At 65.5% G+C, this 55,693-nt stretch carries 45 protein-coding genes and 1 pseudogene; 21 read left to right on the top strand and 25 right to left on the bottom strand.

Annotated features, from left to right (window positions below):
• On the bottom strand, window positions 1–4,791 hold a 4,791-nt coding region (locus tag FW796_RS31140; protein WP_446440647.1), incomplete at its 3' end, for an amino acid adenylation domain-containing protein.
• A gap of 212 nt (window positions 4,792–5,003) precedes the next feature.
• Here FW796_RS31140 and FW796_RS31135 point away from each other — a divergent pair.
• The gene (locus FW796_RS31135; protein ID WP_446440646.1) at window positions 5,004–5,972 is read left to right on the top strand and encodes a siderophore-interacting protein; all 969 of its coding nucleotides are present in this window, start codon (window positions 5,004–5,006) and stop codon (window positions 5,970–5,972) included.
• A gap of 36 nt (window positions 5,973–6,008) precedes the next feature.
• Here FW796_RS31135 and FW796_RS31130 read toward each other — a convergent pair whose 3' ends face one another.
• Entirely contained in the window at window positions 6,009–6,752 is a 744-nt protein-coding gene (locus FW796_RS31130) for a thioesterase II family protein (RefSeq protein WP_346636162.1), read from the bottom strand.
• A 72-nt stretch (window positions 6,753–6,824) separates the two neighbouring features.
• Window positions 6,825–7,997: an MFS transporter gene (locus FW796_RS31125; protein WP_346636163.1), complete on the bottom strand. Its 1,173-nt coding sequence runs from the start codon at window positions 7,995–7,997 to the stop codon at window positions 6,825–6,827.
• A gap of 134 nt (window positions 7,998–8,131) precedes the next feature.
• On the opposite strand from FW796_RS31125, the gene FW796_RS31120 reads away from it, so the two are divergent.
• The 9 genes from FW796_RS31120 to FW796_RS31080 all read left to right on the top strand — a co-directional run bounded on the left by FW796_RS31120 (window position 8,132) and on the right by FW796_RS31080 (window position 16,966).
• Entirely contained in the window at window positions 8,132–8,758 is a 627-nt protein-coding gene (locus FW796_RS31120) for a TetR/AcrR family transcriptional regulator (RefSeq protein ID WP_346636164.1), read from the top strand.
• Window positions 8,759–8,765: 7 nt separating this feature from the next.
• Entirely contained in the window at window positions 8,766–9,926 is a 1,161-nt protein-coding gene (locus FW796_RS31115; protein WP_346636165.1) for a YiiX/YebB-like N1pC/P60 family cysteine hydrolase, read from the top strand.
• Between the two features lie 65 nt (window positions 9,927–9,991).
• Window positions 9,992–10,360, top strand: a complete 369-nt coding sequence (locus tag FW796_RS31110; protein WP_346636166.1) for a VOC family protein — start codon at window positions 9,992–9,994, stop codon at window positions 10,358–10,360.
• 57 nt (window positions 10,361–10,417) lie between these two features.
• Entirely contained in the window at window positions 10,418–10,879 is a 462-nt protein-coding gene (locus tag FW796_RS31105; RefSeq protein WP_346636167.1) for a cysteine hydrolase family protein, read from the top strand.
• Window positions 10,880–11,088: 209 nt separating this feature from the next.
• Window positions 11,089–11,541, top strand: coding sequence for a hypothetical protein (locus FW796_RS31100; RefSeq protein WP_346636168.1), 453 nt, complete (start codon window positions 11,089–11,091; stop codon window positions 11,539–11,541).
• Window positions 11,542–11,599: 58 nt separating this feature from the next.
• Window positions 11,600–12,505, top strand: coding sequence for an alpha/beta fold hydrolase (locus FW796_RS31095; RefSeq protein ID WP_346636169.1), 906 nt, complete (start codon window positions 11,600–11,602; stop codon window positions 12,503–12,505).
• 76 nt (window positions 12,506–12,581) lie between these two features.
• A complete protein-coding gene (locus tag FW796_RS31090) occupies window positions 12,582–13,055 on the top strand; it encodes a hypothetical protein (RefSeq protein WP_346636170.1) in 474 nt (157 codons plus the stop codon).
• A 15-nt stretch (window positions 13,056–13,070) separates the two neighbouring features.
• Window positions 13,071–14,513 carry a TIGR01777 family oxidoreductase gene (locus FW796_RS31085; protein ID WP_446440645.1) on the top strand — a complete coding sequence of 481 codons (1,443 nt, stop codon included), beginning with the start codon at window positions 13,071–13,073 and terminating at the stop codon, window positions 14,511–14,513.
• A 14-nt stretch (window positions 14,514–14,527) separates the two neighbouring features.
• On the top strand, window positions 14,528–16,966 hold the full coding sequence (locus FW796_RS31080) for an alpha/beta hydrolase (RefSeq protein ID WP_446440644.1): 2,439 nt from the start codon (window positions 14,528–14,530) through the stop codon (window positions 16,964–16,966).
• Between the two features lie 18 nt (window positions 16,967–16,984).
• Here FW796_RS31080 and FW796_RS31075 read toward each other — a convergent pair whose 3' ends face one another.
• Window positions 16,985–17,968 (bottom strand): GlxA family transcriptional regulator, encoded by a 984-nt coding sequence (locus tag FW796_RS31075; RefSeq protein ID WP_446440643.1) that lies wholly within the window; start codon window positions 17,966–17,968, stop codon window positions 16,985–16,987.
• Between the two features lie 92 nt (window positions 17,969–18,060).
• Between FW796_RS31075 and inhA the strand changes: the two genes are divergently transcribed.
• The gene (gene inhA / locus FW796_RS31070; RefSeq protein WP_346636174.1) at window positions 18,061–18,747 is read left to right on the top strand and encodes an isonitrile hydratase; all 687 of its coding nucleotides are present in this window, start codon (window positions 18,061–18,063) and stop codon (window positions 18,745–18,747) included.
• Between the two features lie 20 nt (window positions 18,748–18,767).
• Here the strand turns inward: inhA and FW796_RS31065 are convergent, their stop codons facing one another.
• Both FW796_RS31065 and FW796_RS31060 read right to left on the bottom strand, forming a co-directional pair.
• Window positions 18,768–19,112, bottom strand: a complete 345-nt coding sequence (locus FW796_RS31065) for an antibiotic biosynthesis monooxygenase family protein (protein WP_325985052.1) — start codon at window positions 19,110–19,112, stop codon at window positions 18,768–18,770.
• A 25-nt stretch (window positions 19,113–19,137) separates the two neighbouring features.
• The gene (locus FW796_RS31060) at window positions 19,138–19,770 is read right to left on the bottom strand and encodes a LysE family translocator (protein WP_346636175.1); all 633 of its coding nucleotides are present in this window, start codon (window positions 19,768–19,770) and stop codon (window positions 19,138–19,140) included.
• 87 nt (window positions 19,771–19,857) lie between these two features.
• Here FW796_RS31060 and FW796_RS31055 point away from each other — a divergent pair, with 87 nt between their 5' ends.
• Window positions 19,858–21,183 carry an aminotransferase-like domain-containing protein gene (locus FW796_RS31055; RefSeq protein ID WP_446440642.1) on the top strand — a complete coding sequence of 442 codons (1,326 nt, stop codon included), beginning with the start codon at window positions 19,858–19,860 and terminating at the stop codon, window positions 21,181–21,183.
• Window positions 21,184–21,232: 49 nt separating this feature from the next.
• Here the strand turns inward: FW796_RS31055 and FW796_RS31050 are convergent, their stop codons facing one another.
• From FW796_RS31050 to FW796_RS31040, 3 genes are all read right to left on the bottom strand, one after another.
• On the bottom strand, window positions 21,233–21,550 hold the full coding sequence (locus FW796_RS31050; RefSeq protein WP_346636177.1) for a hypothetical protein: 318 nt from the start codon (window positions 21,548–21,550) through the stop codon (window positions 21,233–21,235).
• 277 nt (window positions 21,551–21,827) lie between these two features.
• Window positions 21,828–22,631, bottom strand: coding sequence for an aminoglycoside phosphotransferase family protein (locus tag FW796_RS31045; RefSeq protein ID WP_446440641.1), 804 nt, complete (start codon window positions 22,629–22,631; stop codon window positions 21,828–21,830).
• A gap of 121 nt (window positions 22,632–22,752) precedes the next feature.
• Window positions 22,753–23,211, bottom strand: coding sequence for an SRPBCC family protein (locus tag FW796_RS31040; RefSeq protein ID WP_346636179.1), 459 nt, complete (start codon window positions 23,209–23,211; stop codon window positions 22,753–22,755).
• A gap of 193 nt (window positions 23,212–23,404) precedes the next feature.
• On the opposite strand from FW796_RS31040, the pseudogene FW796_RS31035 reads away from it, so the two are divergent.
• The 3 genes and pseudogenes from FW796_RS31035 to FW796_RS31025 form a co-directional block, all read left to right on the top strand.
• A pseudogene (locus FW796_RS31035) lies at window positions 23,405–24,226 on the top strand (ADP-ribosylglycohydrolase family protein); the annotation flags it as partial.
• Between the two features lie 51 nt (window positions 24,227–24,277).
• Window positions 24,278–24,727 (top strand): GFA family protein, encoded by a 450-nt coding sequence (locus tag FW796_RS31030; protein WP_346636202.1) that lies wholly within the window; start codon window positions 24,278–24,280, stop codon window positions 24,725–24,727.
• 37 nt (window positions 24,728–24,764) lie between these two features.
• On the top strand, window positions 24,765–25,163 hold the full coding sequence (locus tag FW796_RS31025) for a lysozyme inhibitor LprI family protein (RefSeq protein ID WP_236184875.1): 399 nt from the start codon (window positions 24,765–24,767) through the stop codon (window positions 25,161–25,163).
• A 105-nt stretch (window positions 25,164–25,268) separates the two neighbouring features.
• Here the strand turns inward: FW796_RS31025 and peaD are convergent, their stop codons facing one another.
• From peaD to peaA, 4 genes are all read right to left on the bottom strand, one after another.
• The gene (gene peaD / locus FW796_RS31020) at window positions 25,269–26,387 is read right to left on the bottom strand and encodes a quinohemoprotein amine dehydrogenase subunit beta (RefSeq protein ID WP_346636180.1); all 1,119 of its coding nucleotides are present in this window, start codon (window positions 26,385–26,387) and stop codon (window positions 25,269–25,271) included.
• 23 nt (window positions 26,388–26,410) lie between these two features.
• Window positions 26,411–26,734, bottom strand: coding sequence for a quinohemoprotein amine dehydrogenase subunit gamma (qhpC, locus tag FW796_RS31015; RefSeq protein ID WP_102861784.1), 324 nt, complete (start codon window positions 26,732–26,734; stop codon window positions 26,411–26,413).
• Window position 26,735: 1 nt separating this feature from the next.
• Window positions 26,736–28,169: a quinohemoprotein amine dehydrogenase maturation protein gene (gene peaB / locus FW796_RS31010; protein ID WP_446440640.1), complete on the bottom strand. Its 1,434-nt coding sequence runs from the start codon at window positions 28,167–28,169 to the stop codon at window positions 26,736–26,738.
• Window positions 28,170–28,249: 80 nt separating this feature from the next.
• Window positions 28,250–29,830, bottom strand: coding sequence for a quinohemoprotein amine dehydrogenase subunit alpha (peaA, locus tag FW796_RS31005; RefSeq protein WP_446440639.1), 1,581 nt, complete (start codon window positions 29,828–29,830; stop codon window positions 28,250–28,252).
• 380 nt (window positions 29,831–30,210) lie between these two features.
• Between peaA and FW796_RS31000 the strand changes: the two genes are divergently transcribed.
• Both FW796_RS31000 and FW796_RS30995 read left to right on the top strand, forming a co-directional pair.
• Window positions 30,211–31,866, top strand: coding sequence for a WG repeat-containing protein (locus FW796_RS31000; RefSeq protein WP_446440638.1), 1,656 nt, complete (start codon window positions 30,211–30,213; stop codon window positions 31,864–31,866).
• Between the two features lie 93 nt (window positions 31,867–31,959).
• On the top strand, window positions 31,960–32,625 hold the full coding sequence (locus FW796_RS30995) for an HAD family hydrolase (protein ID WP_123724981.1): 666 nt from the start codon (window positions 31,960–31,962) through the stop codon (window positions 32,623–32,625).
• Window positions 32,626–33,158: 533 nt separating this feature from the next.
• On the opposite strand, the gene FW796_RS30990 is transcribed toward FW796_RS30995, so the two are convergent.
• The gene (locus tag FW796_RS30990; RefSeq protein ID WP_446440637.1) at window positions 33,159–34,874 is read right to left on the bottom strand and encodes a 2-isopropylmalate synthase; all 1,716 of its coding nucleotides are present in this window, start codon (window positions 34,872–34,874) and stop codon (window positions 33,159–33,161) included.
• 338 nt (window positions 34,875–35,212) lie between these two features.
• On the opposite strand from FW796_RS30990, the gene FW796_RS30985 reads away from it, so the two are divergent.
• Complete coding sequence (locus FW796_RS30985) at window positions 35,213–35,980, top strand: AraC family transcriptional regulator (RefSeq protein WP_404940068.1); 768 nt, start codon at window positions 35,213–35,215, stop codon at window positions 35,978–35,980.
• Between the two features lie 4 nt (window positions 35,981–35,984).
• Here the strand turns inward: FW796_RS30985 and FW796_RS30980 are convergent, their stop codons facing one another.
• The 3 genes from FW796_RS30980 to FW796_RS30970 are packed head-to-tail and all read right to left on the bottom strand — an operon-like array spanning window position 35,985 to window position 40,151.
• Window positions 35,985–37,574 (bottom strand): DHA2 family efflux MFS transporter permease subunit, encoded by a 1,590-nt coding sequence (locus tag FW796_RS30980; protein ID WP_346636186.1) that lies wholly within the window; start codon window positions 37,572–37,574, stop codon window positions 35,985–35,987.
• On the bottom strand, window positions 37,567–38,676 hold the full coding sequence (locus FW796_RS30975; protein ID WP_346636187.1) for an HlyD family secretion protein: 1,110 nt from the start codon (window positions 38,674–38,676) through the stop codon (window positions 37,567–37,569). Before FW796_RS30975 ends, FW796_RS30980 begins: the two co-directional genes overlap by 8 nt.
• Window positions 38,673–40,151: a TolC family protein gene (locus tag FW796_RS30970; RefSeq protein WP_346636188.1), complete on the bottom strand. Its 1,479-nt coding sequence runs from the start codon at window positions 40,149–40,151 to the stop codon at window positions 38,673–38,675. Before FW796_RS30970 ends, FW796_RS30975 begins: the two co-directional genes overlap by 4 nt.
• Before the next feature lie 238 nt (window positions 40,152–40,389).
• Here FW796_RS30970 and FW796_RS30965 point away from each other — a divergent pair, with 238 nt between their 5' ends.
• Window positions 40,390–40,968: a DUF4337 domain-containing protein gene (locus tag FW796_RS30965; protein ID WP_446440636.1), complete on the top strand. Its 579-nt coding sequence runs from the start codon at window positions 40,390–40,392 to the stop codon at window positions 40,966–40,968.
• A gap of 203 nt (window positions 40,969–41,171) precedes the next feature.
• On the top strand, window positions 41,172–42,662 hold the full coding sequence (locus tag FW796_RS30960; RefSeq protein ID WP_346636190.1) for an aldehyde dehydrogenase family protein: 1,491 nt from the start codon (window positions 41,172–41,174) through the stop codon (window positions 42,660–42,662).
• A gap of 150 nt (window positions 42,663–42,812) precedes the next feature.
• Here FW796_RS30960 and qhpG read toward each other — a convergent pair whose 3' ends face one another.
• From qhpG to FW796_RS30925, 7 genes are all read right to left on the bottom strand, one after another.
• Window positions 42,813–44,132, bottom strand: coding sequence for a flavin-dependent monooxygenase QhpG (gene qhpG, locus FW796_RS30955; protein WP_346636191.1), 1,320 nt, complete (start codon window positions 44,130–44,132; stop codon window positions 42,813–42,815).
• On the bottom strand, window positions 44,117–44,800 hold the full coding sequence (qhpE, locus tag FW796_RS30950; protein ID WP_446440635.1) for a subtilisin-like serine protease QhpE: 684 nt from the start codon (window positions 44,798–44,800) through the stop codon (window positions 44,117–44,119). Before qhpE ends, qhpG begins: the two co-directional genes overlap by 16 nt.
• On the bottom strand, window positions 44,790–46,508 hold the full coding sequence (locus tag FW796_RS30945; RefSeq protein WP_446440634.1) for an ABC transporter ATP-binding protein: 1,719 nt from the start codon (window positions 46,506–46,508) through the stop codon (window positions 44,790–44,792). The genes qhpE and FW796_RS30945 overlap by 11 nt, the downstream gene beginning before the upstream one ends.
• Window positions 46,508–48,412 (bottom strand): sigma-54-dependent Fis family transcriptional regulator, encoded by a 1,905-nt coding sequence (locus FW796_RS30940; protein ID WP_446440633.1) that lies wholly within the window; start codon window positions 48,410–48,412, stop codon window positions 46,508–46,510. Before FW796_RS30940 ends, FW796_RS30945 begins: the two co-directional genes overlap by 1 nt.
• Window positions 48,413–48,833: 421 nt before the next feature.
• Window positions 48,834–49,859, bottom strand: a complete 1,026-nt coding sequence (locus FW796_RS30935; protein ID WP_446440632.1) for a histone deacetylase family protein — start codon at window positions 49,857–49,859, stop codon at window positions 48,834–48,836.
• Between the two features lie 10 nt (window positions 49,860–49,869).
• Window positions 49,870–51,099 carry a Zn-dependent hydrolase gene (locus tag FW796_RS30930; protein ID WP_446440631.1) on the bottom strand — a complete coding sequence of 410 codons (1,230 nt, stop codon included), beginning with the start codon at window positions 51,097–51,099 and terminating at the stop codon, window positions 49,870–49,872.
• Between the two features lie 19 nt (window positions 51,100–51,118).
• Window positions 51,119–52,432 (bottom strand): MFS transporter, encoded by a 1,314-nt coding sequence (locus tag FW796_RS30925; protein WP_446440630.1) that lies wholly within the window; start codon window positions 52,430–52,432, stop codon window positions 51,119–51,121.
• A 177-nt stretch (window positions 52,433–52,609) separates the two neighbouring features.
• Between FW796_RS30925 and FW796_RS30920 the strand changes: the two genes are divergently transcribed.
• On the top strand, window positions 52,610–53,545 hold the full coding sequence (locus FW796_RS30920; RefSeq protein WP_446440629.1) for a LysR family transcriptional regulator: 936 nt from the start codon (window positions 52,610–52,612) through the stop codon (window positions 53,543–53,545).
• A 49-nt stretch (window positions 53,546–53,594) separates the two neighbouring features.
• On the opposite strand, the gene mrdA is transcribed toward FW796_RS30920, so the two are convergent.
• A complete protein-coding gene (mrdA, locus tag FW796_RS30915; protein WP_446440628.1) occupies window positions 53,595–55,487 on the bottom strand; it encodes a penicillin-binding protein 2 in 1,893 nt (630 codons plus the stop codon).
• Between the last annotated feature and the right edge of the window lie 206 nt (window positions 55,488–55,693).

The raw sequence follows: 55,693 nt of genomic DNA, 5'->3' as shown, positions 1-55,693 counted from the left end.
ATAGCTCAGGCGCTGCTCGGCGAAGAACACCGCCGGCGCGTCCGGGGCCTTGGCCGCCTGATCGGCAAACAGCTGATGGACAAAACGGTGGGTCGGGTAGACCACATCGGTGTGGTCCCAATCCTGGCGAATGCGGCGCTGCTCGTCCTGACCCAGCATCGGCAGCTCGCCCAGGGCCCGCTGCGGTTCAAGCAGGCCTTGCAGCAGGTTGCGCCAGTGGTCGGCCAACTGTTCGACGGTGGCCACCTCGAACAACTCGCCGGCATAGATGAACGAAGCGTTGATCCCGGCGTCGGTCTCCAGGGTTTCCAGGGTCAGGTCAAATTGCGCGGTCCCGCCCTGCAGGACCATTTCCTCGGCCAGCAGGCCCGGCAGGCTGGCGCCGTCGGTGCTCTCCCCAGCAATGCTCAGGTGGTTGTACATCACCTGGAACAACGGGTTCTGGTCCAACGCACGCTGAGGCTTGAGAGCATCCACCAGACGATCGAACGGCAGGTCCTGATGCGCCTGGGCGGCCAGGGCCGTGGCCTTGACCTGCCGCAGCAACTGCCCCACCGGCAGGTTCGGCGCCAGCTCAATGCGCATCACCAGGGTGTTGACGAAGAAGCCCATCACCCCTTCCATTTCCTGGTGGCGACGATTGCTCACCGGCACCCCGATGCGGATATCCGGCTGGTCGGAGTAACGGTGCAACAACAACGCGAACGATCCCAGGAACAGCTGGAACAGGGTCATGTCATGTTCCCGCGCCACCCGGCGCAACCCCTGTTCCAGGTCCGTCGGCAGGCGCAGGCCCAGGCGCTCCTGGCGGTGGGTGACCAGGGTCTGGCGTGGATGATCCAGAGGCAGCTCCAGCACCGGATGCTCCAGCCCCAGTTGCTGGCGCCAGTACTCCAGCTGGCGCTGTTGCTCGCCCTGCTCCAGCCAGTTGCGATGCCAGTTGGCGTAGTCGGCGTACTGCACGCTCAACGGCTCGAACTGCGGCGCCTGTCCCTGGATCAAGCCGCGGTACAGCGCGACGAATTCCCGGGCCAGCACACTCATGGAAGCGCCATCGGAAATGATGTGGTGCAAGGTCACCACCAACAGGCAATCCTGCTCGGCGATCTGCAGCACCCGGGCCCGGCACAGGGGGCCGTGCTCCAAGTCGAACAGTTGCTGGGTCTCCTCAAGGGCGCGGGCCTGGACGGCCGCGCGGGGCAGGCCCGGCGCCAGCCGCTCCCAGGCCACACTGATCTCACCTTGCGCATGCACCACCTGGCACAGACGGTCCTGATGCTGGGTGAAAGTGGTGCGGAACGCTTCATGGCGCTGCGCCAGGGCGTCGAAGGTCTGCTGCAAGGCAGCCTGGTCCAGCCCCCCCTGCAACCGGACCACGATCGGCGTGTGGTAGGCGGTGCTCTGCGGGTGCATCTGCCAGAACAGCCACTGCCGCTGCTGGGCATGGGAAGCCGGCAAGGGCCCATCACGCTCCAGCGCCTCGATCTGCGGCAGTGCCGCGGCGCCCGCGCAGGCCTGTACCTGTTCGACGAACTCGTCCAAGCGCGAGGTTTCGAACAGCACCCGCAGCGGCACGTCCGCCGCCAGCAGGCGTCGCACCCGGGACATGATCTGGGTCGCCAGCAATGAATGACCGCCCAGGGCGAAGAAGTTGTCACCCAGGCCCACCCGCTCGACCTTGAGCACCGCCTGCCAGATCGCCGCGATGCCCTGCTGCAGCTCGCTGACCGGGGCCACAAAGGCCTCCACCGGCGCCTGCTGCTGCAACGGCGGCAAGGCCCGCAGGTCGAGCTTGCCGTTGGGGGTCAAAGGCATGCCGTCCAACGCCAGGAAATGCATCGGCAACATGTAGTCGGGCAAGGCCACCGCCAGTTGCCGGCGAATCTCCTGCCACGCCGCCTCCGGCTCTTGAGCCTTGGCCAGTACCACATAGGCCACCACTTGCGACTCGCCCGCCACACTGACCACCTGCGCCACGGCGTCTTCGACCTGGGACAACTGCTTGAGGGCCGCGGTGATTTCCCCCAGTTCGATACGGTAGCCGCGGATCTTCACCTGATGGTCGATGCGTCCCAGGTAGTCGATAACCCCACCCTCCAGATAGCGCGCCAGGTCACCGGTGCGGTACAGACGCTGCCCATCGCCGCTGAAGGGGTCCGGCACGAAGCGCTCGGCGGTCAAGGCCGCGCGCTGGTGGTAACCCCGCGCCAGGCCGGCGCCACCCAGGTACAGCTCGGCCGGGGTGCCGGGCGCCACCGGCTGCAGCGATGCATCCAGGACCCGCGCGCGGACGTTGGCCAGAGGCTGGCCCAGGGGCACCACCGCCAGCTCGTCCGCCAGCGCAGCGGCAGCCATGGTCAGGGCGCCGACCGTGGTTTCCGTGGGGCCGTAGTGGTTGAACACCGCGCACTCTGGCGCCAGGGTCGCGATCCTGCGGACCAGCGCCGCCGGACAGGCCTCGCCGCCCAGCACCAGGCACTGGCGCGGCAGGGAACGGGCCGGCTCTTCGCCGCTCATCAGCGCCTGCAAATGCGACGGGACGATCTTCAATACATCAATCTGGTGGGTGTGCAGGTAGGCGCCGAAGGCGTCGGCGTCCAACCCGGTATCCAGGTCGATCACGTGCAGGCAACTGCCGGAGCACAGGGCGCCGAACAGCGTGGTGTGGCCAAGATCCGCGGCGATGGTCGAGACCACGGCCATAGTGCGCGCAGCCCCCAGCGGCAGGCGCTGGATGATCGCCTGCACATAGTTGGCCAGGGCTCCGTGGGTGATGCTCACGCCTTTGGCGGCACCGGTGGAGCCGGAGGTGTAGATCGAATAGGCCAGGTTCCCGGCAGCCATCCCGGGCAAGGCTGCCAGCGGGTCACTGTCCGGCGCCCAGGCCTGTGCCTGATCCAGCAACAGCACCTCGACCCGGGCCGCCACCGGCAGCCGCGGCTGCACCGCCGTCTCGCTCAGCAACAGGCGTACGCCGCTGTCTTCAAGCATGTAGCTCAAGCGCTGTTCGGGGTATTGCGGGTCCAGGGGCACATAGGCACCGCCGGCCTTGAGCACCGCCAACAGGCCCAGCACCATCTCCAGGGAACGCTCCACAGCGATACCCACCGGCACTTCCGGCCCCACGCCACGCGCCACCAGCGCTGCGGCCAGACGGCTGGCACGCAGGTCCAGCTCGCGGTAGCTCAGGCACTGCCCGGCGAATACCAGGGCCGGTGCTTCGGGCTGCGCGGCGACCTGGCGGGCAAAGAGTTCGAGCACCGATTCGGCGCTGAACACCTCTTCTGCGCCAACCCCCTGGGCCAGGATGCCCCGGTGCTGCTGGGCACTGAGCAGCGGCAGTTCGGCAAGCGCCGACTGCGGCTCGCGCACCATCGCCCACAGCAGGTTCTGCCAGTGGCCGGCCATGCGCTCGATGGTCTGCGGCTCGAACAGTTGGCAGTCATAAGTGAAGGCGGCCTGCAACTGACCGCCGCGCTCGAAGGTGTCCAGGGTCAAGTCGAACTGCACCGTACGCTCGTTGCGCGGCAAGGCCTGCACTTCCAGCCCGGAGCGGCTGCGCAGGGTGGTCAGTTCGGTGACCTGGGGCTGGTGGTTGTACAGCACCTGGAACAGCGGGCTGTGGCTCAGGCTGCGTTCCAGGTGCAGAGCTTCCACCAGGCGCTCGAAGGGCAGGTCCTGATGGGCCTGGGCGCCCAGGGTGGTCTCACGGATATCGGCCAGCAGTTGCTGCACCGTTAATTGCGGGCTCAGCTCGGTGCGCAATACCTGAGTGTTGACGAAGAAACCGATCAACCCCTCGGCTTCCTGGCGCGTGCGGTTGGCGATGGGCACACCGACCCGGATGTCCTGCTGGCCGCTGTAGCGCGACAGCAGCAGCTTGAAGCCAGCCAACAGCACGGCAAACAGGGTCACCCCCTGCTGGCGCGCCAGGGCGCCCAGTTGCTGGGCCAGAGGCTGCTCCAGTGCGAAATCCAGGCGGCGCCCCTGGCGGCTGGAATGGGTCGGCCGCGGATGGTCGGTGGGGAGTTTCAGCGGCGGATGCTCGTCACCCAGCTTGGCCCGCCAGTAGTCCAATTGACGCTCCTGCTCCCCCGCCTCCAGCCAGCTGCGCTGCCACAGGGCGTAGTCGCGGTACTGGATCGGCAACGCCGGAACACTTGGCGCCTCACCCTGAAGCAGGCTGTCGTAGGCGTGCAGGAACTCCTCGATCAAGACCCCCATCGACCAGCCGTCCGCGACGATATGGTGCAGGGTCAACAGCATCACGTGCTCCTGCTCGCCCAGGCCCAGTACGCAAACCCGTAGCAAAGGCCCCTGTTGCAGATCGAAGGGCCGGCGCGCTTCGGCGTCGGCCAACTGCTGCACCCGGGCTTCGCGCTGCGCCGGGCCGAGGTCGCAGAGATCCCGATAATCGATGTCGACCCGCGCCTCCTGAATCACCTGCCGAGGCTCATCGTCCTCCAGGGCAAAGACCGTGCGCAGACTCTCATGCCGCTCCAGCAGCCAATCGAAGGCCTGCGCCAGCACTGTCCGGTCCAGAGACCCGCTCAGGCGGACCGCGTTGGGCAGGTTGTAGGCCGCGCTCTGCGGGTCCAGTTGCCAGAGAAACCACATGCGCTGCTGCGCGTAGGACAGGGCCTGGCGATCAGGCACCGCAACCCCCGCAGGAATCGGCAGCAGAGAGAAGTCGACGCCTTCCTTGTCCAGAGCCTTCAAGAACAGCCGGCGCTTTTCCAGCGGCAGTTCAATGAATCTGCGGGCGAGCTTCAAGGAGTCTTCTGCATTCATCGGGAGTCATCCGTACTTACTTGTTGGGTATCGAGCATTGGCTCGGTCATCCCTACGGAACGGATGAAGGCCGGGGAAAATTAACCCGACACACGGCTCGACCCAGCAACTTCCGGGCCCCTCAAGGCGACCCGACAGACGGCGCCGGCAGTAAATCACCTCGGCCATCCTTCGTTCCTTCCTTATCCTCCCCTTGCAGCAGGTACCTGCCCATGTCCTCCGCTCAATCGCTGACCGGCCTCCTCACCCAAGGCTTGCGCAAACTGACCGGCGTCGATCGGTCCAGGCCGAAGGGCTACCGGGTGATCAACGTCGAACTCAAGCAACGCATCGACCTCAGCCCCTCCCTGGTGCGCCTGGTGTTCGGCGGCGAGGACGTTGCCCAGGCCCGCACCCTGGCCCCGGACCAGCGCATCAAGCTGCTGTTTCCCGGGGCCGATGGCAGCGTTGCGCAGTTGCCGGTGCAAGGTGACTGGCAGGCCGCCCGGCGCCAGTTGCCGGCCGAGCAGCAACCACCGATGCGCACCTACACCATTCGCGCCCTGCGCATGCAGCCGGCGGAGCTGGATGTGGACTTCGTGCTGCACGGGGTCAATGGGCCGGCCTCCACCTGGGCCACCCACGCCCAGCCCGGCGACCGCCTGCAGATGGTGGTGCCGAACAAGGCCTACAGCGGTGACCCCGGCGGTTATGAGTGGCTGCCGCCGGCGGGGATTCGCAAGGTGCTGTTGATGGGCGATGAAACCGCCCTGCCCGCCATCGCTGGGATTCTGGAGGAGTTGCAGGATTATCCGGACTACCCGGATGTGCAGGTATTCATCGAGGTGCCCTACGAAAGCGACTGCATCGACCTGCGCTGCAACCCGCAGACCCGGGTCAACTGGCTGCCGCGGGACGTGCTCAATGCCCAACACGGTGAAACCCTGATGCATGCCGCCCGGGAGCTGGCCGAGCTGCCGCCGGCCAATAGTGGCCGACGGCCGATCAAGGTCAGCGAGCGCAATGAAGCACAACGGCTGTGGGACACTGCGGCGCCGGCGGACAACAGTTTCTATGCCTGGGTGGCCGGCGAGTCGGCGACGGTGATGAGCATCCGCCGCCACCTGATCAACGAGCGCGGCCAGGAACGCCGCAACCTGACCCTGATGGGTTACTGGCGCCTGGGGACGTCCCTGGGCTGACTGCACCTGCAACCGCCGGCGCAGTCAGCCCGGCGGCTACAGGGCCGCGGCGACTTCAGGCTGCAGATGACGCCGACGATGCACCTCAAGGTGCCCCTTGATCAGGCTCAGGACCTTGGCTTCCTGCTCGTGGATGAAGAAGTGCCCGCCCGCCAGCATGTCCACGGAGAAGCTGCCACAGGTTTCCTTGCTCCAGCCGATCAGTTGCTCGGTGGTGGCGCGATCGGTCTTGCCCCCCAGGACATGCACCGGGCAATTGAGCAACGGGCGCTGCAACGGGCGAAAACGGCCGCACAGCAGGAAATCGGCCCGCAGGATCGGCAAGGTCAGGCTCATCAGTTCCTGGTTGGCCAGCACCTCTTCGCTGGTGCCATTGAGGGTGCGCAACTGCTCGATCAGTTGCTGGTCAGTCTTGGCCTCGGCAAAACCCCGGTCGTACTCGCTGCGCAAGGTCGGTGCGGCCGTCCCGGAAGCGAACAGTGCCACCGGTTCCGGACATCCCAGGGCACGCAGGGCGTGGGCCAATTCGCAGGCTAGCAACGCCCCCAGGCTATGACCGAACAGGGCATAGGGTGCGCGCAACGTGCTCTGGACTTCCCGGGCAAGCTGCATCGCCAGCACACGCATGTCGGTGTGCAGGGGCTCGTTGTAACGGGCGCCGCGCCCGGGCAGTTCCACGGGCGCAAGGTGCAGCCACTGGGGCAGCTTGCGCCGCCAGCGGCTGTAGACCATGGCGCTGGCTCCGGAATACGGCAGGCACAGCAGGTTCAACTGGGTCACGGTTTATCCCTCAACAGATGATCTGTTAAGAACAACGCGGCACGGGGCGGACAAATTAGTCCGACGGTCGCTTCAGCGCAGGCGGCGATAACTCTGCAACGCCGCCCCCAGGACCACCGCGCCGCCGGCCAGGGCCAGCCAGAAGCCGCTGCGGGCGCCGAAATGGTCCACCAGCCCCCCGGAACCCGCAGCCCCCAGGGCCACGCCAATGCTCAGACCGGTGACCAGCCAGGTCAGGCCCTCGGTGAGTTTGGCCGGGGGCACGATGCGTTCCACCAGGGCCATGGCGACAATCAGGGTCGGGGAGAAAAACAGCCCGGCGACGAACACCGCCAGGGACAGGCCAAAGATGTTGCTCGCCCAGAGCAACGGCAAGGTGGCCAGGGCCGTGGCGATACCGCCGTACATGAACAGCCGGGGCAAGGGCGTGGCCAGTTTCAGCGCGCCGAAGGCGATGCCCGCCAGGCACGAGCCGATGGCGTACACCGAGAGCACGACGCTCGCCGCCGCCGGCTGCCCCTGTTGCTGGGCGAAGGCCACGCTGACCACATCCACCACGCCGACTATGGTGCCCATGGCCACCATCAACAGGATCAACAGGCGGATTTCAGCGGAGCGAATGATCGAGCCGGCGTGCCCCTCTTCGTGGGGATGCACCGGCGGCTCGGTGCTTTTCTGCATGACGAACACACTGACCCCCAGGGCCAGCATCAACAGCGCGGCCAGGGGCCCGGCCTCGGGGAACAGCCCCACGCACAGGCCCACCGACACCGGGGGACCGATGATGAAGCAGACTTCATCGAGCACCGACTCCAGGGCGTAGGCGGTCTGCAACTGCGGCTGGCCACGGTACAGCTCGGTCCAACGGGCGCGGACCATGGCCGACATGCTGGGCATGCAACCGGCCAGGGCGGCGCAGATGAACAGGGTCCAGTGCGGGGCCTGCAAGCGCGTGCACAGCAGCAGCGCCAGCAAGGCGCCGCCTCCAAGGCCCGCGGCCAGGGGCAGCACCCGGCCCTGGCCGAAGCGATCGACCCAGCGTGACACCTGGGGCGCGCAAAAGGCCGTGGCCAAGGCGAAGGTGGCTGCCACCGAACCGGCCAGGGCATAACCGCCGTGGAGCTGCGCGAGCATGGTGATCAGGCCGATGCCGGTCATGGAGATCGGCATGCGCGCGATCATCCCGGCCAGGACGAACGCCCGGCTGCCGGGGGCATTGAACAGTTCGCGATAGGGGTTTGCCATTTACAACGACTCCTTGGGGGGGTGCAACTTGCCATAAAGTGGCCCGACAGTAGAAACACATACGCCTCGTATGTTAAAAATCATGAGAACATACGCCGCGTATGTCAACCCGTTCCGAGCCGGAGAACCGCCCCATGAGCAGCCGTCCACGTGCCGAAATGATCGAAGCCACCCGCGCCAGGCTGATTGCCAGCGCGCGCCAGGCCTTTGCCCGCCTGGGCTATGCCAAGACGTCCATGGACGACCTGACCGCCGAAGCCGGGCTGACCCGGGGCGCGCTGTATCACCACTTCGGCGACAAGCAGGGATTGCTGGCGGCGGTAGTGGAGCAGATCGACGGGGAAATGGATCAACGCCTGGAGGCCATCTCCAGCGAGGTTGCCGATCCCTGGGAGGCTTTCTGCCAGCGTTGCCAGGCCTATCTGGAGATGGCGCTGGAGCCGGAAATCCAGCGTATTGTCCTGCAGGACGCACGGGCGGTACTGGGGGATGTCACCCAGGCCGGCGAGGATCAGTGCATCGACACCCTTGGCACGCTGCTGGGCCGGCTGATCCAGGAGCAGGTGATCGAACCGGCGTCGCCCCAGGCCCTGGCACGGTTGATCAACGGCAGCCTGGTGGAGGCCGCCTTGTGGATTGCCAATGCGCCGCAACCGGCACAGAAACTCGAAGAGAGTCGGGTGGGCCTGCAACTGATCCTGCGGGGCTTGCGCCGCGACAATCGCTCGCCGAGCGCTGACACCACGCCTGCCTCAGAGTGATAGAACCATGGACAGCTTGACCCGACGCCCTGCCCAACCAGCCTCCTGCTGTTTTCTCCTCGATGTCTCGAAACTGCAGGTGGGCGATATTCTGCTCAGCCGCAACGATGCACTGCAAAGCAGCCTGATCCGTTCCGCCACCGGCTCCGGATTCAGCCACGCGGCGCTGTTCGTTCACGACGGTGGCGTGCTGATCGAAGCCATCAAGACCGGGGTCAAGCTGAGTTCGATGCTGGGACGCGCCGCTCTCACCCGGGCCAGCATCAAGGTGCTCAGACTCAAGGAACAGATCATCCTGGACAAGGCTCAACTGGCCAGCGTCGCCAAGTCCCATGTTCACAAACGGTACTCGCTCAAAGGCGCGCTACTGACCCAGATCGCCACTGCTCGCGCCCCAACCGCCGATGAAGACCGGCTCTTCTGCTCGCAGTTGATCGCCTCCGCTTTTGCCCAGTGCGGGGTCCCCCTGAGCGGGCAACCCGCGCACTTGATGACCCCGGGAGACCTCGAACGCAGCGATCTGCTGGTCGATGTCACCGACTCGGTGATCATCCACAGCCAAGTCGCCGACCTGCTGTCAGTGAGTTTTATCGAACAGCACCAGGAACAGGACCTGAGCGACTTCTTTCACCAACTGAACATGCACATCGCCACGCTCACCCAACAGGCCTGCCCCTTTATCAAGCCGCTGAAACTGCGCTCACTGACGGATATCTGCGTGGCCCTGAAAATGGGTGACATGCTGTTCGCCCCCCAGCAACTCGACGAACTGGCCCAGGCCTTCAGCGAAGCCGTTGGCGACCGCCTGGAACACTTTCACCTGCGCTTTTGCAGCGAGCATCAGGGCTCGTTCCAACAGCCGCAGTTGATGCGGCTGTTTATCGACGATCCGCGTACCACCCGAGAACAACTGCTGGCCCAGCTGGACTTTCTGCAACACGCCGTCCACGCACACCGCGCCAGCATTCGGGTCCGTCAGCAGCAGATTGAGGAGTCCCGGCAACTGGACCTGAAGCTGGCCGGCCATCGCTCATTTGCCATCGTCCGCAAGGTCGAGGACTTCTTTGTCCTGGCACTGGAAACGGAGCGGGCCCTGTTGCAGTCGGCCAGTTCCGGCGCCGAGCTGATTCGTCAGCATCTGGCCAGCAGCGAGGCGCCCAGCCACTGACATGGCCGGTGGATCGAGCGCATCCGCTGAACGCCCAAACACCTTTATCTGATGGAATGGATCCCATGCCCGACTCTCCGATCATCGCCGTAATGATCCACGCCGCCGACTGGCGCGCCGCGACCACCTGGTACGCCGAGGCCTTTCCCCGGGCTCGCCGGGTCGTGCATGAACCGGATGACTTTGGCCATTTGCAGCTCGATGGCCTGTCCCTGGAAATCGTCCCCAGCGACGCCAAGGTGAGCCAGGGCCCGGCGGGCACAGTGGTGTATTGGCAGGTCAGCGACCTGTCCGCCGAAGTGCAGCGTCTGGTGGCCCTGGGCGGGCACCTGTATCGCGGCCCCCTGGCCATCGAAGGCGGCGAATGGATCTGCCAGGTGCAAGACCCCTGGGGCAACTGCATCGGCCTGCGCCAGCCGGCGACGCTCGCCTGACGCGTTAACTGGCGGCACACTGACGAGCTTTTCACCCGAGCCCCAAGGAGAAACGGCATGCATCAGGTGCTGCTGATCATTGATGTGCAACCCTGTTTCAACCCTCCGCAATGGCTGGTGGAGGGCATCAACCCACTGCTGGGACAGATGCCCTCGGTGGCCACGGTGGAACGCCATGATGAAAGCCGCACGCCGTTCGCCCGGCAACTGGGTTGGCAACCGCCGGTGGACGACCAGAGCCTGGTGGCCGCCGACAAGGTCTTTATCAAGCACGGCTACGGGCCGACGACGGAACTCCTCGATTACCTGAAAAGCCTAAGTCCCCAGCGGGTGCTGGTGTGCGGCATCCAGACCGACACCTGCGTCTTGGCCGCGGGTTTTGCCCTGTTCGATGCCGGCCTGCAGCCGACCCTGCTTACCGACCTGACGGTGGGCTCATCCCTGGACCGCAGCGGCGGCCTGGGCATTGACCTGTGGCGGCATCACTTCAAGCACCTGATCCGCAGCGACGAACTGTAGGGGCCGGTTTGTGGGCGAAGGCGATCTCACCGGCCCTTTCGCTGGCAAGCCAGCTCCTACGCCAACCGCTCAGGCACTGCGCCACCCGTAGGAGCCGGCTTGCCGGTGAAGGCGGTGGCAGGCCATCGATACGCCGGGGGCCAGCCAGCGCTAAACTCCGCGCCTTCGATCCGCTCGCCTACACAACAACGCAAGGGACTCCCACCCCCATGAAAAAACTCTTCGCCTTGCTGGCCCTGCTGTTCAGCACCCCGGCCTTGAGCGCCTCGTTCAGTGACTCACCCGAAGCGCTGGTACGGCAATTCATTGCCGACTATCAGCAGTGGAGCGACAGGGCCAGCGCCCGCCAAGCGGACAACGCGCCCCTGCAATCGATGGATCTGGCACAGCAGGAGTACGCCCAGTTGCTGACCAAGTTCTGTCTGCCGGGCTTTCAGGGCCAGCCCATTGCCTTCAGTTCTCCGGCCAGCCACGGTGCGCAGTACGAACAGATCCTTTCCAGCAGCCGAACAGCCGATCGTGCGCTGGTGAGAACCCGCTCGGTCAGTCCCGAGCTGGGCTTTGCTGCCGATTACCACTACCACCTGATCTTCAGCGGCCAGCGCTGGTACCTCAGCGAAGTGTTCTACGTCGACGAGGACGGCCAGTACGAGTCGCTGTAGATCGCCCGTAACGCGTTTTGAGCTAGGGTGTTCCAAGTCACCAAACCCCGGAGTCGCCATGCCCAGTTCAGCCTCCCTGCATCAGGTCACTACCCCCGGCCTGCACCTTGCCTATGAAGAACACGGCCCGGCCAGCGGCGAGCCGGTGATCCTGCTCCACGGCTTTCCCTACGACGTGCGAGCCTACGACGAGATCGCCCCGCCGCTGGCCGAGCGCGGCTATCGGGTCATCGTTCCCTACCTGCGGGGCTACGGCCCCACGCGCTTCGTCAGTCGGCAGATCATGCGCTCCGGGCAGCAGGCGGCGCTGGCCCGGGACCTACTGGAACTGATGGATGCACTGCAGTTGCCCCGGGCCACCCTCGCCGGCTACGACTGGGGCGGTCGTGCCGCCTGCATCGTCGCCGCCCTGTGGCCGCAGCGGGTCAAGGGCCTGATGAGCGCCGACGGCTACAACATCCAGGACATCCCCGGGGCCTGCGAACCCAGGGCGCCGGAGACCGAGCATCGGTTGTGGTACCAGTACTACTTCAACACCCAGCGCGGGGTGGACGGGCTGACGGCCAACCGTCGGGCCTTCTGCGAGCTGTTGTGGCGCCAGTGGTCGCCGACCTGGAACCAGGGACCGCAGTGCTATGGCCTGAGCGCGCCGTCCTTCGACAACCCGGACTTTGTCGAAGTGGTGATCCATTCCTACCGCCATCGCTTCGGCTACGTACCCGGCGACCCCAGCCTGGAAAGCATCGAGCAGGCGTTGCAGGCACAACCGCCCATCCAGGTGCCGACCATTGCACTCTGTGGCGCCGATGACGGGGTCGGTCCGGCCACCGAGCCGGACCCCGATATCGGCCTGTTCAGCGGGCCCTATCAGCGCAGGATCTTGCCCGGCGTCGGCCATAACCTGCCCCAGGAAGCCCCGCAAGCCACCCTCGACGCGCTGCTGGAGTTGCTCCAGAACGCCTGAGAAGAGCAGCAGGCCGCACGCCATGCCGGGGAAAAATCGGTACACTTCGCGCCTTTGATCCCCCACAGGACATGGAATGTTACCCGCCACGACTTCTCCCCGGCCCGGCCTGCGCCGGGTCCTGGTGCTTTGGCTCTACGCTGTCGGCGCCGGTCATCTGCTGGCCGGGCTGCTGCTGACCTGGGCCGGCCACAGCGGCCTGTTCAACGACTACCTGGCCAGTATCGAACAGGCTTTCTGGGGCGCCGCCGCACCGGCACCGGCCCGGGCTCAGCAGATCTGGTGGCTGGGTCTGTTCGGCGCCACCCTGCAAAGCTATTCGTTGTACCTGCTGGGCCTTGTGCACCTGGGCAATCGCCTGCGGGCCCCGGCGGCCTGGGCCTGGCTGATGGCCGGGATTGTGCTGTGGGCACCTCAGGACATGTGGCTGTCGTGGCAGATGAACATGACCGCCCACCTGTGGATCGACAGCTTCGCCCTGCTGGTGCTGCTGCCACCGTTACTGTGGCTGCAGCGCCATGACCGCCATACCTCTCGTCTTCCCTCGTAAAAGGACTTCACCATCGTGGCTGATTTGCCAATCCTGCAGTGGGCCATCGCCCTGTTGCTCGCCCAAGGCGTGCTCGGCGCCCTGGACACGATCTACCATCACGAACTCACCGTGGCCCTGCCGCAACGCCACAGCGCCCGCAAGGAACTGAGCATCCATGCCTTGCGCTCGTGCTTCTACGGCGTGTTGTTCATGGGCATCGCCCACCTGGCGTTCCAGGGCATCTGGGCCCTGGTGATCGCCGTGCTGTTCGCCCTGGAAATCGGCTTGACCCTGTGGGACTTCGTAGTCGAGGACCGCAGCCGCAAGCTGCCGGCCATCGAACGCATCATGCACACCGTGCTGGCGATCAATGCCGGGGCCTTCTTCGCCCTGTACGGCCTGCAGCTGCTGGAATGGTCGCGCCTGCCCAGCGCCTTGAGCCCCATCGACCTGGGTTGGCAAGGCTGGGCCCTGAGCCTGTTTGCCGTCGGCGTGACGGCGTCGGGCATTCGTGACGGCCTGGCGGCGTTGCGCCTGCAACGCCAGGGTCAGGCGGCCAACCCCTTTGCCGGCGGTACTGGCAAACGGGTGCTGGTCACCGGTGGCACCGGCTTTATCGGTGAAACCCTGGTCAACCAACTGCTGGATGCCGGGCACACCGTCAGTGTGCTGGCCCGTGATCCGCTGCGCGCCGCCTACCTGTTCGACGGCCGCGCCCGCTGCCTGCGCTCCCTGGGCAAGCTGGGCCACGGCGAGGCCTTTGACGTGATCATCAATCTGGCCGGTGCCCCGGTGGCCGGACCGCGCTGGTCGGCCAAGCGCCAGGCGCAACTGTTGGCCAGCCGGGTTGGCACCACCGAGGCCCTGCTCAACTGGCTGCAGCACGCCCAGCACAAGACGGACCTGTGGATCCAGGCTTCGGCCATCGGTTTCTACGGGGTGCGCGACGCCAGCCAGAGCCTGGATGAAAACGCCGAGCGCGGTGAAGGTTTCATGGCCGACCTGTGCGCCCGCTGGGAGTCCTCGGCGGAACCGGCGACCCGCTTCGGCGTGCGCCAGGTGGTCCTGCGCCTAGGCATCGTGTTCGGTCCCGGCGGCGCCCTGAAACCCCTGCTGATGCCGTTCCATTTCGGCTTTGGCGGACGCATGGGCAATGGCCAGCAGATCATGAGCTGGGTGCACCGCGACGACGTCTTGCAAGTGATGGCCCGGGCCATCAACGACGCCTCTCTGTCCGGCACCTACAACATGGTGGCGCCGGAAGCCGTGAGCCAGGGCACCTTCGCCGCCACGGTCGGCAAGGTGCTCAAGCGCCCGGTGTGGCTGCATGTGCCGGCCGCGCCGGTGCGAGCCCTGGCCGGGGAAATGGCCGAGTTGTTCTTTGACGGCCAGAAAGTAGTGCCCGCGCGCCTGCTGCAGGCCGGCTACCGCTTCCGTTACCCGACCCTGGACGCCGCCCTGCGGGACCTGACCTGAGCTGAGGAATGCCCATGAGCAAGCCCCTGTTGTACCTGCTGGCGGGCAATGGCAGCGCCGCCGATTGGTGGGACGATGCCCTGCCGCACTTTCAGCGCTATCAGGTGCAGCCTCTGGAGCTACCGGGTTTTGGCGACAATCCGCTGCCTCCTTGCAATGACCTCGGTGAGTACGCCGAGGCCCTGCTGGGCATGACCGAGCCGGGCCAGGCGATTGTCGCGGTGGGGGTCAGCGCGTTGATCGTGCTGCACGCCTTGCAACGCCGCCCTGGGCATTTCTCGCGCAGTGTGCTGCTGTCTCCGGTGGGGGCCTTTCTCTGGCAACGACGCCTGCCGGCACTGATGTCGCCGCTGCCGGCGCGCCTGCTGATTCATGGTTTGCTCAGCCATAAACCAACCTTGTTCGCCGGCAAATTCTCGCGCCAGCCATGGACGCCGCAGCAGTATCTGCGCATGGGCTCGGGCTACGCCCGTTGCCGGGCTTTCGTGCCCCTGTGGGAACAGCTGCGGGCCGACACCGCGCTGCCGCTGCTGGAGTGGATCAAGGACCCGGTGCAGTTGGTCTGGGGCGACCAGGACCGGCTGCTGGGGATTGCCCAGGCCGCGGCCTGGTCGGCGATCCTGGCTCGCGCCGACCTGCGGATCAGCCTCAAGCCGGGCTGGGGCCATTACCCCTGGATCGATGCGCCGACGGCGTTCGTCGACTGGCTGGAATCCGCCGACCCGGGGTTTGTCGCCCACACCAAGGGCGGTCGCCTGCGTCTGGCGGAGCTGGCCGGCCAGCCGGTGCCCAGCGCCCTGTCCCTGGACAGCGCCGGCGACCCGCGCCTGCCGACCCTGCTCGCCAGCCAGCCGCAGGCCCTGTGGGCAGTGCGTTCCTCCAGCTACGGCGAGGATCAAGCCGACTCGGCCAATGCCGGGCTGAGCACCACTTACTTGCGGGTCCCCCGGGATCAGGTGGCGTCGCGCATTGGTGAGCTGCGGGACGCCGGCGTCGAGGAAGTGGTGGTGCAGCGCTTCATCCAGCCGACCCTGTCGGGGATCGCCTTCGTGCGTCATCTCTCGGTGGAGCTGGAGTGGGTCGAAGGCCATCTGGAAAGCCTCGCCGACGGTCAGGTCAGCCCCCAGCGGGCGGTGCTCTCGCGTCTGGGCAGTGCTTGGGAAAGTGGCCACTTCGCCAGCACCCAGGGACTCGACGCCAGCGCCTTGTGGGACTTCCTGCAAGGGGTGCTGAAGACCTTCCACTATGTGCCCGGCGATGTGGAGTGGGCCTGGGACGGCCAGCAACTGTGGCTGCTGCAGTACCGCCCCATCAGCGACTACGGCTGGCGCCGGCACCTGACCGCGGCCAATATCGCCGAGATCCTGCCGCCGCAACCCAGCCGCTTCGTCGAGTACGGCCAACGCCGGGCAGCGGCGAGCATCCCGGCGATCATGGCCCGCTGGGACACCCGGGTCTTGCAGGACAACGAACCCTTCACCGCGGTGTTCGGCGGCGCCTCCTATATCAACAACGACCTGTTCCTGGCGCGCCTGGCCGATTGGGGCCTGCCCTCCTCCAGCTATGCCGGAGAAGTGGGCGGCGCCACCCCGGAGCTGCCCCTGCGCCCGCTGCGCCTGTTGCGTTCGCTGCCGCGTTTCCTGCGCATGCAGCACGTCGCCCGAGGCCATCTGCTGACCCTGGAACAGGGCCTGCGGCGCTTCGATGACGAGTTGGCGCAGTTGCACCAGGGCGCTGCCGATGGTCAGCAACTGGCGGACTGGTTCAGCCGTTTCTACGTGTTCGTGGTGCAGGGCAACCTGTGCATCGCCACCGCCCTGGCCAGCAGCGGCGGTGCGCTGCTGGGGCGCCCGCCCACCGCTTACGACAACCTGGACAACAGCCCTCACCGCCTGCCCTGGGAAACCGACCCCGGCACCCCGCGCCCGCCGTGCGCCGAACTGCCGTTGCAGGCATTTGCGCACTGGAGCCCGGCCATTGCCCTGGCCCATCGCCTGGGCTTGCCGGGTATGCGCGGCTATTACCTGCAAGTGCGCGAGTGGTACCGGGACAACCTGATGCGGATCTTTTTCCGCCTGCACCACGCCGTGCCCGAGGCCGATCGCGACTACTGGTTTGCCCCCCACGCGCATCCGCGCAGCCGCGGCGGCAGCTTCTGGCAGGACGGCCGCGAAGGCAGCGAGCAGGCCGCAGGCTTCATGATCTATCCGGGACAGGTACAGGGCGTGCTGGGGGTCGATATCCTCCTGGAAGACACCCTCGATCCCGGGCGCCACGCCCACTACCAAGCGGCCCGGGCCGTGATTGCGCGCATGGGGGGGCGCCTGTCCCACGGCTCCACGCTGCTGCGAGAACTGCGCAAGCCGTCGGCGGTGCTGCCGCAAGTGGACCCGGCCTGGGTCGGACGCGAAGTGCTGTATGCCGACGGCCAGTTGAGCCTGGTCGAGGGCTGAACCGCACCCCCCCGGGGCTCAGGCCTGCTCGGTGGCGGCAAAGCGTTCGCGGTAGGCCTGGGGCGTCACCCCGAGGGCCCGCAGCACACTGCGGCGCAGCGTTTCTTCACTGCCAAAACCGCATTGTGCGGCAATGCGCTTGATCGGCAGGCCGGTGTCGGCCAGCAGGCGCCGGGCGGTTTCCACCCGGATCAGTTCGATGGCCCGGGCCGGAGTCTGGCCGGTGTCGGCGCGGTAGTGACGGATGAAGCTGCGCTCACTCATGGCGGCCTGCTGGGCCAAGATCGGCAAGGTCAATTCGCGGCTGAGATTCTCGGCAATCCAGGCGTGCAAGCCATCGAAACGCCCGCCGCTGTTTTGCAGCGACAGGGTCACGCTGAACTGCGACTGGCCTCCCGGGCGCTTGAGAAACACCACCAGTTGCCGGGCCACATCCAGCGCCGCCTCGCGCCCCTGGTCGGCCTCCACCAGGGCCAGGGCCAGATCGATGCCGGCGGTGACCCCGGCCGAAGTCCACACCGGGCCATCGTTGATGAAGATCGGATTGGGCTCCACCCGCAACTGCGGGTATTGCTCGGCCAGTTGATCGCAGCGGGTCCAGTGGGTCACCACCCGGCGCCCGTCCAGCCAGCCGCTGGCAGCCAGCATAAAGGCCCCGGTGCAGACCGAGGCCACCCGCCGCGAGGCGCTTGCACGCTGGGCGACCCAGGCGACCAGTTCCGGATCCCGGGCCGCCTCATAGACGCCCCAACCGCCGGCGATGATCAAGGTATCGCAGGCCACCTCCGGCGCCGGCAGGGCATCGGCCAGCAGCGCCAGCCCCGAGGAACTCAGGGTCGCCCCGCCCGGGTTGGCAATGACCCGGGGGTTGTAGGGCAAGGGCAAGCCCAGGCCACGGGCCCGGTCATTGGCCGAGGCGAACACCTGCAACGGGCCGGTGACATCCAGCAACTGGGCATTGGCAAAGGCCAGGACAAACACGTTTTTCGCGGAGCTGGGCATGATTGGCGTGAATCGAGGGCAGGTTGGCGTATGCGCCAAATCCTAGAACGCTAGAGTCAAGCCGTCCACCCCACCCACACAAGGAACAGGCCATGGCATTGCAGATAGGTTTTCTGTTGTTTCCCGAGGTTCAACAACTGGACCTGACCGGTCCCCACGACGTGCTGGCATCGCTGCCCGACGTACAGCTGCACCTGATCTGGAAGGAAGCCGGACCGGTGGTCGCCAGCTCCGGCCTGGTGCTGCAGGCCACCACGGGCTTTGCCGACTGCCCGCCCCTGGATGTGCTCTGCATCCCCGGGGGCGCCGGGGTCGGGCCCTTGATGGAAGATCCCCAGACCCTGGCGTTCATCCGTCGGCAAGCAGCCCGGGCGCGCTATGTGACGTCGGTGTGCACCGGCTCCCTGGTACTCGGCGCCGCCGGACTGCTTCAGGGCAAACGCGCCACCACCCACTGGGCCTACCACGAACTGCTGGCGCCCCTGGGAGCGATCCCGGTGCGCGAGCGGGTGGTGCGTGACGGCAACCTACTGACCGGCGGCGGCATCACCGCCGGCATCGACTTCGCCCTGACCCTGGCCACCGAACTGTTCGACGCTGCCACCGCGCAGCGGGTGCAACTGCAACTGGAGTACGCCCCGGCGCCGCCGTTCGAAGCCGGCAGCCCGGACACAGCCCCGGCCAGCGTGGTGCAAGAAGCCCGCAGCCGGGCAGCGGACTCCCTGCACAAGCGCCGGGAGATCACCCTGCGGGCGGCTGCCCGGCTGCAAGCCGGCTGACCCCCGCAACGCCCCGCCCCTCAGGCGCGGCGTACCTGTCCCTGACGATCATTGCTCAGCAACTGAGCAATGGCGCCGTCACCATAAGTGCGTTCGACTTTGGAAATCACCACCTGATAACCGGCGTACCAGCGCCGGTACTGGCGCTTGGCTTCCAGGTGCCTGGGGTGACGGGCGAAGGCCTGGATCGAAGCCTCATCCTCCCAGTAGTAACTGGCATTGATCAGTGTCTGGTCGGCGCTGGTCCAGGATTGGGCGCCGACGAAACCCGGCAGGCTGATGGCGATGTCGTCGATGATCGCGCTGAGGCGATGGAACTCCTCGTCCCGCTGGCCCGGCTTATAGATAAAGGCGGCGATGTACATGCTTGAACTCCGTTGAGGTGATAAGTCAGACCGGGCGGGCCAACAGTGCCAGATGCAAGGCCAGCGCCAGCAACACCGCCGCCAGCAGCCAGGATTGCAGCCGGGCAAAACGTGCCGTCGTACCGGAAAAGCTGCGTATCAGGAGCGCGCCGAAGATCCCCAGGCTGGTGTGAAAGATTCCGCTGACCAGGGTCAGCAACAGTCCCAGGACAACCAGCTGCCAGGCGATGCTGCCGTGATCCGGCCTGACGAATTGCGGCAAGAACACCATGAAAAACAACAACGCCTTGGGGTTCAGCAGGCTGTTGTACAGGGCCCGGACAAACACCGTGGACAGCGGCACCCGGACAGTATCGACGAGGTTCAAGGCGCCGTTACCCGCCAGGGCTTTCCAGGCCAGCCACAGCAAGTAGGCAACCCCGGCATAGCGGAGCAGATCGAACGCCGGCGGCCAGTTGGCCACCACGGCGGTGACGCCTGTGGCCGTGAGCAGGGTCAGGCCAATATCCGCCGCGCCAATCCCCAGCCCCGACGCCACCCCACCGCGCCAGCCATAGGCCACGCCGTGGCTGATGACAAAGGCCATGTTGGGTCCCGGCGACAGCAGCAACAGCAGCACGGCGCCGAGGAAGATCGACAGGGTGGAAAGGTCCGGCATGTGAGCGCTCCTGCGCAAAAGCCGCTAGATTAGGACGCCTACCTGATACAAACAAAAAAGTGTTCTAGATACATAAGGTGGCCGAGCATGCGCCGTACCCGCTACAAAACCATCGTCGATCACTTCGCCCAGCGCATCCGCGCCGGCCAGCTGTGCCCAGGCACTCAGCTACCGACGGTGCGGGCGCTGATGGCCAGCGAGCAGGTGGCCCTGGCCACGGCGCTGCGGGTCTACCACGAGCTGGAAGCCATCGGCCTGGTGGTGGGCGAGCCCGGGCGCGGCACCTTTGTCCGCGACACCAGCCTGCCCCGGGGCATGGGCCTGGAACAGCACCCGGCCAGCGCCGCCTCGGTGGACCTGGCGTTCAACTACCCGTCCCTGCCCGGCCAGGCGGAAAGCCTGCGCGAGGGGCTGCGGGCGATTGCCGCCTCCGGCGACCTGGATGCCCTGCTGCATTCCGCGCCCCAGGGCGGCCGCCCCCATGAACGCCAGACCGCGGCGCGGCACCTGCGCAACCGTGAAATCCGTGTCGCCGCCGAGCAGGTGCTGATCGTCAACGGCGCCCAGCAGGGGCTGGCGGTGAGCCTGCTGGCGCTGCTCCAGCCCGGGGACATCCTGGCGGTAGACGCCCTGACCTACCCCGGCCTCAAGACCCTGGCCCAGGTCCATCGCCTGGACCTCGAAGCGTTGCCTCAGCACAACGGCCAGATGGACCTCGACGCCCTGCAGGCCCTGTGCCGCCGGCGCCCGGTGCGGGCGCTGTACTGCATGCCGACCCTGCACAACCCACTGGGCACGGTGATGCCCCTGGCCGAACGCCGGCGCCTAGCGCAACTGGCTCGCGAGCATGACCTGCTGTTGATCGAGGACGGCGCCTACGCCTTCCTCGCCGAACCGGCACCGCCGCCGCTGCAGATCCTGGCCCCGGAGCGCACGCTGTATATTTCCGGGCTGTCGAAAAGCGTCGCCTCGGGCTTGCGCCTGGGGTTTATCGTCGCGCCCCTGGAGATGATCCCGGCCCTGGAACGGGCGATCCGCGTGTCCACCTGGAGCACCCCGTCGCTGACCGTGACCCTGGGCTGCCGCTGGATCGAATCGGGGCTGGTGGACAGCCTGGAAGAACAGAAGCGCAACGATGCCCGCAGCCGCCAGCAACTGGCCCGGAGGGTGCTCAAGGGCTGCGATTACCAGGCCTATGGCTCATCGTATTTTCTCTGGCTGAAACTGCCGGAAGGACGGAGGGCCGATGCCGTGGTGGCGGCCCTGAAACATCAGGGGGTAACGGTGACCTCGGCCGAGCCCTTCGCCACCACCGCCCATGTACCCCAGGCGTTGCGCCTGGCCCTGGGCTCCATCGGCCTGCCGCTGCTGGAGCAGGCTCTGGAAAAGGTCCGCAACGAAATCACCCGCTAAGTACACCTGTAGGAGCCGGCTGCCGGCGAAGAGCGCCCGCTCACCGGCGTCAATGGCCGCAGGCATCATCCGTGGCGGGCGGCTCGCACGCCTCACGGCCATTCGGAGCACGCCAGCGCCGCCAGACCGACTTGATCTTCCGGCCGATCATCCACAGCGCACCAAGGATATTGGCCAGGACAAAGGCTCCCAGGAAAAATGCCAGCATCGTCAGCATGCCGGGGCAATCCGGCCCTTGGCACGACATTCCCCCCCAGCTCAAGGTGGGTAGCAGCGCCGCCCCCAGTACAACGATCTGCCGCAACCACGGCCATTTGCACAGAAGCCCGCGCTTAGCGTCGGGCTGAAAAAAACCTGCCACGTTCATGTTCCACTGCGTGAAGTATCAAAGCGGCCACCGCACCCAGGCAGCAGGCACGAAATGCCGGACGAAAAAAAACCCGCCGAAGCGGGTTTTTTCCAAGACCATTATGACTTCCTGTCTGCAGCATCCGTGCTAATGGTCGATCTTCCTTGATCCTGAGCGCTTCCTGCGCTGCAGTTGTGGGAAAGAAGATTAAACACAAAGCCCGGTGCGCAGAAGGCGCATTGAATTACAGCGCGTGTAGGAAATTCGCTATAGCTCACTTACGCAAACCCTTAGCTCAACACTCCAGTGCCCGAACGGCCAAAGCCGCGAGCTTGAGCTGGTGGCGGGCGCCGGCCTGGTGGTCATCCTGGAGAAACCAGGCGGCGGACAGGCCACTGAATGCCAGCACCCATTGCACCAGGCGTCGAGGATCGAGCTGCGCCGCCGCGGCGATCACCTGGACCTGCCGGGCAAAGCGCAGTGGATCGGTGGCGCTGGGCAAGTCCGGATTGCAGATCAGGTTGGCAAAGTCGAAGGTGCGCTCACCGTGCACGCGCTTTGGATCAATGACCCGCCAGCCGCGCTCGCCGAAGTCCAGCACATTGTCGTGGTGCACATCGCCGTGCAGCACCACGGGGTCCCGAGGCGCGGCCAGTAGTTGCTCGGCCATGGCCAGGCTATTGAGAAACAAGCCGCCCTGCTGTTGCGCCGCCTCGCGCAAATCCTTGAACCAATGATCCAGGGGCAGCAACGCCGGCAAGGGTTTCGCACGTGGCGCATGCAGGCGCGCCAGCGTGGCGCAGACGATATGGCTGACGGCATCGTGCTCGCCCGCCAGGGCCATGCGCATCAATGAACGCGGTCCCAGCGCACGCGCCATCAACAGCGCCTGATCCTCCTGGGCATAAACCTGCGCCGCGCCCTCCCCGGCCCACCAGGCCATCAGGCGGTTGCCGGCCTGCTCGTCTTCATCCAGAGCGATCTTCAGCATCGCCGGCGCGCCGTCTTCCAGACGCACCGGCAGCAAGCGGCTGCCCGGCGTGACGATGGCCTCGCCATCGGGCAACAGACGCCAGCGTTCGAGATAGGTTGCGAACAAAACAGCAGCTCCAAGCGGTAAGCGGTAAGCGGTAAGCGGTAAGCGGTAAGCGGTAAGCGGTAAGCGGTAAGTTTCAAACGCCACGACTCGATCCGCAACGTGCCGCTTGCCGCCAATGGCTTCAGCGCAGTTGCAAGTGGTTTTCTATATTGCTCATCTGCTCGTCCCAGCCGCGACTGTTCATGCGAAAAGCCTTGAGCCGGCGCTCGCTGGGAATGCCGTCGAAGCCCGATTCGATAACCCGCAGCAAGGTGCCGCCGCCGTGCTGTTCCAGTTCGAACTGCACCAGGGTGGTGGGCTCCGCCGAGTAGTCATGCGCCGGGTCAACGGCGTAGGGATGCCAGCGAAAGGAAAACAGCTCCTCGGGCAGCATCTGTTCCACCTGCACATCCCAGGTCAGGTGTTCATAACCAGGGTAAGTGACGGCGCCCCGAGCGCGTTGGCCGGGCACGAAATGCTGGCCCTGCAGGGCCACGCCAAACCAGCGACCGAAGGTCTCGGCTTCGCTCAGCGCCGTCCACACCTGAGCCGGGCTGGCATGGAGCAGGATCTTGCGTTCGATACGATCTGAAGAGTTCATGGATCACCTCCAGTGATGAACACTAGCTCTGTAGGGAAACTACCTGATCTTCGTTCGGCGAGTTTTCGTACAGACCTTAGACCTCTGTGACTGCAGCGCAACCTTTATCTGGCCGAAGGCGCGACTGATCGTCCCCAACGAAAAATGCTAATGTCGCCGGCGCAACTGCACCTCTCTTTGCAAAGGATCTGCCATGCCCCCCTCCCTTATCGACCGCTACCGCGGCAGCCTGCTGGGCCTGGCCTGTGGCGACGCGGTCGGCACCAGTGTCGAATTCAAGCCCCGTGGCAGCTTCGCGCCAGTCACCGATCTGCTGGGCGGCGGCCCCTTCAACCTCAAGGCCGGACAGTGGACCGACGACACCTCCATGGCCCTGTGCCTGGGGGAAAGCCTGCTGCGCAAGGACGGCTTCGACCCGGCCGACCAGATGGGCCGCTACCTCAACTGGTGGCAATGGGGCTACTTGAGCGCCACCGGCGAATGCTTCGATATCGGCATGACCGTGCGCCAGGCCCTGAGCGATTTCCAGGAACATGGCCAACCCTTCGCCGGCGCAACCGACCCGCACACCGCCGGTAATGGTTCATTGATGCGCCTGGCGCCCGTGGTGCTGTTTCACTACCCCGACCTGGCCCGGGTCCGTGAATTTGCCGGTGCCAGTTCCCGCACCACCCACGGCGCCGCCGAAGCCGTCGAATGCTGCCAGTTGTTCGCCGGGCTGATCGCCAAGGCCCTGGGTGGCGCCAGCAAGATGGAACTGCGACAGCTCGATGATCAGGGTTTCAGCCAGCACAAGGTCACGGCATTGGCCCAGGGCGGCTACCTGGAGAAAACCCGCGAGCAGATTCGTGGCAACGGCTACTGCGTCGACTCCCTGGAGGCCGCGCTATGGTGCTTCCAGCACAGTGACAGCTACGCCGAAGCGGTGCTCGCCGCCACTAACCTGGGGGACGACGCCGACACCACTGCCGCCATCGTCGGTCAACTGGCTGGAGCCTTTTATGGCGTCCAGGGGATACCGCCGCACTGGCTGGCCCGGCTGCACATGGGCGATGAAATCCAGGCCATGGCCGACGACCTGCTGCAGGCCGCGCAACGCCACGCCTCTGCCCGACCACTCAACGGCAGTTGCCTGTGCCAGGGCGTGCAATATCAGGTGCAGCGCCTGGACATGCCCATCGGCCACTGCCATTGCCGGACCTGCCGCAAGGCCCATGCCGCGGCCTTTGCCTCCACCGCCGGGGTGATGCGCGAGCACTTTCGCTGGACCCGGGGCCAGGAGCTGCTGAGGACGTTCGAGTCCTCGCCGGGCAAGCTGCGGCACTTCTGCTCGGTCTGCGGTTCTCATTTGCTGGCGGAGCGGCCGGGCCAGCCCCACGTGATCCTGCGGGTGGCGACCCTGGACGATGATCCGGGACAGACGCCCCAGGTGCATATCTGGACTTCCCACGATGTGCCCTGGCTGGCCGACGAAGCGCTGCAACGCTGGCCCGAGTGGCAACCCAGCCGCGGCTAGACTGTTTTTTCCTCATTGACCGATTGCGAGACTTTCCATGCGTCCGATCCTGTTGCTGGCCCTTGCGCCGCTGCTGCTGGCTCCATTGGCCCAGGCCTATGAGTGCAACAGCACCACCCAGACCGATATGAACCTGTGCGCCAACGTCCAGCACAAGGCCGCGGACAAGGAGCTGAACACCCTTTACCAACAGATCAACCAGCGCCTGAAAGACCAGCCACACAGCAAAAAGCTGTTGGTCAGCGCACAGCGCGCCTGGGTGGCGTTCCGCGATGCCGAGTGCAGTTTTTCCACCTCGGGCGTGCAAGGTGGCAGCCTGTATCCGGTGGCCTACAGCAACTGCATCACGGCCTTGACCAAGGCCCGCGTGGAGAGTTTCAAACAGTACCTGCAGTGCGAGGAAGGCGATTTGAGCTGCCCGGTGCCCAGACAGTAGGAGCGGGCTTGCCCGCGAAAGCATCGGTGAGGACGCCTCACCGCTTGCGGGCCTGTTCGCCGGCCAGCCGGCTCCTACCACAGGAGCCGGCGGCTGGAGACGCAGTCAGCGGATGAAAATCTGCGTTGTGGTGGCCGCCATGTCGCCACCGGGCAAGGTGATCTTGCCCACCTGCGCCATGCTCTCGGCATCGAAGATCGCCACGTCGTTGAAGGTCCCCGTCAGGTAGATCTTGCTCCCGGCCTTGTTGAACGAAATGCAGTAGTAGGAGTGTTCCAGGGTCGCGGCCTGGAGCAGCTTCTTCTGCTTGATGTCGTACTTGGCCAGACGGTTGAGCACGCCGAACATCAGGTTCGGGTCCTTGGGCGAGCGCATGCCGCTGAAGTAGATTTCGGTCAGCGGACCGAAATCGGTGGTTTCAGTCTTGCCGGTCTTCAAGTCGATGCTGAACAGCCCGTACAGCGGCTCGGCGGTGGCCGGGTCCTGCTGCTTGTCCTTGAATTTCGCCGCGGTGTAGAGCAGCGAGAAATCGTGGCGGTAGGTCTGCTGGTTCCAGATGTAGAGCACGTCGGGGGCGCTGTAGTTGGGGCGTTTCCAGTGCCGGCTGGGGATCAGTACGTCGAACTTGCCGGTCTGTACGTTGACCTTGTACAGGTCCGGACCGGCCACATACAGGCTGCCGTCGTCGCCGCTCTGCATGATGGTCAGCTGGCGCGGCGCAGGGAAGCTGCGCAGCGGCTTGGCATTGAGCCCGGCGTCGGTGGCGTAGACATCCAGCCGCGGCTCCTTGACCTCGTAGCGGTCATTGAGCAGCAAGGTCGGGTTGGCCACGGTGTACAACTCCTTGCCGTCGTGGCTGACGGTGAAGGCGAACATCGAGCGCGCCTTCTCTCCCGGGTGCTGGGTGATGCTGGCGTGGAACACCTGCTTGCAGCTGTCGAGCTCGACGCCGTAGACATCCGCGTAGTGGTTGTTCAACACGTAGGCGATCTTGCGGTCCGGCGACAGTTGCACGGTGCCGGGGCCGAAGGCGTCGGGCATCTTGCAGGTCTTGTACAGGCTGTCGCTGGCCAGATCGATGACGTGCAGGTTGTTCGGGTAGTTGGTGGTCACCATGTATTCGTGACCGCTGTTGAGCGCCAGGCTCTCATCGGCCAGGGCACTGAAAGAACAGGCGCCGAGAACCGCGAGTGCGACCAGGCCGCAGGCTTTGATGCTGTGCATGCTGGAATCCTTCTTCTTGTTCATCACTTGTCTTTCGGGAAGACAGTGCCGAGGTTGCGCCAGTTGTCGTTGGAGGCCTGGGCGTCCTTGTTCCAGTCGGGGTAGGTGCTCATCATGTCCGGCACCTGGGCCGGCCACCAGCAAGGGTCGGAGCAGCCGTAGAGGTCGGCCTCCATCGGCTGGCACAGGGACGAAACCCCGCCAAAGGCATCGATTTCCCAACCCGGGTCAGTGGTGGAAGCGCAACCGGCCACGGAGTTCATCGCCAGCACGTCTTCGATCCGGTCCTGGGCCGCAGCCTCGGTCAGTTTCTGAGCTTTGTTATTGATCGGCTTGAGATGTTTCATGTCAGTGAGCCTTGCGCGGAGTGATGTAACTGCTGATGAACGCAGGGTTGTGCGCCATGATCCGGCTGTAGACTTCGATGCCGAAATCCACCCAGTCACGCATCAGTTCGCAATAGTGATAAGTCGGATGCGCCGGGTCGCCATAGCGGGCGTAGCTCTCGTGATAGCAGCCACCGGAACACAAGTTGCGGATGCGGCAGCTGTCGCAGCCGGTGTTGGTCCGGTCCAGGCGTTGGGACAGGAAGTCGTTGAGTTCCACCTGCTTGACCCCGCCGTCATGCACGTTGCCGAAGGTCGGCAGGGATGAGCCGGTGAAGCGGTGGCACAGGTTCAACTCGCCCTTGTGGTCCACCGCCAGCATCTTCAGCCCGGCGCCGCAGGGCAGCGCCTTCTTGTGGCCTTCGTGGATGTCGGTGATCAGTTGGTGCAGGTTGGAGAAACCGATATTGCGGTGCTCCAGGGCCGCCGCAAGGTAACGCCGGCCCAGGCGTTTCATGCTGGCGAAGACTTCGATCAGCTCCTCGCTGCTGAGGTTGAAGCTGCTGATGTCACCCGAGGTCACCGGGGCGAAACCCACCTCGGCAAACCCCAGCTCGTTGAACAGGTGGTCCCAGATGGTCTCAAGGTCGGTGACTCCAGTGGTCAGGGTCACCCGCGCCCCCACCGGCCGGCTGTCGTAGCGCGACAGGAGCATCTGCGCCTTGCGCCGTACCACGTCATAGGTGCCCTGCCCGCCCACGGTGATGCGGTTGCGGTCGTGCACGGTCTTGGGCCCGTCGATGCTCACCGACAGCCCGAAACGGTGGGCGTTGAGGTAGTCCACTGTCTCTTCGGTAAGCAAGGTGGCGTTGGTGGTCATGACGAACTCGACGAACTTGCCGGCCGCGCGAAAACGCTGTTCGCAGTAGTCCACCATGGCCTCGATCAGCGGCCGGTTGCTCAGGGGCTCACCGCCGAAGAACACCACGGTGTAGCGTTCCTCGTCCGGAGACTCCTGAAGCAGCATCTCCACCGAGGCGATGGCCGTTTCCAGGCCCATCTTCTTGCCCGCCGAGGGCTTGTCCAGGTCTTCCTTGTAGCAGTAGGTGCAACTCAGGTTGCAGCCGGTGTTGACGTTGAGCACCACGGTATTGATCGCTGTGCGCTCGACCCGCTTGATGCCGATTTCCGGGGTCAGGGGCGAGCCGTCGCTGACCAGCTCCAGGGCGATCAGCTCGCGCAGGGTGTCGCTGACATCCACGCCGTCGTAGCTGCCAGCCAGCTGTTGGATCAAGTCTTGCGGGGTACAGCCCGGCCCGCGCAGGGCATCGATGATGCTGCAGGTCAGGGCATCGCTGGCGAACAGCGAACTGCTGGGGATATGGAACAGCATGCGGTCGGCGTCCACCTGCACTTCATGCAGATTGCGCTCCACCAGATTCAGAATTGCGCCCATTACAACCTCCTGTGCAAAGCCCCGCTTTCGGGGCCTGCGGTCATTGCCTGAAAGTGTCTGTCGGTAGCGTTCGACGGCCCTCAGGGAATGGGTGGATTGTTCCAGCGTTGCACGGTGACGATCAGTTGGCCCTCGCCAGTCAGGGCCTTGCCGGCGTCATCCACGGCGGCGATCACCTTGAGGTTGCCGGCGTTGTTGGTGGACATCTTGCGCTGCGGGTTGGGCCCGGCATCGCCCGGGGTGAACACGCCGCTGTCGGCCTGCATGCTGCCGGCGTACTTGACGTCCTCGTCCTTGGCCGCCTGGGCATCGAAGGCCTCGACCTTCCACTGCGCCGGCATCACGCCGATGCGATAGGCCTTGCCGTCGGCGCCCTTGCCCCAGGCCTCGGCATCGAAACGCCCCTGGACCTTGGGCGTGGAACCGCCGCCGTCACCCACTCGGGCCACGGAGAACGCCGGCACCACCTTGACCTCGGCGATGCGGTTGTACACCGCCAGCGTCGCGCCCTTGAGACTGCCGACACTGACCTCGCGCAGGCCCGGCTGGGCCGTCGCGGCAGCCTTGAGCCTGACCCGGATTCGCTCTGGATGCTGCTCCAGCACCTGCACCACCTCGACCCCCTTGCCAAAGCTCGGGGCGCCCGCAAGGCCGGCGCCCACCAGGGTCACTTCGGCCTCTTCACCGGCCTTCAGGTAACCCGGCTGCACCGCCAGCAGTCGGCTGCTGCCCTGCCTGGCGGCGATGAAGTCCAGGCCGCGCTCGTCGTGCTCGGCCTCGAACATCCGCCCTTGCAGGGCATTGCCCTGGGCCGCCAGCACCTGGCGCATGACCACGCCGTCGACAGTGACGTTGCCGCGCCACTCATAACCGTTGTAGAGGATCGCGCTGCCCTCGCCATTGAACGGGCTGCCATCGGCGTACTGGCCCTTGACGCTGACCTCGAACTGATCGCCCTCCCCGGCGCTGACGCTCATCACCCCGGCCAGTTCGCCCTTGCCCGGCAGGTGGCCGCTGAAGCTCCAGTCGCCGGCCAGTGCCGCCGCTTGCGGGCGGGCCTGTTGCCAGGCCTTCCAGGCCGGGTTGTCGAGGGGATAACGCGTGGCCAGCAAGGGCACCATTTCCTTGAGGGCGGTGGGGAACCACTCGCGGTCCCGGGACAGGGCCTGGTACTCCAGGGACGGCCACTGACCGAGGTGGAAATTCACCAGGCGTTCCCATTCCTGGGCCGGGCGCCGTTGCAGGGCGATGCGCGCGCCAGAGTGACAACGGGCGCACATCTGGGTGGTCTGCTCGTCAAAATGCTCGACGGTGTTCAGGCGCCGCTCCAGGGCGTAGCGCACGCCGTCGGTCTCGCTGGGGGCCAGGCCCTGGGTATCGGCCAGGTACTTGACCAGGGTGCGGCGGTCGTCATCGCTGATTTGCAGGCCGTGCATGGTCTGCATGCGGGCAATGCTCATCAGCCAGCCTTCCGGGGTCTTGCGCTGGTGGCTGATGCGGCTCAGGGCGTCCCCGGCCTCAGGGGTATGACAGCCCTGGCAGGTTTCCTTAAGGATGCTCTGCGCATCCCGGGCGGCGAAACTCGAAGGGGCATGCAAGGCGCTACAGGTGGCAATGGCCAGCAGGCTGGCGCTCAGCCTCAGGCGGAGTTTTCTCTTCATCAGGGTCGAACCTCCCACGGTGCTTTCTTATTTTTAGCGAGTCGTTTTTATGGTTTCTGCCATGTCCGGCGATACCGGCCATGGAGGCAAGAGAAACGTCTGAAGCTATGCAATACACGGAGCGTGCCAGCTTACAAACCAGCGCCCGATCAATGACTTAGACAGATGCCTGGGGCGCCATCGGGCTGGTGGGTGTTACCCGCCGTACAATTTCGCGACAAACGTCTCAGTCTGAGACAGGGTTTAGCGCTGTACCTGTGGTTTTCTTTGCAATTGGATCTTGCATTTATCCGGCGCCACCGCAGAATCACCCGCGCTTTGCCCGCTCCGCATTCCGGGGCGCTCTGCACTACCCCTCATTTACAAGGAACCTGAAGTTCATGGATAGAAGCGCCTGTGCCCGTCTCGGCTCGCTGATCCTCTCGTTGTCTGCTCTGACCCTGGTCGGATGCAAGGAAGACTCCAGTCCCAAAACCGCCACACTCGCGCCGGCACCGGCTCCGGCGGCCATGGTCATGCCGATCTGCGCCAATGGCGAATGCGCCGTGCTGGACCAGAACGGTGCGGTACTGGTCAGCGCCGACAACGACTACGACGCCGTGGTCGCCCTGCCTCTGGAAAAGAGCTTCCTGTTCGCCAAGGACGGCACCTGGAACCTGGCCAGCGCCGATGGCAAGCAAGTCATCAAGGCCGACTTCACCGATGACCTGCGCCTGCTGACGCCCGGCCTCTTCGGCTTCGGCCAGGACGGCAAGCTGGGGATCATCGACCAGGCCGGCAAGCAGATTCAGCCACCGCGCTTCGACGATCTGTACGTCGGCGGCAATGATGACTTCATCGTCTACGAGATCGGCGGCAAGCGCGGCATTCTCAGCGCCACCGGGCAGGTGATCACCGAGGCCGTGTTCGACAGCAGCATGGTCCGCGACGATTTCGCCAAGCGCGGCTGGTGGATGATCGCCGAGCGTGGCAGCGACAAGTGGGCGCTGAACCTCAAGACCGGCGAGCAGAAGAAGATCGACTTCGACAGCATCGACTACTTTGCCAACCAGCATCTGGTGGTCAGCACCGAACAGGGCAAGGCCCTGGCCGATGCCAAGGCTCAGTTGATCAGCGCCGCCACCTACAACTGGATGGGCGAGCCGGGTGACGGCCTGGTGGCCTTCCGCGAAAAATACGACAGCCCCTGCGGCTACATGGACTTCCAGGGCAAGACCGTGATCCAGGCTCAGTTCGGCACCTGCCAGGTGTTCGGCAAGCAGGGCGCGCTGGTCACCGCCAAGAATGCCGACGGCAGCTCCGGCAAGGCCGGGATGATCGATCGCCAGGGCCAGTGGAAGGTGCAACCGGTCTATGACTCGGCGGACCCAGCCGGCTTCAGCCCCCTGGGGATGTTCAAGCACATACCGGGGCTGAACCAGGTCGCGGTGCTGCAGAACGTGTTCAGCGCCACCTTCGGCATCTTCGATGTGGACAAGGGTGTCGAGCTGTTCAAGCCCACCTACGCCCAGATCGGTGCGATCAACGCCGACCTGTTCGTCTTCAGTACCGCCAACAGCCCGACCAAGCAGGCCACCCTGTTCGGCCAGGCCACGCAAGTACGCACCGTGGGCCTGATGGACGCCAGCGGCAAGGTGCTGCTGGAGCCGGGTCAGTATGTCGACATCCACCTGGACAGCAGCGGCCACTACCTGCTGGCCACCGACGACACCTCGCCCCTGGCCACCTCGGCCCTGTATGACCTCAAGGGCAAACGCCTGATCGCCAGCAAGTGGCAGGAACTGGTGGTGGACGAAACCCGCGGTGCGATCTTCGGCTATGCCGTGGAAGGCCTGGGCGACGACCAGACCCGCAGCCTCAAGGCCCTGTATCGCCTGGACGGCACCCCGAGCTTCCAGGTCAGCCAGGTAGAATGCGGCGCCGAACAGGTGCGTGACGGCCAGGACAAGGTGCTGTGGCCGGCCAACCCACAGGACCACTGCCCGCAACCGGACGAAGAAGAAGACCAGGGCGAAGGCGACAACGCTCAGGGCTGAGGCCAGCGGTCACGGTTGGGATCAAGCCTGCTAGGATGCGGGCTTGATCGATTCAGCCAACCGGCCCGGATGGGGCCCGACAGGAACTGTCCCATGCTCAACGCTCTGCTTTTCGACCTTGACGGCACCCTGACCGACACCGACGCCCTGCACCTTCTGGCCCTGCAACAGTTGTTGCACGAAGAAGACGGCCGGGTGTTCACCGAGCAAGAGTTCGCCGCCCACGTCAGCGGCCAGGCCAATGCCAACATGTGCCGTTACCTGTTCCCCGAGCGCAGCGTGGCGGAACATGAGGCCTTCGCCGAACGCAAGGAAGTGCGCTTTCGTCAATTGTCCCCCCAACTCAAGCCCATGCCCGGCCTGCTGCGCCTGCTGGATTTTGCCGCCGAGCACGGCATCGGCGTGTGCGTGGTGACCAACGCCCCACGGGCCAACGCCGAGCACATGCTCAAGGTGCTGGGCCTTGAGGAGCGTTTCCAGACGGTCCTGGTGGCCGAGGAACTGCCTCGGGCCAAGCCCGATCCCCTGCCCTACCTCAGCGGCCTGGAATGTCTGCAAGCCAGGGCCGAGCATTCCCTGGCCTTCGAGGACTCGGTCCCCGGGCTGACCGCCGCGGTCAAGGCCGGCATCTGCACCTTCGGCCTGGCCACCAGCCAGCAACCACAGACCCTGCTGAGTGCCGGCGCCCATCGGGTGATTCAGGACTTCGACGACCCGCAGTTGTGGGCCGAGATTCATCGCCGCCTCAACCTGGCCTGAAGGGCGGGCCGCCACGAAGCGGGCGCCCGTGAAGGCACTGAGCATGGATCAGGTCTTGAAAGGAGTATCGCTGGAGCGTGCAGCGGGACGGTTGGCGCAGGCCAACCAGAGCGGAAACGACAGGTGAGGAGCGATAGCTGGGAAACAAACAGGTGAGAAACAAACAGGTGGGAAACAGCAGGTCGGAAGCAACAGGTGGGAAACGAGAAGCAGGAAGGAAAAAGTGCTCGCCCATCACTTCGGCAGTGGCACCTAGGCCGAAGTACCCCCTTTGGCTGGGCGAGCAGGGAGGAATATACGCGGGCGCTGGGGACGCTCCTATCGGACAGATCCTAAAACGCGGTGCGATCTGGACAAATGATTTTAGGTTTTTTCCTCAGCACGACCTTTTTTTCACTGTCCTTTCACCTCGCCTCCCTTAGATTGACTACCACTCCTTAACGAATCCCATTTGGCCCGCCTATAGCGGGCTTTTTTTTGCCCGGGCATCCGCCGGCCGGCACAACAGGGTGCCGACCGCGGGCCCGAGTCACTCAGCGAGTCGCGGGCTCCAGGACGGATTCCGCGGCAGGGGTGAACGTCAGCACTCGCTCCGGATAAAACCGCGCCGCGGCATTGAGCACCGCCTGCACCGAAGCGGTGACGATGTTGGCGTGACATCCGGCGCCAAAACGTGAACCGGCAACCCCGGGCCACGCCGCTTCCACAATGGCCAGCGCCTGGGCGTCGGCCCCCGCTCCCAGGTTGCGCTCTTCAAAACTGTCGATGCGCAGCGGCAAGCCCAGGGCCGCCAAGGTCGCAGCAACAGGTCCGTTGCCCACCCCACGCAAGCACAGTTCCTGGCTCCCGAGGCGGGCGATGCGCAACTCGATCCCTTGCCCCTCGGGGGCATCGAACAATCGGTGACCGAGATACACCAGGCTCGCCTCCCCCTCTCCAACAGCCAGGTAGGTGCACTGAAACACCTCCCATAAAGCCTCACTGCTCAGTTCGGCATCACTGGCATCGGCCAGCTTCTGCACGATGGCGCTGAATTCGATCTGCATGCGCCGGGGCATGACGATGCCGTGGTCGCGCTGCAGCAGGAAAGCGATCCCGCCTTTGCCGGACTGACTGTTGACTCGCACGATGCTGTCGTAGGTCCGCCCCAAGTCCTGCGGATCGATGGGCAGATAGGGCACCTCCCAGAAGCCGTCGGCCGCCTGGGCGGCAAAGCCTTTGGCGATGGCGTCCTGGTGCGAGCCGGAAAAGGCGGTGAACACCAGATCGCCGACATAGGGATGGCGCGGATGGATCGGCAGCGCCGTGCACTCCTCGGCGACTCGAGCCACCGCAGCGATATCGGAAAAATCCAGCCCGGGGCTGATGCCCTGGGTATAGAGATTCAGGGCCAGGGTCACCAGATCCAGGTTGCCACTGCGCTCACCGTTGCCGAACAGACAACCCTCCACCCGCTGGGCTCCCGCCAGCAACGCCTGTTCGGCACAGGCCACGCCGGTGCCCCGATCGTTGTGCGGGTGCACTGACAGCGTCACCTCATCACGGCGCTCCAGGCGCCTGTGCATCCATTCGATCTGGTCGGCAAAGACGTTGGCCGTGGCCACCTCGACGGTGGTCGGCAAGTTGATGATAATCGGGCGCCCGGGGCCGGCGTCCCAGGTGCGGATCGCGGTGTTGCACATGCGCAGCGACACCTCGAGCTCCGCCATGCAGAACGTTTCGGGGGAGTACTGCAGCACCCATTCGGTTTCCGGGTGCTGATCGGTCAAGTCGCGTAACAGCCTTACATGGCGTTCCACCAGGGCCTCGACCTCGTCCACCGAAAGCCCGAACACCACGCGCCGCCAGACCGGGGCGATGGCGTTGTACAGATGGACGATGACCCGGCGCGCACCCTGCACGCTGCGTACGGTTTCGCGGATCAGGTCCTCGCGCAGTTGGGTCATCACCATGGGGGTGACATCGGCGGGAATCCGCTGCTGTTCCACAAGCTCACGAACCACCTCGAAATCGGTGCGCGAGGCGGCGGGGAATCCCACTTCGATTTCCTTGAAGCCCAGGCGCACCAGTTCCTCGAACAGGCGCAGCTTGCGCTCGCGGTTCATCGGCTCGTAGAGCGCCTGGTTGCCATCACGCAGGTCGGTGGACAGCCAGATCGGAGCCTGGGTGATGGTGCGTGACGGCCACTGGCGCGAGTCCAGATCCACAGGGGCAAAGGCACGATATTTGGTATGGGGATGGGTGAGCATACTGACCTCGAAAGAAGCATGGAGAAGGCAATGGATCTCCCCTGCTTTCAGCATGGAAAGCGCTTCGAGGCCGGAGTCTGGGGGAGATCAGCCTGGGTGCCAGCTTCCTGGCAGCACCGGCAGACCCCGGCCGTAAGGCAGGGGTAGCGCTAGTAGCAGGGTCAGGAAGCGGGGAGTCATGGGCGGTGGCAACCGTCTGGGAGAAAGGAGTGACTGGCAGTCTAGGGGGCTGTCATCTGAATGTACTGCGCTAAACACCCTTTCATTGTCGTGAAATGGACATTTGAATTTATGATGGGCGCCCCATGATCCCTTCCGCTCCGGAGGCGCTGCGCTGCATGTCCGATCTGCTGGTTGTCTCGTCCATCGATTGCCTGTCCATGCCGGTCACCAGCATCGCCGTGGATTACCCCAACGGCCATGAAATACCGGCCCACAGCCATCCCCGCTCTCAGCTGGCCTACGCCATCGAAGGCGTGCTGGTGATCGACACCGAGTCCGGACGCTGGGTGGTACCGCCCAGTCGCGGGGTGTGGCTGCAGGCGGGTGTCGAGCACCGGGTGCGGATGCGCGGCGCGGTGCGCATGCGCAGCCTGTTCATCAACGTCGATGCCATAGCCGGCCTGCCCGAGCATGACTGCGTGATCGAGGTCTCGCCGCTGCTGCGTGAACTGATCCTGGCCGCCGCCCAGGTCGGCACGCAGTATGCGCCGGACAGCCGCGACGGCCGCCTGATGCGCCTGATCCTCGATGAGATGCGCTCGCTGCCGGTGCTGCCGTTCAGCCTGCCGTGGCCCCATGAACCGCGCATGCTGCGGGTGTGCCAGGCGCTGGCGGATGACCCGGCGGACAATCGCACCGCCGAGCAATGGAGTGACCGCCTGGCCATGAGCGCGAAAACCTTCCATCGCCAGTTCCTGCGCCACACCGGCATCACCTTTGGCCGCTGGCGCCAGCAGGCGCGCCTGCTGATGTCCCTGGAGTGCCTGGCCGAGGGCATGCCGGTGGTGCAAGTGGCACTGCAACACGGCTACGACAGCCAGAGCGCCTTCGCCGCCGCCTTCAAGCGCCAGTTCGGCACGCCGCCATCGGAGTTCTACCGCTGAGGGCTCAGGCCCGGCGCAGCAACAGACCGGCCACTACGCACAACAGCATGGCCAGCCCCGCCAGCAGGAAGGCATCGCTGTAGGCCAGCAGCAAGGCGTCGCGGTGCAGCACCTTGTCCATCAGGCCCAAAGCTTGCTGACGCAGTGGCGCCAGCGCCGCCGAGTGCAGGGCCCTGGCGTACTCCACCGGCGCCTGGGCCAGCAACCGCACCAGCTCCACCAAACGCTCCTGGGTGGCCTGGGCGAACAGGTTGATGGATTCACCGATGCGCAGGGCATGGAGTTTCTCGCGCTCCACCACGATCTGGCTGGACAGCGCGATACCGATCGCCCCGCCGACATTGCGCACCATGGAGAACAGCCCGGAGGCCGAGCCCACCTGATCCTTTTCCAGCCCCTGGATCGCCATCACCCCCAGCGCCACCACCACCAGCGACTGGCCGATACCGCGCACCACCAGCGACGGCACGATGACATTCACCGAGGCATCGGGGTTGAGGTGAATGTTCATCAGGCAGCCGATGCCAGTGATGGCGAAGCCGGCAATGATGATGGTGCGGGCACTGCTCCAGCGCATCAGGCGCGGGGTGGCGAACGACATGACGAACTGGATCAGGCCATAGGGAATCATCATCAAACCGATCTGCCGGGCGTTGTAGCCGTGGATTTGGGCAAAGTAGTTGGGCACCAGGAACACCACGCCGAACACCACCGCACCGAAGGTGAATTGCATCAGGCTGGCGATGCCGAAGTTGTAGCGGCCCAAGAGGCGCAGGTTGATCAGCGGCTGCTCGCGGCGCAGTTCGATGGCCACGAAAGCCAGCAGGCCGACCGTGGCCAGGACCGCACAGTTGAAGATGAAGCCCGAGGCGAACCAGTCATGGCGGCCGCCCTCCTCCAGCATGATCTGCAACGCCGAGAGGCCCACGGCCATGCTGGCGATCCCGCCCCAGTCGCCCTGGCGCAACTTTGCCAGGACCATGGGCTGGGGCCGCACCGACCAGCCGATGGCCGCCAGCAGCAACAGCCCCGGCGGCACTTGCAGGTAGAAGATCCAGCGCCACGAATAGGCATCGGTGAGCCAGCCGCCCAGGGACGGCCCCGCTGCCTGGGCGACATTGTTGGCCACGGCAAACAGGGCCATGCCCATGGGGTGCCGGGCCGCCGGCAGCTCGGTGACGATCAGCTGGAATGACAAGGGAATCAGTACCCCGCCAAAGGCCCCTTGCAGCACCCGGGCGACGATCAGGCTGTGGATATTCGGTGCCAGGGAGCAGGCGATCGAGAACAGCACGAAACCGGCGGTGCCGACCATCAGCACCCGGCGCATGGAAAACACCGAGACCAGCCAGCCGGTCATGGGAATGATGATGATCTCCGCCACCAGGTAGGCGGTGGTGATCCACGAGCCCTCCTCGAAGGTGGCGCCCAGGGAACCGCGCACGTCCGGCAATGAAGCGTTGGTCACGTGCACGTTCATCCCCGCCATGAAGCAACCCACCACGCTGCCCAGCACCGCCACCCAGGTGCGCAGGGAAATCGCCTGTACGGCGGCCTCGCCCGCGCTGTCATGTACTGCCTGGGCACTACTCATGACGGGTATCCACGCTCACCACTACCGACATTCCGGGGCGCAGTTCTGCCTGCCGCGGCTGCCCCGGATCGAGGCGGATGCGCACCGGCATGCGCTGCACGATCTTGGTGAAGTTGCCGGTGGCGTTGTCCGCCGGCAGCAGGGCGAACTCGGCGCCGGAGGCCGGGGCGAAACTCTCCACCCGGCCCAGCAGCACGTGGCCACCCAAGGCATCGACTTCGACCCGCGCCGGCTGCCCGGGGCGCATGCCGTCGACCTGGGTTTCCTTGTAGTTGGCCACCACATAGGCGTCCTCAGGCACCACCGCCAAGAGCGGCGCGCCGACTTCGACGTACTGCCCCAGGCGCAGGCGGCGCTGGCCGGCAATACCGTCCACCGGGCTGCGGATCAAGGTGCGCGCCAGATCGATACGGGCCAACTGCCGCAGAGCACTGACCCGGGCCACGCCCGCTTCGAGCTTGTCCAGCTGCGCCCGGGCGCTTTGCTGCTCGGTATCGAGCACCTGTACCTGTTGGCGCCGCGCGGTCAGGCTGGCACGGGCTGCGCCCAGGGCGGCATCGGCCTGACGCGCCAAGGCCGCGGCGTTTTCCAGTTGCTGCACGCTGCTGACCTGCTGGCTGGCCAGGTGTTGCTGCCGCCGCCCTTCCTGACCGGCCCGTTGCGCCTCGGCCTCAGCAGCAGCGACCCGGGCCTGGGCCTCGGCGATCAGGCTCTGCTGCTGTTGCTGGCGGGCCTTGAGATTGGCCAGCCGCGCCTGCCCGGCACGCTGTTCGGCCTGGGCCTCGCGCAGCGCCGCCTCGGCCTGTTCGACCCGGGCCTGATAGTCGCTGTCATCGATCCGCGCCAGCAGGTCGCCGGCCTTGAGCGGCTGGTTGTCCTGGACCTCGACCGCGGCCAGGTAACCGGCCACCCGTGGCGCGATGGTGACGATGTCCGCGCGCAGGTAGGCGTCGTCGGTCTCCACCAGGAAACGCCCGCTGAACCACCAGTGCAGGCACCAGGCCAGGATCAGCAACACCACCAGCGCCAACCCGGCATAACCCAGGAAGCGACGGCGGGTGACGGCTTGCGCCGGAGAAGCAGGAACAGGGTTCTGGGTCATTGCACTGGCTCGTCGGAAGTTCGCAGGAAAGGGTTGGCCGCCGCCCGGCTCGGCGGCGGCAGGACAATCGGCGGCGCGCTGCGCCAGCCACCGCCCAGGGCCTTGAACACCAGCACCTGGGTATCGATCACGGCCGCATCGGCCTGGGCCGCCGCAGCCCGGGTGCGCACGTCGGTGCGCTGGGCGTCGAGGTAATCCAGGGCACTGGAGGCACCGGCCGCTCGGGCCAGCCCGGCCAGGCGCAGGGCCTGGTGGTCGCGCTCGGCCGCCAGGTGCAGGGCATCCTGGCGCTGCAACGCGGCCTGGTAGTCGCTCAAGGCTTGCTGCTGTTCCTTCAAGGCCGCCAGGATGCTGCGGTCAAAATCCGCCAGCGCCGCGCTTTCCCGGGCGTCGGCCTGGGTGATGCGCGCGTGGGCAGCATTGAGGTTGGGGAAGCTCCAGGACAGCAGCGGCCCCAATTGCCAGACCGAAGCGTCGCGGTCGTCGAAACCCGAGGGCTGGTGCGCCGACGTGAAGACCCCAGCCCCCAGGCTGACCCGCGGATAGAGGTCGGCCCGGGCCACGCCGATGCGTGCCGTGGCCGCCGCCAGCCGGCGCTCGGCCTGACTCACGTCGGGACGCCGGCGCAGCATGGCCAGGGCATCGCTTTGGGGCATGGGCGAATCCAGGGTCGGGGCCTGGTGGCAAGCCTTGGCCGCCACCGGTGCATCACCCGGAGGGCGCCCCAGCAGTACCGCAAGCTCAGCCAGGGCCCGCTGCCGCCCGGCCTGCAACGGCGGCAGGCTGGCCTGTACCTGGCCCACCAGGCCTTCGGCGCGCACCACATCCAGGGTCACTGCGGCGCCGGCCTGATACAGCTGGGCGCTCAGGGCCCGGCCCTGCTCCACCAGCGCCAGGGATTCGCCGGCCACCTGCAGGCGCTGGCCATAGCTGCAAGCCTGCAACCAGGCGCGGGTGGTTTCCGCGGCCACCACCACCCGCAAGCCGTCTTCGGCGGCCCGCGCCGCCTCGGCATCGGCTCGGGCAGCATCGGCCAGGCCGTGCAGACGGCCGAACAGGTCAGCCTCCCACTGCACATCCAGGCCAACCCCGTAGCGGCTGCCGGTGCGGATCCGCTGGCTGTTCTGCAAGGCGGCTTCCAGCTGGTCATCGGCGGTGCTGCCGTAGCCGGCCTGGGCCGTCACCTGGGTGGCGGGCTGGCGCAGGGTATCGGTTTCGCGCAGCAGCGCCCGGGCCTGTAGCAGGTTGGCCGCGGCCATCCGCAGGTCGCGGTTCTGGCTCAGGGCCTCCTGCACGGCGGCATTGAGCCCCGGGTCACGGTACAGCTGCCACCATTGGTCGAGCCCCTGCTCGGCCGCTGCATCCAGCTGGCTCACAGGCAGGGGCACAGTGCTGCCGGGCGGCCGTTCCGGCCCCAGGGTGCAGCCGGCCAACAGGGCACACAGGGCCCATGCAGGCCTTGGGTAAATGGGCATGGGAAGTACTCACGGATTCGAAGCAGCTACTTTAGAAAGGCCAACTGGCGACCGTCTAACGAGAACTTCTTTTCAATTATCGCGAAATGGTCATCTTTCCCCCTGAGCCGCTTCCTTCCAGGTATGCGGTCATGGCCCCAGGCTGTCGCCCAGCTGAACGAATTCGCACTGGCTCTACGGCGATCCAGCACCGTGGATACAATTTGATACTTCTCCCCACCCCCGCCGATCGATCGCCATGACCGAAGACTTCGATGTGCCCAGCCCCCACGAAAAGCACCTGGAACACCTGGCCGAACACGCCCACGCCCGCAGCGACAATTTCGCCAGCAAGATCGCGGTGATGACAGCAATCATGGCCACCCTGGGAGCGCTGCTGAGCTATCAGGCCGGCTCCACGGAAAGCCTCGCGGCCATGGACAAGAACAACGCCGCCATGAAGAAGACCGAAGCCGCCAACCAGTGGAGCTACTACCAGGCCAAGTCCAGCCGGCAGAACCTGGCGGAACTGGCGACCCATATTCCCGGGGTCGATGCCACGCATTACGGCATCGAGGCCCAGCGCTACCAGAAGGAAAAGGAGGCAGTGCGCCTCAAGGCCGAGGCTCTGGAAGCCGAGGCTCGGGACTGGGACGAGCAATCGGAAGCCGCGCTGCACCAGCACCACCGCTGGGCCCAGGCGATGATGGCGATCCAGATCGCCATCTCGATGGCGGCCATCACCCTGCTGACCCGCAAGGAATGGTTGAAAAAGCTCGCCTACGGCGCGGCCGGCGGCAGCGTGCTGCTGGGTTCCCTGGCCTGGCTGCACCTCTAGAAAACCCGCTCGGGTAGCGCCCAGACCGGCGAGCCGGTGCGTCTCTTGAATCTCACCGGGCTGTCGCAGTTTGCGAAAAGCCGCCGCCGCGCCAGCCTCGGTCATGTGCCCAAGCCCCCGCAATCCCGAGGCCACGCCGCCACGGCGGAACTGGCATAGCCATTGCGAAAGGCCCTGCCTCACCTACAACAAGAGGCTTCGCCATGGCTATTGCCCCACTGCTCGCCGCTACCACGGCGTTTATCCAGCGCGCCCCGCGCATGTTGATCGGCGCCCACTGGGTCGAGGCCGCCGATGGCCAGACCATGCCCCTGCGCAACCCCGCCACCGGCGAACAGCTGTGCCTGGTGCCCCGAGCCACGGTGGACGATGTCGATCGTGCAGTGCTGGCGGCGCGTCAGGCTTTCGACGACTCCTCCTGGACCCGTACCCGCCCCCGGGAGCGGCAGAACCTGCTGTGGAAACTCGCCGACCTGATGCAGCGCGACGCCGAACTGCTGGCCCAACTGGAATGCCTGAACAATGGCAAGAGCGCCGCCGTGGCCCAGGCCATGGACGTGCAGTTGTCCATCGACTTCTTGCGCTACATGGCCGGCTGGGCCACCAAGATCGAAGGCGCCAGCGTCGAGGTTTCGCTGCCGCTGATGCCCGACGACCAGTTCCACAGCTTCATCCGTCGCGAAGCGCTGGGCGTGGTCGGCGCCATCGTCGCCTGGAACTTCCCCTTGCTGCTGGCCTGCTGGAAACTCGGCCCGGCCCTGGCCACCGGTTGCACCCTGGTGCTCAAGCCTGCCGATGAAACCCCGCTCAGCGCCCTGAAACTGGCGGAACTGGTGCAGGAAGCCGGCTACCCCGACGGCGTGTTCAACGTGGTCACCGGTACCGGCATCACCGCCGGCAGCGCCCTGACCCACAACCCTCTGGTGGACAAACTGACCTTTACCGGCTCCACCGCCGTGGGCAAGGAAATCGGCAAGATCGCCATGGACTCCATGACCCGGGTCACCCTGGAGCTGGGGGGCAAGTCGCCGACCATCGTCATGGCCGATGCCGACCTGGCCAGCGCCGCCGCCGGGGCCGCCAGCGCGATCTTCTTCAATCAGGGCCAGGTGTGCTGCGCCGGCTCGCGGCTGTATGTGCAGCGCAAGCACTTCGACAACGTGGTAGCCGACATTGCCGGCATCGCCAATGCCATGAAACTGGGCAACGGCCTGGACGCCAGCGTCGAAATGGGCCCGCTGATTTCCGCGCGCCAGCAGGAACGGGTCTACCGCTACATCGAGATGGGCCGGGACAGCGGCGCCACCATTGCCTGTGGCGGCGAGCAGTTCGGTCCGGGGTATTTCGTCAAACCGACGGTGATCGTCGATGTCGACCAGAAGCACTCGCTGGTCCAGGAAGAAATCTTCGGCCCGGTGCTGGTGGCGATTCCCTTCGACGACGAGGCCGACGCCCTGCGCATGGCCAACGACAGCCCCTATGGCCTGGGCGCAAGCATCTGGTCCAACGATCTGGCAGCGGTGCACCGGATGATTCCGAAGATCAAGTCCGGCTCGGTGTGGGTCAACTGCCACAGCGCCCTGGACCCGGCACTGCCGTTCGGCGGCTACAAGATGTCCGGACTCGGCCGGGAAATGGGCCACGCGGCCATCGAGCACTACACCGAGCTGAAATCGGTGCTGATCAAGCTCTGAGCCGCGGCCAGGGCGAACGCCCCTCGGCCTGCCGGATGACGCCTGGGATGCTCCAGGGACGACGGCGCGGGATGGCCGCGGGGCGGTTCGCGAGCAAGCTCGCTCCTACGTGGGCATCCGCGTAGGCGCCGACTTGCCGGCGAAAGGGCCCTAAGGTCGATAGCCCTGGGCCAGCAACCAGCCCCGCACCACCCGTCCCTGCTCCGGGCTCAGGTCCGCCAGCGCCTGAGTCGGGGGCTGGTGCTGCAAGCGTCGCAACAACGGCGCCAGTTCCACACCCTGCACATGCCAGATGCCCAGGGGCTGATCCGGGGTGATCACCACTTCGGCTGCGTCCACCAGGCCATCGCGCAGTACCGGGGCGTGCTCGATACGCAAGGCTGCGAAGTCCACGCTGGCGTGCGCCGGCTGGCGGTCCGGCCACTGCCGGCGGGCCTGCCAGAACGGCTGCTCGGGCCAACGTTGCTCGTCGGCGTAGAAGTCCCGGCCGATGCGGGCAAACCGCAGGAACAGTTGCTCCACCCGTTGCTGATGAAAACGCCAGGCCAGGGCCGTGCGCTCCGGCCGCTGCAACAGGGTATTGATCACCGCCGGCGCCTGCAGGGCCGAGGACAGGGACTGGAAGATGCCATTGCCAGACAGCGGGTCCACCGCCATGGCCGCATCCCCTACCCGCAGCCAGTGATCGCCGCACACCTGGGGGCAGAGAATCGCCGTGCTGCTACGGGCGTGCAGGTGCAGATCATGTTCGACACCACCGGCAAAAAAATCCGCGACCAGGGCAGACGCCTGACGGCGCCGACGGCAGTACTCCAGCAACTGCGCCTTGCCCGGCAGTGCAGCGCTGGCCACATCCAGGGTCAGTTGCCAGTAGCACTGGCCGTCGCTGCGCCGGGCCATCCAGGCCCAGCCGTCCTCCAGGCTGTGCACGGCACTGGCGGCAGTGCCGGGCGGCCCTTGCCAACGGTTGAGCAGGCTGAGGGTTTCCGGGCCACGCCGTCCGTTCCCGACGCCCTGCTGCAGTGCCTTGTCCAATGCAGGCGCCTGACGTCCGCGGGCTTCGACCAGGAACTCGCCGAGCTGCTCCTCGTGCCCCTGCACCTGTACCCGGTGCCCGAGCGCAGTGGACTGCACACCCAGCACGCGGCCCTGGATCAGCGTCACCCCGGCCTGATGCAGGGCATCGCGCAGGCCACGGTCGAACGTTGGGCGATCCAGCAGGTATTCGATGTTCTGCGCGTGCTGCGCGCCGTTCCACGCCACTTGCCGCTGGGAAGGGTGCAGAGCCTGGGCCAGTGCCGACTCCAGACCAGCGCTGCGCAGGGCCTCCAGCACCCGCACGGAAACCCCTTCCAGAGCCGGAAAACGCCGCCAGTCGCTGATCAGGGTCACCGGGTAACCGAGGCGCCGCAGCCCCAGGGCCACCGCCGCACCGGCCGGCCCCGCCCCCAGGATCAGGATCGATTGCATGGCACGCTCCGGCGCTCGGGCCCCTGGTAGGCGGCCTGCTCCTGCAGCCACTGGCGCACCTGCAGATTGCTCGCGCTGGGCTGGGTCTTGAGGTAGGCGGCGATATGCCCGCTCAACGCGGCACAGCCCAGGCTGGCGCCGGACGGCCCCGGGCGGCTGGCGCGCACGCAGGCGGCGAAATCGGCCTGGGCGGTATTCAGCCACGACCACTGCTGCAGGCTGCAGCGCGCATCGCCGGTGACCCGCAACACGCCAGGATAGCTGGCCGGGAATACCGGCTCACCCTGGGCCGGGCTGGATGCGCAGAGCAGCACGCCACGAGCCACCGCCTCGGCACAGGCGGCGCGCAGTGAATCGCGATCCTGGCGCAGCCCGAGGCTGAGGTTGATCAGGCGTACATCCTGTTCCAGCAGCCAATACAGGGCGGCACTGACTTGCGCGGCGCTGGTGACCCCGCGCTGATCGAACACCTGGGCCAGATACAGCTGGGCATCGGGCGCGCGCTGCTCGATGGCCTCGATGATCGCGCTGCCATGGCCGAGAGCGTCCTGCTGCAACTCGCCCTCGCCCATGCCTTGCGCCAGCAGAAAGAAACGCCGGCCGGCCGCCACCCGCTGATGAGGGGCATGGCCGCTGTCGATCACGCCGATGCGCAGGTCAGACTTCATGGGCCACCACCACGCTATGCAATACACCGTCCAGCAACTCGAAGCGCAGGTCGGCATCGGCCAGGGTCGAAGGCCGGTGGCTGATCAGGATGCGCGTACGCCCGGCGAACAGACGGTCGATGGCTTCGATCACCTCGCGCTCGGTGGCCTCGTCCACCGCCGAAGTGGCTTCGTCCAGCACCAGGATCAGCGGGTCCTGGAGCAATGCACGGGCGATAGCGATGCGCTGTTTCTGTCCACCGGACAACTGCTGGCCGCGCTCCCCCAGGGGACTGTCCAGGCCCTCGGGCAGAGACTCGATCAGCCCCTGCAATTGCGCCAGCCGCGCCACTTCGGCCACGACTTCACGGCTGGCAGCGGGCACGCTGTAGGCCAGGTTGTCCGCCAGGCTGCCGCGAAACAGCACAATGTCCTGACTGACCACCGCCACCTGACAACGCAGTTGCGCCAGGTCCAGTTGACGCAGGTCGATGCCCCCCAGCAGGACCTGCCCGGACTGGGGATCGTGGTGACGCTGCAACAGGTCGATCAAGGTGCTTTTACCGGCCCCCGAAGTGCCGCTGAGGGCCACCTTGAGGCCGTAGGGAATCCGCGCTTCGATGCCCTTGAGGATCGAGCCGCGCCCCGGATGACTGAAGTGCACATCCTTGAAGTGCAGCTCGCCGTTGTCCGGCACCGGCAACGGCGCCGCGGGGGTGCTGATGCCCGGCTCCTCACCACGCAGCTCCATGACCCGGCCCAGGCTCACGGTCATACGCTGGATCGCCACATACAATCCCAGCAGGCTCTGTACCGGGCCCACCGCCATGCCCAGGTAGGTGGAAAAAGCGATCAGCGCCCCCAGTTGCCAGGTGCCCTGCACCACCCAGTAGCCGCCAATCAGGAAGGCGCAGGCCCGGGACAGCGAGGTCAGGGTGCCGGGTACCGCCTGGGTGAAGAACTCGGTGACTTGCAGCTTCAGCAACTGGCTCAGGTAGCCCTGGCCGAGGCGATCCAGGCGCTGGGCCTCCCGTTGCTGCTGGCCGGCGCTCTGGATGAATTTCATCACCGGCAGGGTTTCCACCATGAACGAGGACATGTCCGCAGAGCGCTCGCGCAACTGGCGGACATCGCGCTCCACCTTGCGCCGCATCCAGCGCAACCAGAGCACATCCAGGGGAATCAGCACCAGGGCCAGCAGCGAGAGTTTCCAGGACAGGGTCAGGAGCATGGCCAGGGCGACGACAAGACCGATCACACTGGACACTGCGGAGAACAGCGAGTCCACGGCAAAGCGCTGGATTTCCGCGACATCGCCGTCCAGGCGCGACATCAGGTCGCCGATTCGCCGTTGACCGTAGAAGCTCGGCGACAGCCGTTGCAGATGGCGGTAGAGGTCGTCGCGCAGGGCAAACAGGATGCGCCCGGACAGGCGCGTATGCAGGTAGCGATTGACCCCGGACAGCAGCGTGCCCAGCAGGCCGGCGAGGATCATCAGGCCGGCGATCAGCACCAGTCTGGAAAAGTCGCGGGCCAGCAGCCCGTCGTCGATCAGCAGCTTGGTCAGCCAGGGTTGCACCAGCACCAGCAACGAGGCGCACACCGACAGCCCCAGCAGACCGCCGATGGCCAGCCGGTGGGGCCGCACGAAACTGTAGAGCCAGCCCAGGGCGGCACTCAGGGCCTGGGGATCGCGGCTGTCCACCAGCCGGGTGATCAGGCGCCGCATCAGGCGCGCAACTGCTTGAGCTTGCGGTACAGGGTCGCGCGGCTGATGCCCAGGGCGTCCGCTGCCGCCGAAACATTGCCCTGATGGTTGTCCAGGGCAGTGCGGATCAGCTCCAGTTCGTTCTCGCGGATGCTCCCGGTCTGCGGCCGTTCATGGGCATTGAGGTCGTCGAGCATGCTGTCCGGCAAGTGCTCCAGGCCGATATGACTCTCACCCTCTTCGCGCAGGGCCAGGGCGGTGCGCAGGACCATCTCCAACTGGCGGATATTGCCGGGCCAGTGGTAGTCGGCCAACAGGCGGCGCAGATCCTCGGCGATGTTCACCTCGGCGCCGCCGAGCTTGGCCAGCAGGCTGTCCACCAGGGCCGCCAGGTCTTCGCGCTCGCGCAGGGCCGGCAACAGCACGCTGATGCCGTTGACCCGGTAGAACAGGTCTTGGCGAAAAGCCTGGTCCTGCACCTGCTGCTTGAGGTCGCGGTGGGTGGCGCAGATCAGGGCAATGTCGATGTCCTGTTCCTCACCGGCCCCCAGGGGCGCCACCTTGCGATCCTGCAAGACCCGTAACAGGCGGGCCTGCAGGGCCAGGGGCATGTCGCCGATCTCATCGAGGAACAAGGTGCCACCGTGGGCCTGTTGCAGGCGCCCGATCATCCCGCCGCGGCGCGAGCCGGTGAAGGCACCTTCGCGGTAGCCGAACAGTTCCGACTCGATCAGGCCTTCGGGAATCGCCGCGCAGTTGACCGCGACAAAGGGTTTCTCGGCACGACTGCCCGCGCGATGCAGGGCCCGGGCCAGGACTTCCTTGCCGGTGCCGGTTTCTCCCAGCAACAACACTGGCAAGCCGTTGGCCAGGCCCTGGCGGGCCATGCGCAGGGTGCGGGCGTAGCGGCTGTTGCCCCCGGCCAGGGCTTCCAGGTCCTGGGGCATGGGCGTGGCTTTCGGCGCGCTGCGGGGCGCGCGATGCAGGTTCAGAGACGGTTGAGGCGCCCGCAGGGCCTTGTAGAACAGCTCACCCTTGGCGGTCTGCAGGCTGCCCACGGCGCCTTGCTGCAGGCGGGCCAGCAGTTGCAGGCCGTCGACCCCGAGGAACTCTTCGCAACGCCGCCCCACCAAGGCCGCGCGCGGCGTGTTGAGCAACTGGCAGGCCTGGCCGCTGACCGCAAGAATCTGCCCGCCCAGGCTCAGGGCCAACAGGCCTTGCCAGGGCGATTCGAGGTATTGCCGACGACTGTGGAAGGCCAGGACGATCTGCTCCGGGTAGGACGCGTGGAACACCCGGGCCTCGATCTGGCTGACCGCCATGGACAACAGCGCGGTGCTGTCCTGGACGCGGCCCAGGGGGCCTTCGCGGGTCAGGTCAAGAACGCCGAGGATCTCGCCCTGGGGGCATTGGATGGGCACCGATGTGCAGGAGAAATGGCTGAGGCGATCCAGGTAGTGTTCGCCGCAATCGATCAGGGTCGGCCGGGCTTCCACCAGGGCCGTGCCCAGGGCGTTGGTGCCCCGGGTGGCTTCACTCCAGCAGGCGCCGAGGGTGATGTCCTGCACCCCGCTGTCCTTGAGCCGATCGGCCCGGCCCTCGATGGCCAGGATGGTGGCGTCGGCATTGGCGAGGATGATCATGCCGTCCTGGCCCTGATGCTGGCTCAGGTAGTCGATGGCCGGGGTCGCCGCGTCCAGCAACAGGCGATTGCTGGCCAGCAGCACCTCGAGGCTGGCGCTGGATTCCAGGGTCAGTTGGTGTTGGCTGCCAAAGTGCACACCATGGCTGAGGCTGCGCCGCCATGAGGCATCGATTTCCGCACGCAGGACCCCGTCGGGGATCTGGCCTTCCAGGTGCAGCCGTTCCCGGGCCAGCCGGGCTTCGTGTTGCTGCTCACCCTTTATTGTTTTTATAAGCGTCATCAAGCGCTCCGAATCGGTCCGCCCGCTGCTTCCCGCTCCACTCCCTTGGATTGCGCGAGGCACGCAAGCCGTGGTCAATGTCTACACCGGGTTCAGAGGGCAGTAAAGGGGCTTGGCCCGGATCATCGGGCAGCCCTGCATTGCTTACCCTGTGATTCGAGATCAAGCAAAACCTGCGCCAGTGAAACGGGCGCCCGAGCATCTTGACGTTAACGTAAAGCAAATGGCAAGTACCGCATGCCCCCTCCCAGCCCCTCCTGTAAGAGCTGGCTGCCGGCGAAGAGAGCCTTGAGAGCAGCGCAAGACTTGAGGGCCCTTTCGCCGGCAAGCCGGCTCCTACGGTGGGGGAGAAATGCAGGTTTACCGTAGGAGCTGGCTTGCCAGCGAAAAGGGCATTGAGCGGAACGCCGTCCGGCCGGTCCTAAAGGGCCCAGGCGGCGCTGTCGGCAAAGAAGGCGCGAGCGTTGTCTTCCAGGCTGTCCAGGTGGTAACCCCCTTCCTGAACAATCAGGCACGGCAGGCCCAGGCTGCGGATGCGCTGGCCAAGGATGGCGAAGCCGTCTCGGGTCACCGCGACCTTGCTTTGCGGGTCGAGCTCGTAGATATCGAAACCCAGGGACAGCACCAGCACCTCGGCACCGAATTCCTTCACCGCCACCAGGGACTGTTCCAGGCGGGCAAGGAAATCCCCTTCGCTGGCGCCGTGGGCCATGGGCAAGTTGAGGTTGTAGCCCTCCCCCGCTCCGGCGCCACGCTCTTCGGCAAAGCCGGCCACCCCCGGGTAGAAGTTGGTCGGGTCGCCATGCACCGAGACATACAAGACGTCGGCGCGCTCGTAGAAGATTTCCTGGATACCCTGGCCGTGGTGCATGTCGGTGTCCAGCACCGCCACCCGGGCGTATTTGTCCCGCAGGACCTGGGCCGCCACTGCCGCGTTGTTCAGGTAGCAGAAACCGCCTGCGGCTTCGGCCCGCGCGTGGTGGCCCGGCGGGCGGCACAAGGCGTAGGCCGCCGGCTCACCGTCGAGCAATGCCTGGGCCCCGGCGACGGCACTTTGCGCCGACCAGTAGGCTGCACGCCAAGTCGACTCACCCACCGGGCAACTGCCGTCGGCCAGGTAGCACGCGGCCTGGGCCAGAACCCCGCGCAGGGCATTGGGCTCACGCACGAAGATGTTGGACATCACCTCATCGCCCCAGTCTTCGGGGATGTCCTTCCAGCCCTGGTGCGCATCCTGCAGGAACGCCAAGTACGGCGCGCCGTGTACCGCCAGCAACGGTGCCATCCCGGCATCCCGTGGCTGCTCGACGGCAAAACCCAGGGAGTGTGCGGCCTGCACCAGGCGCTGGGCGCGCTCCGGCACCTCCTGGGGTATGCGCATCTGGCCGCGCGAGTAGTAGCTGCGTGGATGGTGGAGCAACTGTTCGGGGTGGAAAAAACTGCGCATGACCTTCTCCTTATTCAACCTGGCCGGCACGGGCCAGCACGGCGTTAAGCAATACATCGGCGCCCTGGCGCACGTCCTCGGGCAACACGTCTTCGGCTTCGTTGTGACTCAGGCCACCGACACAGGGAATGAACACCATGGCGGTGGGGCAATAGCGTGCCAGCAGGATGGCGTCGTGGCCGGCGCCGCTGACGATGGACTGCTGAGCATAGCCAAGCCCGTCCACCGCCTGTTGCACCGCCGCCACGCAGTCGGCGTCAAAGGGCGTGGCCGGGCTGACCCAGTGACGGTCGATGCTGACCTTGAGCCCGCGCTGCCGGGCAATGCTGCCCAGGCGTTCCTCTACCTGCTGCTCCATGGCGCCAATCTGCTGATCATGGTGGTGGCGCAGGTCGACGGTGAAGGTCAGCAACCCGGGAATGGTATTGCGCGACGACTTGGCGACGCTCAGCTCACCGACAGTGGTCAGGCCTTGCGGGGCAAAATCCACCGCCAACTGCTCCACGGCGAGGATCATCTGCGCGGCGCCATACAAGGCATCCTTGCGCAGTAGCATCGGCGTGGTGCCGGCGTGAGCAGCCATGCCTTCAACCTGAACATCGAGCCAACGGATTGCCTGGCCGCCACTGACCACGCCAATGCTCTTGGCGTTGTCTTCAAGGATCGGGCCCTGCTCGATATGGGCTTCGAAATAGGCATCCACCGCCCCGCCCAAAGGCCGATTGCCAGCGTAACCGGTGCGCTGCAGAGCCTGGGCGACGCTGATGCCATCGGCATCGCGCACCGCCAGGGCGGCGTCCAGGGACATGCTCCCGGTGAACACCGCCGAGCCGAACATCGCCGGGGTGAAGCGCGCGCCCTCCTCGTTGGTCCACACCGCCACCTCCAGGGGCTTGCGGGTCCGGACCCCAAGATCATTGAGCGTGCGCACCACTTCCAACCCGGCCAGCACGCCGTAGACACCGTCAAAACGTCCACCTTCGGGCTGGGTGTCGAGGTGGCTGCCCATCATCACTGGAGCAGCGTCCGGGTCGCTGCCGGGACGGCGGGCAAACAGGTTGCCGATGGGGTCGACGCTCAGGGTCATGCCGGCTTCTGTACACCAGTGGGCGAAGAGCTCGCGCCCGGCCCGGTCCTCATCGCTCAGGGCCAGACGGCAGCTACCGCCGCGAGCGGTGGCGCCGATTTCGGCCATGGCCATCAAGCTCGCCCAGAGGCGTTCGCCATTGATTTTCAACATCAATCATTTCTCCAGACAATCAAGCGTTGGACGCCATTTCCAGGCGCTGGGTGTGGGCATGTCGGCGCGACAGGGCCAGCACGCAGATCAGCGATACCGCGGCGATCAGGCTGTAGAACAGCGCCATCGGCCACCATTGGCCGATGAACCTGTGGGCCAGCCAGGTGCCGATCAGCGGGGTCAGGCCACCGGCCAGGGCACCGCAGACTTGATAGGCGAGGGAGATCGCGGTGTAGCGCACCCGCGTCTCGAACATGCCGCTGACGTAACCGGCGATCACCGCGTAGAAGGAGGCCATGCACACCACTGCCAAGGCGATGCCGAAGATCATCAGGGGCGCCTGAGCGGAACTCACCAGCACGAACATCGGATAGGGCGAGGCCATGGCCAGTACTGACACCAGGCATAGAAAGCGCGTGGCGCCGATTTTCTCGGCGGTCCAGGCCGCCAGGGGCTGGATGCAGAACTGGATGATCGCCACCACGAACAGGCATTCGAGAATCAACGAACGGGGGATTTCCAGTTGCTGGGTGGTGTAGGCAATCATGAAGGTGTTGGTGAAATACACCCCGGCGATTCCCAGGGTATTGGCGCCAATGCACAGCAGCAGCGGGCGCCAGGCCGTGCGCAGCACTTCCATCACGGGTGCCTGCTCCTTGCGCACCGATTTGGCCGCCTGCTCGCGGCTGGCGAGAAATTCCGGCGACTCGTTGACCCCCAGACGTATCGCTAAGCCCACCAGCAGCAACAACGCGCTGGCGAGGAACGGCAGGCGCCAACCCCAACTCATCAGCGCGTCCTCGGGCAGGCGGGTCACGGCGCTGAAGGCCAGTAACGAAAGGATCAGTCCCGCCGGGCTACCCAATTGGGCGAAGGAGGCGAAGAAGTTGCGCCGGCCCTTGGGCGCATGTTCGCCGGCCATCAGCACCGCCCCGCCCCACTCGCCTCCCACGGCAATGCCCTGGACGATGCGCAGCAGGATCAACAGCACCGGGGCCAGGGCGCCGATCTGTGCATAAGTCGGCAGCAAGCCGATGCACACGGTGACCACGCCCATCATCAGCAAGGTGATGACCAGGGATTTCTTGCGGCCGATACGGTCGCCGATATGGCCGAAGATGATGCCCCCCAGGGGCCGGGCGAAGAAGCCCACGGCAAAGGTCCCGAAAGCGGCCATGGTGCTGAACAGTTTGTCGTCTGAGGGGAAGAACAAGGCACCGAACACCAGCGCCGCAGCGGTGGCGTAGATGTAGAAGTCGTACCACTCGATCATGGTGCCGATAAAGGCGGCAGCCGCGGCTCGGCGTGGCTGCGGCGAAGCGGAAGGCTTCATGGTTGGCTCCTTTGGTTATTTTTGTGGCAGGAGAAAGGGTCAAGCGCAGGGGCTTCTGTGGGCGCCTGTCTGGGAGGGATTTATCCGTTTCGCCAGATAATTAGTCAATTTTCTATTGATTATCTCGATTATTATCCTGGCTTATTATTCATCTAGATCCCGATCCAGAGCCCTGCCATGTCCGACCGCGATGCCCGACGCCTGCTCAATGACCGCCTCGACTGGAACCTGCTGCGCACCTTCCGAGTGATCGGCCAGGAACTGAGCATCAGTCGCGCAGCGGCGCGCCTGCACCTGACCCAGCCGGCGGTGAGCCAAGCCCTCAAGCGCCTGGAAGAACAGCTGGGGCGGCAGTTGATCGCCAGGCGCGGGCCGCGCTTTGCCCTGACCGAAGTGGGCGAACAGATCTTTGCCCTGGCCGGGGAAATCTACGGCCAGGTGTCCCAGGTCAGCAGCGTGCTGGAGCAGCCCGCCGACGAGGTGATCGGCAAGGTGCGACTGCTGATCATCAGCCGGATCTTCAATGAGCGTTTCGATGATTTTCTGGCCGACTTCCATCGCCAGCATCCGCGAGTCGACCTGGAGGTGGAGGTGATGCGCAGCTCGGATATCGTCAGCGCCCTGCAGGAGAAGACCGCGACCCTGGGCCTGAGCCTTAATCGGCGGCCACAGCCACGCCTGGAACAACGGCTGTTCCTGCGGCAGCGCTACGCATTTTTTTGCGGCAAGCATCACCCGCTATTCGGGCGTCAGGACGTGGCCGAGGGTGATCTGCAGCGGGAGAATTTTGTCAGTTTCACCAGCGACCAGATCGGCGGCATGCTCTCGCCACTGACCATCTTCCGTGACCAGCAGGGCTTCAGCGGACGCATCGTCGCCTCCTCGCCGAGCCTGGAGGAGGTACGGCGCCTGGTGATCGCCGGGTTTGGCATCGGCTGCCTGCCGGAGCATGTAGTGGCCGCCGATGTCGATGCCAGGCTGCTGTGGCGCCTTCCGCCCCATGACGGCATCGCCGATGTCGATATCCATCTGCTGTGGAACCGTGAACAACGCATGAGCCGTGCCGAGGTCCTGTTCCTGGAGCTGCTGCAGGACCGCCTCACCGCTCAGTGACTCAAGGAACGATCGCACAAGGTGCGGGGCAGCCCGATGTTGCAATGACTCAGACGTGGGGATCGCCAGGGGCCTTGGCGGGAGTAGCGTATTGCGGCTTGAGGTGGCCGTTCTGGTCCAGCAGCCAGGCGTCCATGATCTGTCGCACCACGGGCCCGGCGACCCGGCCGCCGGCCTCACCGTTCTCGATCATTACCGAGATCACGATCTGTGGGTGCTCGGCGGGGGCGAAGCCGACGAACAAGGCGTTGTCGCGGTTGCGTTCGCGGGTCTTGAGACGGTCATAGCGCTCGCCCTGTTTGATCGCCACCACCTGAGCGGTACCACTCTTGCCGGCGATGCGGTACTGCGCACCGGCGGCGGCAGCGCGGGCGATGCCCCGCGGGTCGTGCATCACCATCTGCATGCCGTGGTTGACCTGATCCCAGTCGTGAGGATTCTTCAGCAGGATGTTGGGCATCGGATGCTCATCCACTGGAGCCACGCCATCAATGGTCTTGGCCAGGTGCGGACGGTTCCACACGCCCTTGTTGGCGATCAGCGCTGTGGCCTGGGCCAGTTGCAGCGGCGTGACCTGCATATAGCCCTGACCAATGCCGAGGATCACGGTTTCCCCCGGGAACCAGGGCTGGCGGCGGGTGGCGCGCTTCCAGGCTTGGGATGGCATCAATCCTGGGGATTCCTCGAACATGTCCAGGGAGACTTTCTCGCCCAGGCCGAACATCGCCATGTAGTCGTGCAGACGGTCGATGCCGAGCTTGTGGGCCAGATCGTAGAAGTAGGTGTCATTGGAGCGCATGATCGCTGCGTCCATATCCACCCAACCATCGCCGCTGTGGTTCCAGTTGCGGTATTTGTGATCGAAGTCCGGCAACTGGTAGTAACCGGGGTCGAAGACTCGGGTCGAGGCGGTAACCACGCCGGTGTCGAGGCCGGCAATCGCCACCTCCGGCTTGATGGTGGAACCTGGTGCGTAGAGGCCGCGCAGCACCCGGTTGAACAACGGGCGGTCGATGGAGTCGTGCAGCGCGGCGTATTCCTTGAAGCTGATACCGGTGACGAACAGGTTGGGATCAAAGCTCGGCTTGCTGACCATGGCCAGGACTTCGCCCGTGGCAGGGTCGAGGGCTACCACTGAGCCGCGACGATCCCCCAGGGCCTCTTCGGCAGCTTCCTGAAGCTTGATATCCAGGCTCAGGACAATGTTCTTCCCTGGGATAGGATCGGTGTGTTTGAGCACGCGCATGACCCGTCCCTGGGCGTTGGTCTCGACCTCCTCATAGCCTACGTGACCGTGCAGCTCGGACTCGTAGAACTTCTCGACGCCCGTCTTGCCAATGGACTGGGTGCCACGGTATTCCACCGAATCTAGGGTCTTGGTTTCTTTCTCGTTGATCCGCCCAACGTAGCCGATGGAGTGGGCAAAGTGGGCGCCCATGGGGTAATGGCGGACGAACTTGGCTTCCACATCCAGTCCTGGCAGGCGGTACTCGTTGACCGCAAGGACGGCGATTTGCTCTTCGGTGAGCTCGTAGAAGAGGGTCACGGGGACGAAGGGGTGGCGGGCCTGCTTCATCTCCTTGTCGAACAGGGGGCGATCCTCTGGCGGCAGGTGCAGCAGGTCGATCACCGCGTCCAACTCGCCCTTGAGATCGGTGGTGCGTTCGCGGGTGATGGTCAGGTTGAAGCTGGGGCGGTTGTCCGCCAGAACCACGCCATTGCGGTCGTAGATCAGCCCGCGGGGCGGGGTGATCGGCAGCACGTGGACACGGTTGTTTTCCGAGACAGTGGAGTGATAGTCGAACTCCACCACCTGAAGGAAGTACATACGCCCTACCAAGGCGCAGGTAATGGCCACCACCAACACAGCGCAGGCCAGAAGGCGCTTGTTGACCAGGCGGTTTTCTTTCTCGTGGTCCTTGATCGGAATCGCTTCGGGCATTGCTACAGCTTCTCGTTGAATAGAGGTCGACGCTGATCCGTGCGGGTGAACTCAAGTCCTTAAAAAGAGCTGCACCATACCAAAAACCACCCGCTGATTTTGAGGGGATTTCCATCGCGGGTGATCAGTGGTGCTGGCCCCACTGCAGCTGTGGGGCTATGCGAAGGCACTGTCTTTTCTGGTCGTGCGGGAATTGGCTTTTTCGC

The organism is Pseudomonas sp. 910_21 (assembly GCF_052850735.1).
The sequence above is the reverse complement of the archived record's forward strand: the minus strand, read 5'-3'. Positions and strand labels throughout refer to the sequence as shown.

Excerpts from the sequence above, each read along its gene's own strand:
- FW796_RS30990 (WP_446440637.1), bottom strand. The coding sequence starts at position 34,874 with ATGCTCACCCATCCCCATACCAAATATCGTGCCTTTGCCCCTGTGGAT.
- FW796_RS31100 (WP_346636168.1), top strand. The coding sequence starts at position 11,089 with ATGAAAAAACTCTTCGCCTTGCTGGCCCTGCTGTTCAGCACCCCGGCC.
- FW796_RS31095 (WP_346636169.1), top strand. The coding sequence starts at position 11,600 with ATGCCCAGTTCAGCCTCCCTGCATCAGGTCACTACCCCCGGCCTGCAC.
- FW796_RS31080 (WP_446440644.1), top strand. The coding sequence starts at position 14,528 with ATGAGCAAGCCCCTGTTGTACCTGCTGGCGGGCAATGGCAGCGCCGCC.
- peaB (WP_446440640.1), bottom strand. The coding sequence starts at position 28,169 with ATGGGCGCAATTCTGAATCTGGTGGAGCGCAATCTGCATGAAGTGCAG.
- FW796_RS30970 (WP_346636188.1), bottom strand. The coding sequence starts at position 40,151 with ATGCCCATTTACCCAAGGCCTGCATGGGCCCTGTGTGCCCTGTTGGCC.
- FW796_RS31055 (WP_446440642.1), top strand. The coding sequence starts at position 19,858 with ATGCGCCGTACCCGCTACAAAACCATCGTCGATCACTTCGCCCAGCGC.
- FW796_RS31040 (WP_346636179.1), bottom strand. The coding sequence starts at position 23,211 with ATGAACTCTTCAGATCGTATCGAACGCAAGATCCTGCTCCATGCCAGC.
- FW796_RS30985 (WP_404940068.1), top strand. The coding sequence starts at position 35,213 with ATGTCCGATCTGCTGGTTGTCTCGTCCATCGATTGCCTGTCCATGCCG.
- FW796_RS31065 (WP_325985052.1), bottom strand. The coding sequence starts at position 19,112 with ATGTACATCGCCGCCTTTATCTATAAGCCGGGCCAGCGGGACGAGGAG.
- FW796_RS30975 (WP_346636187.1), bottom strand. The coding sequence starts at position 38,676 with ATGACCCAGAACCCTGTTCCTGCTTCTCCGGCGCAAGCCGTCACCCGC.
- FW796_RS31075 (WP_446440643.1), bottom strand. The coding sequence starts at position 17,968 with ATGCCCAGCTCCGCGAAAAACGTGTTTGTCCTGGCCTTTGCCAATGCC.
- qhpG (WP_346636191.1), bottom strand. The coding sequence starts at position 44,132 with ATGCAATCGATCCTGATCCTGGGGGCGGGGCCGGCCGGTGCGGCGGTG.
- FW796_RS31115 (WP_346636165.1), top strand. The coding sequence starts at position 8,766 with ATGGACAGCTTGACCCGACGCCCTGCCCAACCAGCCTCCTGCTGTTTT.
- FW796_RS30980 (WP_346636186.1), bottom strand. The coding sequence starts at position 37,574 with ATGAGTAGTGCCCAGGCAGTACATGACAGCGCGGGCGAGGCCGCCGTA.
- FW796_RS30935 (WP_446440632.1), bottom strand. The coding sequence starts at position 49,859 with ATGCGCAGTTTTTTCCACCCCGAACAGTTGCTCCACCATCCACGCAGC.
- FW796_RS31060 (WP_346636175.1), bottom strand. The coding sequence starts at position 19,770 with ATGCCGGACCTTTCCACCCTGTCGATCTTCCTCGGCGCCGTGCTGCTG.
- FW796_RS30945 (WP_446440634.1), bottom strand. The coding sequence starts at position 46,508 with ATGCGGCGCCTGATCACCCGGCTGGTGGACAGCCGCGATCCCCAGGCC.
- FW796_RS31000 (WP_446440638.1), top strand. The coding sequence starts at position 30,211 with ATGGATAGAAGCGCCTGTGCCCGTCTCGGCTCGCTGATCCTCTCGTTG.
- inhA (WP_346636174.1), top strand. The coding sequence starts at position 18,061 with ATGGCATTGCAGATAGGTTTTCTGTTGTTTCCCGAGGTTCAACAACTG.
- FW796_RS30940 (WP_446440633.1), bottom strand. The coding sequence starts at position 48,412 with ATGACGCTTATAAAAACAATAAAGGGTGAGCAGCAACACGAAGCCCGG.
- qhpC (WP_102861784.1), bottom strand. The coding sequence starts at position 26,734 with ATGAAACATCTCAAGCCGATCAATAACAAAGCTCAGAAACTGACCGAG.
- FW796_RS30930 (WP_446440631.1), bottom strand. The coding sequence starts at position 51,099 with ATGTTGAAAATCAATGGCGAACGCCTCTGGGCGAGCTTGATGGCCATG.
- FW796_RS30920 (WP_446440629.1), top strand. The coding sequence starts at position 52,610 with ATGTCCGACCGCGATGCCCGACGCCTGCTCAATGACCGCCTCGACTGG.
- FW796_RS30965 (WP_446440636.1), top strand. The coding sequence starts at position 40,390 with ATGACCGAAGACTTCGATGTGCCCAGCCCCCACGAAAAGCACCTGGAA.
- peaD (WP_346636180.1), bottom strand. The coding sequence starts at position 26,387 with ATGCACAGCATCAAAGCCTGCGGCCTGGTCGCACTCGCGGTTCTCGGC.
- FW796_RS30960 (WP_346636190.1), top strand. The coding sequence starts at position 41,172 with ATGGCTATTGCCCCACTGCTCGCCGCTACCACGGCGTTTATCCAGCGC.
- FW796_RS31025 (WP_236184875.1), top strand. The coding sequence starts at position 24,765 with ATGCGTCCGATCCTGTTGCTGGCCCTTGCGCCGCTGCTGCTGGCTCCA.
- mrdA (WP_446440628.1), bottom strand. The coding sequence starts at position 55,487 with ATGCCCGAAGCGATTCCGATCAAGGACCACGAGAAAGAAAACCGCCTG.
- FW796_RS31030 (WP_346636202.1), top strand. The coding sequence starts at position 24,278 with ATGGCCGACGACCTGCTGCAGGCCGCGCAACGCCACGCCTCTGCCCGA.
- qhpE (WP_446440635.1), bottom strand. The coding sequence starts at position 44,800 with ATGAAGTCTGACCTGCGCATCGGCGTGATCGACAGCGGCCATGCCCCT.
- FW796_RS30995 (WP_123724981.1), top strand. The coding sequence starts at position 31,960 with ATGCTCAACGCTCTGCTTTTCGACCTTGACGGCACCCTGACCGACACC.
- FW796_RS31105 (WP_346636167.1), top strand. The coding sequence starts at position 10,418 with ATGCATCAGGTGCTGCTGATCATTGATGTGCAACCCTGTTTCAACCCT.
- FW796_RS31125 (WP_346636163.1), bottom strand. The coding sequence starts at position 7,997 with ATGGCAAACCCCTATCGCGAACTGTTCAATGCCCCCGGCAGCCGGGCG.
- FW796_RS31090 (WP_346636170.1), top strand. The coding sequence starts at position 12,582 with ATGTTACCCGCCACGACTTCTCCCCGGCCCGGCCTGCGCCGGGTCCTG.
- FW796_RS31120 (WP_346636164.1), top strand. The coding sequence starts at position 8,132 with ATGAGCAGCCGTCCACGTGCCGAAATGATCGAAGCCACCCGCGCCAGG.
- FW796_RS30925 (WP_446440630.1), bottom strand. The coding sequence starts at position 52,432 with ATGAAGCCTTCCGCTTCGCCGCAGCCACGCCGAGCCGCGGCTGCCGCC.
- peaA (WP_446440639.1), bottom strand. The coding sequence starts at position 29,830 with ATGAAGAGAAAACTCCGCCTGAGGCTGAGCGCCAGCCTGCTGGCCATT.
- FW796_RS31135 (WP_446440646.1), top strand. The coding sequence starts at position 5,004 with ATGTCCTCCGCTCAATCGCTGACCGGCCTCCTCACCCAAGGCTTGCGC.
- FW796_RS31110 (WP_346636166.1), top strand. The coding sequence starts at position 9,992 with ATGCCCGACTCTCCGATCATCGCCGTAATGATCCACGCCGCCGACTGG.
- FW796_RS31050 (WP_346636177.1), bottom strand. The coding sequence starts at position 21,550 with ATGAACGTGGCAGGTTTTTTTCAGCCCGACGCTAAGCGCGGGCTTCTG.